The sequence below is a fragment of the Ferrigenium straubiae genome, assembly GCF_051257895.1.
Taxonomy (GTDB): Bacteria; Pseudomonadota; Gammaproteobacteria; order Burkholderiales; family Gallionellaceae; genus Gallionella; species Gallionella straubiae.
On the sequence record NZ_CP194331.1, the window covers coordinates 456,793 to 514,463 of the forward strand.

Annotated in this window: 43 protein-coding genes, 3 tRNA genes and 2 pseudogenes (2 of these 48 only partly in view); 37 read left to right on the top strand and 11 right to left on the bottom strand. The window is 61.5% G+C overall.

The annotated features are described in order from the left end of the window. Nucleotides 1-3,408 carry the end of a beta strand repeat-containing protein gene (locus ACRRNM_RS02110; RefSeq protein ID WP_435626602.1) on the top strand. Its footprint begins 6,399 nt before the window's first position, so 3,408 of the gene's 9,807 nt are visible here — the last part of the coding sequence; the start codon falls outside the window, past its left edge; its stop codon occupies nucleotides 3,406-3,408. A gap of 247 nt (nucleotides 3,409-3,655) precedes the next feature. On the opposite strand, the gene ACRRNM_RS02115 is transcribed toward ACRRNM_RS02110, so the two are convergent. Further along, nucleotides 3,656-4,672 carry a tyrosine-type recombinase/integrase gene (locus tag ACRRNM_RS02115; protein ID WP_435626603.1) on the bottom strand — a complete coding sequence of 339 codons (1,017 nt, stop codon included), beginning with the start codon at nucleotides 4,670-4,672 and terminating at the stop codon, nucleotides 3,656-3,658. A gap of 110 nt (nucleotides 4,673-4,782) precedes the next feature. After that, a tRNA-Val gene (locus ACRRNM_RS02120) sits at nucleotides 4,783-4,857 on the bottom strand. Between the two features lie 128 nt (nucleotides 4,858-4,985). Between ACRRNM_RS02120 and gltX the strand changes: the two genes are divergently transcribed. From gltX to ACRRNM_RS02135, 3 genes are all read left to right on the top strand, one after another. Beyond that, complete coding sequence (gltX, locus tag ACRRNM_RS02125) at nucleotides 4,986-6,377, top strand: glutamate--tRNA ligase (protein ID WP_435626604.1); 1,392 nt, start codon at nucleotides 4,986-4,988, stop codon at nucleotides 6,375-6,377. 317 nt (nucleotides 6,378-6,694) lie between these two features. Next, a tRNA-Ala gene (locus ACRRNM_RS02130) sits at nucleotides 6,695-6,770 on the top strand. A gap of 15 nt (nucleotides 6,771-6,785) precedes the next feature. After that, nucleotides 6,786-6,861: transfer RNA gene (locus tag ACRRNM_RS02135), tRNA-Glu, on the top strand. Nucleotides 6,862-7,001: 140 nt separating this feature from the next. Here ACRRNM_RS02135 and ACRRNM_RS02140 read toward each other — a convergent pair. Further along, a complete protein-coding gene (locus ACRRNM_RS02140; RefSeq protein ID WP_435626605.1) occupies nucleotides 7,002-8,090 on the bottom strand; it encodes a GGDEF domain-containing protein in 1,089 nt (362 codons plus the stop codon). Between the two features lie 236 nt (nucleotides 8,091-8,326). Here ACRRNM_RS02140 and greB point away from each other — a divergent pair, with 236 nt between their 5' ends. The 13 genes and pseudogenes from greB (at nucleotide 8,327) to ACRRNM_RS02205 (ending at nucleotide 21,601) form a co-directional block, all read left to right on the top strand. Next, nucleotides 8,327-8,869: a transcription elongation factor GreB gene (gene greB, locus ACRRNM_RS02145; RefSeq protein ID WP_435626606.1), complete on the top strand. Its 543-nt coding sequence runs from the start codon at nucleotides 8,327-8,329 to the stop codon at nucleotides 8,867-8,869. Between the two features lie 55 nt (nucleotides 8,870-8,924). Continuing rightward, nucleotides 8,925-9,263: a P-II family nitrogen regulator gene (locus ACRRNM_RS02150; protein ID WP_435626607.1), complete on the top strand. Its 339-nt coding sequence runs from the start codon at nucleotides 8,925-8,927 to the stop codon at nucleotides 9,261-9,263. Nucleotides 9,264-9,347: 84 nt separating this feature from the next. Next, complete coding sequence (gene guaB / locus ACRRNM_RS02155; protein ID WP_435626608.1) at nucleotides 9,348-10,808, top strand: IMP dehydrogenase; 1,461 nt, start codon at nucleotides 9,348-9,350, stop codon at nucleotides 10,806-10,808. Between the two features lie 92 nt (nucleotides 10,809-10,900). Then, complete coding sequence (gene guaA / locus ACRRNM_RS02160) at nucleotides 10,901-12,481, top strand: glutamine-hydrolyzing GMP synthase (RefSeq protein WP_435626609.1); 1,581 nt, start codon at nucleotides 10,901-10,903, stop codon at nucleotides 12,479-12,481. A 369-nt stretch (nucleotides 12,482-12,850) separates the two neighbouring features. Next, entirely contained in the window at nucleotides 12,851-13,753 is a 903-nt protein-coding gene (locus ACRRNM_RS02165) for a DsbA family protein (protein ID WP_435626610.1), read from the top strand. Nucleotides 13,754-13,854: 101 nt separating this feature from the next. After that, nucleotides 13,855-15,735, top strand: coding sequence for an NAD(P)H-dependent oxidoreductase subunit E (locus ACRRNM_RS02170; RefSeq protein ID WP_435626611.1), 1,881 nt, complete (start codon nucleotides 13,855-13,857; stop codon nucleotides 15,733-15,735). Next, on the top strand, nucleotides 15,732-16,481 hold the full coding sequence (locus tag ACRRNM_RS02175; protein WP_435626612.1) for a 2Fe-2S iron-sulfur cluster-binding protein: 750 nt from the start codon (nucleotides 15,732-15,734) through the stop codon (nucleotides 16,479-16,481). The genes ACRRNM_RS02170 and ACRRNM_RS02175 overlap by 4 nt, the downstream gene beginning before the upstream one ends. Next, entirely contained in the window at nucleotides 16,478-17,017 is a 540-nt protein-coding gene (locus ACRRNM_RS02180; protein ID WP_435626613.1) for an NADP oxidoreductase, read from the top strand. The genes ACRRNM_RS02175 and ACRRNM_RS02180 overlap by 4 nt, the downstream gene beginning before the upstream one ends. 39 nt (nucleotides 17,018-17,056) lie before the next feature. Beyond that, the gene (locus ACRRNM_RS02185) at nucleotides 17,057-18,544 is read left to right on the top strand and encodes a Ni/Fe hydrogenase subunit alpha (protein WP_435626614.1); all 1,488 of its coding nucleotides are present in this window, start codon (nucleotides 17,057-17,059) and stop codon (nucleotides 18,542-18,544) included. Continuing rightward, nucleotides 18,544-19,005 carry a hydrogenase maturation protease gene (locus ACRRNM_RS02190; RefSeq protein WP_435626615.1) on the top strand — a complete coding sequence of 154 codons (462 nt, stop codon included), beginning with the start codon at nucleotides 18,544-18,546 and terminating at the stop codon, nucleotides 19,003-19,005. Before ACRRNM_RS02185 ends, ACRRNM_RS02190 begins: the two co-directional genes overlap by 1 nt. Before the next feature lie 41 nt (nucleotides 19,006-19,046). Then, nucleotides 19,047-19,982 (top strand): hypothetical protein, encoded by a 936-nt coding sequence (locus tag ACRRNM_RS02195; RefSeq protein ID WP_435626616.1) that lies wholly within the window; start codon nucleotides 19,047-19,049, stop codon nucleotides 19,980-19,982. Nucleotides 19,983-20,117: 135 nt separating this feature from the next. Further along, a pseudogene (locus ACRRNM_RS02200) lies at nucleotides 20,118-20,454 on the top strand (transposase); the annotation flags it as partial. 37 nt (nucleotides 20,455-20,491) lie between these two features. Further along, nucleotides 20,492-21,601, top strand: coding sequence for an SDR family oxidoreductase (locus ACRRNM_RS02205; RefSeq protein WP_435626617.1), 1,110 nt, complete (start codon nucleotides 20,492-20,494; stop codon nucleotides 21,599-21,601). Between the two features lie 122 nt (nucleotides 21,602-21,723). Here the strand turns inward: ACRRNM_RS02205 and ACRRNM_RS02210 are convergent, their stop codons facing one another. After that, nucleotides 21,724-24,402 (bottom strand): bifunctional acetate--CoA ligase family protein/GNAT family N-acetyltransferase, encoded by a 2,679-nt coding sequence (locus ACRRNM_RS02210; RefSeq protein ID WP_435626618.1) that lies wholly within the window; start codon nucleotides 24,400-24,402, stop codon nucleotides 21,724-21,726. 66 nt (nucleotides 24,403-24,468) lie between these two features. Between ACRRNM_RS02210 and ACRRNM_RS02215 the strand changes: the two genes are divergently transcribed. Together ACRRNM_RS02215 and ACRRNM_RS02220 are read left to right on the top strand one after the other, a co-directional pair. After that, a complete protein-coding gene (locus ACRRNM_RS02215; protein ID WP_435626619.1) occupies nucleotides 24,469-25,392 on the top strand; it encodes a histone deacetylase family protein in 924 nt (307 codons plus the stop codon). 124 nt (nucleotides 25,393-25,516) lie between these two features. Next, the gene (locus tag ACRRNM_RS02220) at nucleotides 25,517-28,135 is read left to right on the top strand and encodes a hypothetical protein (protein WP_435626620.1); all 2,619 of its coding nucleotides are present in this window, start codon (nucleotides 25,517-25,519) and stop codon (nucleotides 28,133-28,135) included. A gap of 15 nt (nucleotides 28,136-28,150) precedes the next feature. Here ACRRNM_RS02220 and ACRRNM_RS02225 read toward each other — a convergent pair whose 3' ends face one another. Together ACRRNM_RS02225 and map are read right to left on the bottom strand one after the other, a co-directional pair. Then, the gene (locus ACRRNM_RS02225) at nucleotides 28,151-30,706 is read right to left on the bottom strand and encodes a [protein-PII] uridylyltransferase (protein WP_435626621.1); all 2,556 of its coding nucleotides are present in this window, start codon (nucleotides 30,704-30,706) and stop codon (nucleotides 28,151-28,153) included. Beyond that, nucleotides 30,678-31,472 carry a type I methionyl aminopeptidase gene (gene map / locus ACRRNM_RS02230; RefSeq protein ID WP_435626622.1) on the bottom strand — a complete coding sequence of 265 codons (795 nt, stop codon included), beginning with the start codon at nucleotides 31,470-31,472 and terminating at the stop codon, nucleotides 30,678-30,680. The genes ACRRNM_RS02225 and map overlap by 29 nt, the downstream gene beginning before the upstream one ends. 181 nt (nucleotides 31,473-31,653) lie before the next feature. Between map and ACRRNM_RS02235 the strand changes: the two genes are divergently transcribed. Next, nucleotides 31,654-32,004, top strand: a complete 351-nt coding sequence (locus tag ACRRNM_RS02235) for a YMGG-like glycine zipper-containing protein (protein WP_435626623.1) — start codon at nucleotides 31,654-31,656, stop codon at nucleotides 32,002-32,004. Nucleotides 32,005-32,064: 60 nt separating this feature from the next. On the opposite strand, the gene ACRRNM_RS02240 is transcribed toward ACRRNM_RS02235, so the two are convergent. Genes ACRRNM_RS02240 through ACRRNM_RS02255 form a run of 4 tightly spaced genes read right to left on the bottom strand, consistent with a single transcriptional unit; the run spans nucleotide 32,065 to nucleotide 36,615 of the window. After that, nucleotides 32,065-33,285, bottom strand: coding sequence for an ABC transporter permease (locus ACRRNM_RS02240; RefSeq protein ID WP_435628625.1), 1,221 nt, complete (start codon nucleotides 33,283-33,285; stop codon nucleotides 32,065-32,067). 2 nt (nucleotides 33,286-33,287) lie between these two features. Next, complete coding sequence (locus ACRRNM_RS02245) at nucleotides 33,288-33,995, bottom strand: ABC transporter ATP-binding protein (protein WP_435626624.1); 708 nt, start codon at nucleotides 33,993-33,995, stop codon at nucleotides 33,288-33,290. After that, complete coding sequence (locus ACRRNM_RS02250; protein WP_435626625.1) at nucleotides 33,995-35,194, bottom strand: efflux RND transporter periplasmic adaptor subunit; 1,200 nt, start codon at nucleotides 35,192-35,194, stop codon at nucleotides 33,995-33,997. Before ACRRNM_RS02250 ends, ACRRNM_RS02245 begins: the two co-directional genes overlap by 1 nt. An 8-nt stretch (nucleotides 35,195-35,202) precedes the next feature. Beyond that, a complete protein-coding gene (locus ACRRNM_RS02255; protein WP_435626626.1) occupies nucleotides 35,203-36,615 on the bottom strand; it encodes a TolC family protein in 1,413 nt (470 codons plus the stop codon). Nucleotides 36,616-36,833: 218 nt separating this feature from the next. Here ACRRNM_RS02255 and ACRRNM_RS02260 point away from each other — a divergent pair, with 218 nt between their 5' ends. From ACRRNM_RS02260 to ACRRNM_RS02305, 10 genes are all read left to right on the top strand, one after another. Further along, a complete protein-coding gene (locus ACRRNM_RS02260) occupies nucleotides 36,834-39,107 on the top strand; it encodes a TonB-dependent receptor (protein WP_435626627.1) in 2,274 nt (757 codons plus the stop codon). Nucleotides 39,108-39,118: 11 nt separating this feature from the next. Further along, nucleotides 39,119-40,111 (top strand): hypothetical protein, encoded by a 993-nt coding sequence (locus ACRRNM_RS02265; RefSeq protein ID WP_435626628.1) that lies wholly within the window; start codon nucleotides 39,119-39,121, stop codon nucleotides 40,109-40,111. 1 nt (nucleotide 40,112) lies between these two features. Continuing rightward, the gene (locus ACRRNM_RS02270) at nucleotides 40,113-41,165 is read left to right on the top strand and encodes a 4Fe-4S binding protein (RefSeq protein WP_435626629.1); all 1,053 of its coding nucleotides are present in this window, start codon (nucleotides 40,113-40,115) and stop codon (nucleotides 41,163-41,165) included. Next, nucleotides 41,158-41,817, top strand: coding sequence for a sulfite exporter TauE/SafE family protein (locus ACRRNM_RS02275; RefSeq protein WP_435626630.1), 660 nt, complete (start codon nucleotides 41,158-41,160; stop codon nucleotides 41,815-41,817). The genes ACRRNM_RS02270 and ACRRNM_RS02275 overlap by 8 nt, the downstream gene beginning before the upstream one ends. Before the next feature lie 203 nt (nucleotides 41,818-42,020). Continuing rightward, entirely contained in the window at nucleotides 42,021-44,183 is a 2,163-nt protein-coding gene (locus ACRRNM_RS02280; RefSeq protein WP_435626631.1) for a TonB-dependent receptor, read from the top strand. Nucleotides 44,184-44,240: 57 nt separating this feature from the next. After that, nucleotides 44,241-45,488, top strand: a complete 1,248-nt coding sequence (locus ACRRNM_RS02285) for a sialidase family protein (protein ID WP_435626632.1) — start codon at nucleotides 44,241-44,243, stop codon at nucleotides 45,486-45,488. Then, nucleotides 45,485-45,976, top strand: coding sequence for a TlpA family protein disulfide reductase (locus ACRRNM_RS02290; RefSeq protein ID WP_435626633.1), 492 nt, complete (start codon nucleotides 45,485-45,487; stop codon nucleotides 45,974-45,976). Before ACRRNM_RS02285 ends, ACRRNM_RS02290 begins: the two co-directional genes overlap by 4 nt. 4 nt (nucleotides 45,977-45,980) lie before the next feature. Next, nucleotides 45,981-46,658 carry an energy transducer TonB gene (locus ACRRNM_RS02295; RefSeq protein WP_435626634.1) on the top strand — a complete coding sequence of 226 codons (678 nt, stop codon included), beginning with the start codon at nucleotides 45,981-45,983 and terminating at the stop codon, nucleotides 46,656-46,658. Next, complete coding sequence (locus ACRRNM_RS02300; protein ID WP_435626635.1) at nucleotides 46,658-47,314, top strand: MotA/TolQ/ExbB proton channel family protein; 657 nt, start codon at nucleotides 46,658-46,660, stop codon at nucleotides 47,312-47,314. The genes ACRRNM_RS02295 and ACRRNM_RS02300 overlap by 1 nt, the downstream gene beginning before the upstream one ends. Before the next feature lies 1 nt (nucleotide 47,315). Beyond that, nucleotides 47,316-47,723 (top strand): ExbD/TolR family protein, encoded by a 408-nt coding sequence (locus ACRRNM_RS02305; protein ID WP_435626636.1) that lies wholly within the window; start codon nucleotides 47,316-47,318, stop codon nucleotides 47,721-47,723. A 78-nt stretch (nucleotides 47,724-47,801) separates the two neighbouring features. On the opposite strand, the pseudogene ACRRNM_RS02310 reads toward ACRRNM_RS02305, so the two are convergent. Next, a pseudogene (locus ACRRNM_RS02310) lies at nucleotides 47,802-49,378 on the bottom strand (DEAD/DEAH box helicase). A gap of 658 nt (nucleotides 49,379-50,036) precedes the next feature. On the opposite strand from ACRRNM_RS02310, the gene ACRRNM_RS02315 reads away from it, so the two are divergent. From ACRRNM_RS02315 to ACRRNM_RS02345, 7 genes are all read left to right on the top strand, one after another. After that, on the top strand, nucleotides 50,037-50,822 hold the full coding sequence (locus ACRRNM_RS02315; protein WP_435626637.1) for an ABC transporter permease: 786 nt from the start codon (nucleotides 50,037-50,039) through the stop codon (nucleotides 50,820-50,822). After that, nucleotides 50,819-51,484: an ABC transporter ATP-binding protein gene (locus ACRRNM_RS02320; protein WP_435626638.1), complete on the top strand. Its 666-nt coding sequence runs from the start codon at nucleotides 50,819-50,821 to the stop codon at nucleotides 51,482-51,484. Before ACRRNM_RS02315 ends, ACRRNM_RS02320 begins: the two co-directional genes overlap by 4 nt. Then, nucleotides 51,481-52,644 (top strand): chain-length determining protein, encoded by a 1,164-nt coding sequence (locus ACRRNM_RS02325; protein WP_435626639.1) that lies wholly within the window; start codon nucleotides 51,481-51,483, stop codon nucleotides 52,642-52,644. Before ACRRNM_RS02320 ends, ACRRNM_RS02325 begins: the two co-directional genes overlap by 4 nt. A 314-nt stretch (nucleotides 52,645-52,958) precedes the next feature. Continuing rightward, the gene (locus ACRRNM_RS02330) at nucleotides 52,959-54,461 is read left to right on the top strand and encodes a polysaccharide biosynthesis/export family protein (RefSeq protein ID WP_435626640.1); all 1,503 of its coding nucleotides are present in this window, start codon (nucleotides 52,959-52,961) and stop codon (nucleotides 54,459-54,461) included. A 27-nt stretch (nucleotides 54,462-54,488) separates the two neighbouring features. Next, nucleotides 54,489-55,046 carry a dTDP-4-dehydrorhamnose 3,5-epimerase gene (rfbC, locus tag ACRRNM_RS02335; RefSeq protein WP_435626641.1) on the top strand — a complete coding sequence of 186 codons (558 nt, stop codon included), beginning with the start codon at nucleotides 54,489-54,491 and terminating at the stop codon, nucleotides 55,044-55,046. 9 nt (nucleotides 55,047-55,055) lie between these two features. Then, entirely contained in the window at nucleotides 55,056-55,949 is an 894-nt protein-coding gene (gene rfbA / locus ACRRNM_RS02340; protein ID WP_435626642.1) for a glucose-1-phosphate thymidylyltransferase RfbA, read from the top strand. A gap of 35 nt (nucleotides 55,950-55,984) precedes the next feature. After that, nucleotides 55,985-57,671: the 5' end (the start) of a glycosyltransferase gene (locus ACRRNM_RS02345; RefSeq protein ID WP_435626643.1), read on the top strand. 2,885 nt of this gene lie beyond the right edge of the window; only the first 1,687 of its 4,572 coding nucleotides appear in the window; its start codon is at nucleotides 55,985-55,987; its stop codon lies off the right edge, out of view.

A 57,671-nucleotide genomic window follows, 5' to 3' on the forward strand; every position in this document is an offset into this window, starting at 1 on the left:
TCCGGCCTGGATGGCAACGATACCTTGATCGCCAACGGCGGGAATGACTGGCTGGACGGCGGGCTGGGCGCGGACACGATGTCGGGTGGGCTTGGTGACGACACCTATGTGGTGGACAACATTGGCGACCTCGTCAGCGAAGGCCTCGATTCCGGTATTGACACAGTGCTGTCCGGCATTTCCTACACGCTGACCGACAACGTCGAGAATCTGGTTCTTACCAATACCGATGCCATCGATGGTACGGGCAACGCGCTGGACAACCTGATGATCGGCAACGACGCGGCGAACGTCCTGCTTGGGTTGGACGGCAACGACACCTTGATCGCCAATGGCGGGAACGACCTGCTGGATGGTGGAGCCGGCGCGGATACCATGCAGGGCGGGGCGGGCGACGATACCTACGTCGTGGATAACGCATTCGACATCGTCATGGAAAACCTCAACGAAGGCATCGACACCATCCTCGCCTCGGTGAGCTATGGCCTGTCGGCCAACGTCGAGAACCTCACCCTGACAGGCTCTGCCGACATCGACGGAACCGGTAATGAACTGGATAACATCATCACCGGCAACGACGGCGCGAACATCCTTTCCGGCCTGGACGGCAACGACACGTTGCTGGCCAACGGCGGAAACGACCGGCTGGACGGCGGTACCGGCTCCGACGTCATGCAGGGCGGCGCGGGCGACGATACCTATGTGGTGGAAAGCGATGGCGATCTCGTTATCGAGGCAGCCGGTTCCGGCATCGACACCGTCGAATCCGGCATCACTTACACGCTCACCGACAACGTCGAAAACCTGATTCTCACAGGTACTGATGCTATCAGCGGCACCGGCAACATGCTGGACAACCTGATCGTTGGCAACGATGCGGCCAATACCCTGTACGGCCTGGATGGTAACGACACCCTGATCGCCAACGGTGGGAATGACCTGCTTGATGGCGGTTCGGGCGCGGACAGGATGTCGGGTGGAGCCGGTGACGATACCTATGTGGTAGACAATGTCGGCGACCTTGTTGTGGAAGACATGGGTGCTGGCAAGGACCAGGTCTTCTCCTCGATAAGCTATGCGTTGACGGAGAACGTGGAGAACCTGACATTGACCGGAACTGCCGCAATCGACGGCACCGGAAATGCGCTGGATAACGTGATCGTCGGCAATGCCGCGAACAACGTGCTGGACGGGGCTGCCGGCGCCGATTTGCTGATCGGCGGCGCGGGCGACGATAGCTACATCGTGGATAACGCAGCCGATGTCGTGGTGGAGAATCCCGGTGAAGGCACCGACATCGTGTTCTCTTCGGTGAGCTACGGGCTCTCGGCCAACGTCGAGAATCTGACACTGACTGGTACGGCGGACATCGACGGCTTCGGCAACGAGCTGGACAACATCCTCACCGGCAACGAGGGGAACAACCGCTTGTTCGGATATGCGGGCAGCGATACCCTGCTTGGCAACGGAGGCAACGATCTGCTGGATGGCGGCCTGGGTGCGGACACCATGCACGGCGGAGCGGGTGACGATACCTACGTAGTGGACAACATCGGCGACCTCGTCAGCGAAGACTTCAATGCCGGCATCGATCATGTGTTGTCTAGCATCACCTACACCCTGACCGACAACGTCGAAAATCTCACCCTGACCGGAACCGAGAACATCAACGGCACGGGCAACGAGCTCGACAATGTGCTGATCGGCAACAGCGGCAACAACATATTGATCGGCTTGGGCGGCAATGACTTCCTGGATGGCGGGACCGGCGCCGACGTGATGATAGGCGGGACGGGCGACGATACTTACGTGGTCGATAGCACTGGCGACCGCGTGGTGGAAGCGGGCGATGACGATCATGACGATGGCGATCATGGCGACGACGATCATGATGACGATGACGAGAAATCGGTTTCGTCCGAATATCCCGCCGGCGGAATCGACACGGTGCGCTCCAGCATCACCTACACCTTGGGCAAATATGTCGAGAATCTGGTGTTGACCGGAAGCGAGGCGATCAACGGCACGGGTAACGATCTCGACAACATCCTGATCGGCAACGCTGCCGCCAATGTGCTGAGGGGCAAGGACGGCAACGATACGCTGATCGGGAACGGTGGCGCGGATACGCTGATCGGCGGAGAGGGCGACGACACTTACTATGTGATCGACACGCAAAGCCGCTTGATCGAAGAGCGCAAGGAAGGCATCGATACGGTGGTGAGCTCCGTCAGCTACATCCTGAAGGACAACTTCGAGAACCTGACGCTGACCGGCACTCAATCGCTCTATGCGATAGGGAATGAACTGGACAACGTGCTGACCGGCAACGAAGGCAACAACATCCTGTCGGGCGGCGAAGGCAACGACACGCTGGATGGCGGCCAGGGAATTGATACCCTCATCGGCGGGGAGGGCGACGATACCTATGTGGTGGACAACAGCGGCGACATCATCATCGAAGGCCGGAAGGGCGGGATGGACACGGTGCGCTCCACCGTGAGCTACACGCTGACGGACAATGTCGAGAATCTTACACTGGCAGGTACTGACGACATCAACGGCGCCGGCAACGCGCTCGACAACACCATCGTCGGCAACGGCGGCGCAAACTGGCTTTCGGGGCTCGATGGCAACGACCTGTTGCAGGGCAATGCCGCCAACGACATCCTCCAGGGCGGGAGCGGCAACGACATCCTGCGCGACAACGGCGGCAACAACCTGCTGGATGGCGGGGAGGGAGCAGATAATCTGACCGGCAATGCGGGTAATGAACTGTTCGCTGGCGGAGCCGGCAACGATGTCATCCGCACCGGCAACGGTGCCGATATCATCGTCTTCAACCGGGGAGACGGGCGCGATACCGTTTACGGCGGGGTCGGCACCGACAACACCCTGAGCCTGGGCGGGAATATCCGCTATAAGGACATCGCGCTGTCCAAGGTAGATGGCGACCTGGTGCTTGAAATGGATGATGGCGATCAAATCACGTTCAAGAACTGGTACGAGACTGATGCCAACTACAAGAGCGTGCTCAACCTGCAGGTAGTGACCGAGGCGATGGAAGGCTTCGACGCGGCTTCATCCGATCCGCTGCTGAACCAGCCCGTGCAGCAATTCGACTTCACCGCCATCGTCAATGCCTTCGACCTGGCACGCGGCAACAAGTCCGGCGAAGGCGCGTTCAGGCATTGGAGCGCCATGAACGCGCTGCTCGACGCGCACCTGGCCGCAAGCGACTCGGCGGCGATAGGCGGCGACCTAGCCTACCAGTATGGCAGGAACGGCAGTCTGGCCGGGATCGGCCTTGCTGCGGCGCAGGAGACCATCGGTGCGGCTCAGTTTGGCGTCCAGGCGCAGGCGATCAGGCAACCGGCTCTCGGCGCGGAGGTGGTTCGTCTCGGTTGATATAGTTTGTGTAGACAGCTTTAGCCGAGTGCTTATTTCTGGCTCATGGCCAAGCTTCAGCTATTCTGCAGGACGTTTAATGCCTCTGTTCGTGGAAGTGCAGTTATCCAAAATCTGCACTTCCACGACCCTCATATGGATATTTATAATTAGGAATATCAACTTGGCGTCGTTTTTACCTGCATGGGCATGATGTGGACAGTTATCTAATCCTGTCAGATCAGCTCGCGACTGAGATTGTTTGCGCCTATCCAAGCTTTTTGGCCAAGTCCTTTGCCCTTGGATGGTAATAGCGTTTTAGCATTGAGAGCGTCTTGTGTCCGGTTACGGCAGATAGTTCTAGTACGTTGTCCAGCTTCTCGGCTATTCTGCTGGTCGCCTCATGTCTCAGATCGTGGAAGTGCAGATCACCAAGGTCTGCACGCTCCACAGCTCGTGTGAAGACTTTTTTGATGGCGTCCGCCGTTATTGGGAAAACTCGTCCTGAGATATGTCTTGGTAGACCAGCCAGAACCTCATAGGCACGTGCAGAAAGAGGCACGTCGCGTGATTCTCCGTTCTTGGTGTCGTGAAGCCGGACATATCGATCAGCGAGAAACACATCCGCCCAACGCAGCGACAGCAGTTCTCCACGGCGCATGGCCGTTTCCAATGCAAGGATTACCAAGGGACGTACCCATGGATTCCTGGAGCCGCCTTCCTTGAAAGTGCCACGCTCCGACCTGGTTGTTTCTTCCAGCTCAGCCAATAGTTTCTCTTCTTCTCCAATACCGAGTCGACGGCTACGTGCGCGGTTTTCCGCCGGCCGGCGGATCATTGAGATAGGATTGTCGATGTGGATACCCCATTCTTTCCGAGCTACGTTGATAACGTGGGAAATGAGATTCAGATCTCGATTGGTTGTAGAGCCGGAAACTTCCTTTAGCCTCTGATCTCGCCATTCGGCCATCAGTTTTCCGGATAGACCTGCGACTTTGAATTTGGCAATCGGATCGTTCTGGAGCGATATAAGTCGGTAACGTTCGGAGTCGTGGCCTTTTTTCTGGCTGGATATTTCGGTGAGATAGCGTTGGAGCAAATCACCTAGGGTATTTTTCTCTGCCTCGGTGCGATCGATAAAGACGCCGCGCTCCATCTCGGATTCGATGACCGTGGCCCAAGCTCGTGCATTGGCTTTGTTGTTAAAGCTACGAGAGAGTGTAGGCCAGCCGTCTCGCCTGACTCGCGCTTCCCAATAAATCCCTCGTTGTCGAATTGATGCCATCGAACACACTCCATTGCTCTCGTGGAGAAAATTTGGAGCAATCGGAACGATTTGGGATAGGGGAGAAATCGGAAGTTGCTTGATTTCTTCATCGCATCATATAGTTGCGATGGTGGGCGGTACTGGGATCGAACCAGTGACCCCTGCCGTGTGAAGGCAGTGCTCTACCGCTGAGCTAACCGCCCCGAAGAGGGCGCGAATTAGAGCATAACGCGGTGGCCTCAGTCAATGACCCCGGCTACAACTTTGTGTGCGCGACAGCCAAGCTGGCGTAAAATGCGCGCCTTATCGCTTGCCATTCCTGTTTATCCCTATGACTGTACGCACTCGTTTCGCTCCCAGCCCGACCGGTTATCTGCATATCGGCGGCGCGCGCACCGCCTTGTTTTCCTGGGCGTATGCCCGCAAGCACGGCGGCACCTTCATCCTGCGCATCGAGGACACCGATGTGGAACGCTCCACCCCCGAAGCGGTGCAGGCGATCCTGGACGGAATGAAATGGCTGAACCTCGACTGTGACGAGGGGCCGTATTACCAGATGCGGCGCATGGACCGCTACAAGGTGGTGATCCAACAGATGCTGGACGCAGGCACGGCCTATTACTGCTATATGACTGCCGAGGAGTTGGAGGCGCTGCGCGAGGCACAGCGGGCGCGCGGCGAGAAGCCGCGCTATGACGGGCGCTGGCGCCCGGAGCCGGGCAAGGTGCTGCTGGAGCCACCGGAGGGCATCAAACCGGTGGTGCGCTTCAAGAACCCGCTGCACGGCGTAACAACGTGGGACGACCAGGTCAAGGGCAGGATCGTGTTCGAGAACAGCGAGCTCGACGACCTGATCATTGCGCGCGGCGACGGCACGCCGACCTACAACTTCTGCGTGGTGGTGGACGACTGGGAGATGGGCATCACGCACGTGATCCGCGGCGACGACCACGTGAACAACACGCCGCGCCAGATCAATATTCTCAAGGCGCTGGGCGCGACGGTGCCGCAATACGCGCACCTGTCGATGATCCTCGGCGATGACGGCACCAAGCTCTCCAAGCGCCACGGCGCAGTCAGCGTGATGCAGTATGATGAAGACGGCTACCTGCCAGAGGCGGTGATCAATTACCTGGCGCGCCTGGGTTGGTCGCACGGCGACGAGGAGATTTTCTCGGTGGAGCAGTTCTGCCAGTGGTTCGACCTCGACCACATCACGCCGTCCGCCGCACAGTTCAACACCGAAAAACTGAACTGGGTGAACCAGCATTACCTGAAGGCGGCCGACAATGCGCGTCTCGAAGCGCTGGTGCGGCCGCGCCTCGAAGCGCGCGGCGTGACGGTGGGCGCAGCCCCTGCACTGGAAGCCGTCATCGCGCTGTACAAGGAACGTGTCGCAACGCTTAACGAACTGGCCGACGCCGCCGAGGTGTTCTACATCGATCTGCATCCCGCGCAGGAGCTGCTGGATACGCATCTCGTGCCGGAAGTGCTGCCCGCGCTGCGCGAACTCGCGGAACGTTTCGCCGATGTTGTCTGGGAGGCTCCGGCGCTGAACGCGCTGATCAAGGAATTGCTGGCTAAACATAACCTGAAAATGCCCAAACTGGCGATGCCGTTGCGCGTGATACTGGTCGGGCAGACGCACACGCCGTCGGTCGATGCGGTGATCGCATTGTTCCCGCGCGAAACCGTGTTGGCGCGCATGGGAAGGCACCTGTAAGAAGCTGTCTTGAAAATTGCTGCGAAGGGCGTCTGCGGCGTTGCGCGGTATTGGTTTCGGCATAACATGCTGCGCATGTGAGCCTTCACCGCAACTTCGTTGTCACAATCCTCATGTGCTTCTGTGTACATTCCGGTTGCTGCGTTGACCAGCGACTTGCTGGCGTTTTTTGCCAGCCTAGTCGAATGGCCATGCAACGCCCGTGCGCCTTGCATCTATCCATCCTCGCGAATTTTTAAGGCAACTTCTAATTTTTTCGGAAGTCGGCTTTACAAGCATAGGTCGCATCACTATAATGCGCGCTCTTTCGAGGTACCGGGGGTATAGCTCAGCTGGGAGAGCGCTTGCATGGCATGCAAGAGGTCAGCGGTTCGATCCCGCTTACCTCCACCAAAGAAACTGAGTCAAGTCCCCTTCGTCTAGAGGCCTAGGACATCGCCCTTTCACGGCGGTAACACGAGTTCGAATCTCGTAGGGGACGCCAATCAAACGATTGCGCGGTTTTTCATCGCGCAATATCTGTGACAATCGGACCGTGGATTTTTTGGTTCCGATCAGTCAGCCGAACCCGAATACCTCGGTATTCAAGATCCGTGTAATCATTATTCCTTGAGCAGTTCTGAATCAGTTCTCATTGGCAGGGCGAGGCGTTCTCACTTCAGGCTGTGCACCGGTCCAGAGAGACATGAACGGCTTGACGGGCGGAGCGGCATTGGCATTCGCCGATGGTTGCACATTTGCCGGTGATGGCGTGTTTACCGGTGGCTGCGCCGTCTCGCGTCCCGGCTCCGTATCATGCCACTTTACACAGTTGCCGCCACTTTGGATTGCCAGCTGCAGAGCCTCATTCGCGCGGTCAAGCAGGCTGGCCGGCGTGTCATCCGGATGAGTAGGGCTGATGCCCAGGGACACGCTGGTAGGCGGCAGGGCATCGCCGCTGGGCAGCACTATCACGGCTTCGTTGATCGCCGTTCTCAGTCTTTCCGCGCCTATGCAGCCTTCGGACAGGGCGGTGTGCGGCATGAAGACCGCGAATTGTTCGCCGAGAAAGTGCCCGGCCTGGTCATCCGGGCGCAGGCAGGACGACATGGTGTGCGCGGTATCCCGCAGCACCTGCTCGCTGCCGAGTTCGCCGTATTTGTCCTCCAGCTCCCTGAATCGGTCTATTTTCACCATCATGAGGCAGCTGGGCTGCTTGTCGTAAATATAGCGGCGCAGGTAGCGGCTGATTTTCTCCTCGATCCATTGCCGGTTATAAAGTCCGGTCATTTCATCGACGATCGGGGTGCCTGAAAATCCGCTATGGTTCTCGTGGCTTTCCATGATGACCTGGGCGGCGGGGCGAATGCGCATGCTCAGCACGCTGAGCATGTTGTGCGCGGCCTGGTGCGAGGCATCGATCAGCTCCCATAGCGCGGGGTGTTCAATCGCAAGCAGTTTGCACTCGGTCGCGGCAATGACGTATGCCGGAATATGCACGTCGCCGATGAGGGACTCTTCTCCTACGCATTCTCCTTCGCCAAGCATGGCGATGGGCTCGACGCCGCTATCCTTGGTCTGAATGCGCAGGCGTCCGGAAAGGACGACATAGACTACATTGTTGGCTTGGCCTGGAACCAGCAATGTTTCACCCGAATTCAAGGCGCGCACCCTGGAATGAACCAGCTTCTCGACGAGTAATTTGCTGGATACTCCCTGGAACAGGGGGGCCATTTGCAATACTTTGAAAATTTCGGGAGAGCGAATCACGTCGTTACCTCTTTGCGGTTAATCAACAATATGCACGTGTCAGGGCGCATCAGGAATTGAGCGGTTGAGTTCAATGAAGCCGGCTTGGCGATGATACCCCGGAAGCCTTGTTTGCGTTCATTTTAAATCGATTTCACCACGGTCGGCTATCGCCGCAAGTTTTATTCGGTGGAAGCCGGCCTTGTTGTAAAATTCGCGGCATGGGCAAAGCGCACGCACAGGAAGATGACGAAGCGGGACAGCCGGCCCGGTTGCCGGCAGGCGTCAAAAATTACATCACGCCTAACGGCTACCGCAGGCTGCAAGAGGAACTGGAGCAGCTCTGGAAGGTGGAACGTCCGGCGCTGGTGCAGACGGTCGCCTGGGCGGCTTCCAACGGGGATCGTTCCGAAAACGGTGACTATATTTACGGCAAGAAACGCCTGCGCGAGATCGACCGCCGCGTGCGTTTCCTGCACAAACGCCTGGAGCAGTCCGAGGTCGTCGATCCGGCGCGGCGCGGCGAGTGTGACCAGGTGTTTTTCGGCGCGACCGTGACGGTCTGCGACGAGGCCGGAAGCGAGAGCACCTACAGCATCGTCGGCGTGGACGAGGCGGATGCGGGAAGCGGCCTGATAAGCTGGGTCTCGCCGCTGGCGCGCGGTCTGCTTAAATTGCGCGAAGGCGAGGTGGTGACGCTGCGCACGCCGGGCGGCATCCAGGAGCTGGAAATCCTGTCGGTGGTATACAGCGAACTGCGCTGATGCAACCGGGCAGACATATACGTAACAACAAACCAACGCACTCAGGGAGCACACCATGAAAAAGATCGAAGCGATTATCAAACCGTTCAAGCTGGACGAGGTGCGCGAGGCGCTTTCCGAGCTGGGGGTGAGCGGTCTGACGGTCACCGAGGTGAAGGGTTTCGGGCGGCAGAAGGGGCATACCGAGCTGTACCGTGGCGCGGAATACGTGGTCGACTTCCTGCCCAAGATCAAGGTGGAGGTGGTGATTCCCGCCGAGTTGCTCGATACGGCGGTCGAAGGGATCATCAAGGCCGCGCGCACCGGCAAGATCGGCGACGGCAAGATCTTCATCTCGACGGTGGAGCAGGTTATCCGCATCCGCACCGGAGAAACCGACCAGACCGCGCTGTAAATTTTCCGGCCGGGCAGAGCGGGAGAATCGATTTACCGGCCTGCCCGTCATGCGTATAATGCGCGCTTTGCCGGGGGTTGTTCCATGCGCATCATCCAGAAAGCACTGACCTTTGACGACGTTCTGCTCGTTCCTGCCTATTCCAACGTATTGCCACGCGATGTCAGCCTGCGCACCCAGCTTACCCGTAACATCAGCCTGAACATTCCGGTGCTCTCCGCCGCGATGGACACCGTCACGGAAGCACGCTTGGCGATCGCGCTGGCGCAGGAGGGCGGCATCGGCATCGTGCACAAGAACATGCCGGCTTATGCGCAGGCCGCCCAGGTCGCCAAGGTCAAGCGTTTCGAGAGCGGCGTCGTCAAGGATCCCATCACCATCACGCCGGACATGACGGTGCGCGACGTGCTGGCCCTGACGCGCCAGCACAGGATTTCCGGCCTGCCGGTGGTGCAGGGCAAACTGCTCGTGGGCATCGTGACCAACCGCGATCTGCGCTTCGAGAGCAACCTCGACCAGCCGATCCAGAACATCATGACGCCGCGCGAGCGGCTCATCACCGTCAGGGAAAACGCCAGCCTCGACGAGGCGCGCAACCTGATGCACAAGCACCGCATCGAGCGCGTCCTGGTGGTCAACGACGAATTCGAACTGCGCGGCCTGATGACGGTGAAGGACATCCTTAAGTCCAGCGAACATCCGCGCGCCTGCAAGGACAGCCATGGCCGCCTGCGCGCCGGTGCGGCGGTCGGAGTGGGCGAGGGGACGGAAGAGCGCGTCACATTGCTGGCCGAGGCCGGGGTGGACGTGATCGTGGTGGATACCGCGCACGGCCATTCGCAGGGCGTGCTGGATCGCGTTCGTTGGGTCAAGGAAAACTTCCCGCAGATCGAGGTGATCGGCGGCAACATCGCCACCGGCGGCGCGGCGCAAGCGCTGCTGGATCACGGCGCGGATGGCGTGAAGGTCGGCATCGGCCCCGGTTCGATCTGCACCACGCGCATCGTCGCGGGCGTCGGCGTGCCGCAGATCGCCGCGATCCAGAGCGTGGCGAAGACTTTGCAGGGAACGGGCGTGCCGCTGATTGCCGACGGCGGCATCCGTTATTCCGGCGACATCGCCAAGGCGATCGCGGCGGGCGCGCATGCGGTGATGCTCGGCGGCCTGTTCGCCGGTACCGAGGAAGCGCCGGGCGAGATCGAACTTTATCAAGGGCGCTCCTACAAATCCTATCGCGGCATGGGCAGTCTGGGCGCGATGCAGCAGGGCTCCAGCGACCGTTACTTCCAGGAAGGCGAAGCCAATCAGGACAAGCTGGTGCCGGAAGGTGTCGAGGGCCGCGTGCCCTACAAGGGCAGCGTGCTGGCGGTGATCCACCAGCTGATGGGCGGTCTGCGCGCCAGCATGGGTTACCTCGGTTGCGCCGACATCGCCACGATGCACACCAAGGCCGAGTTCGTCGAGATCACCTCGTCCGGCATCCGCGAGTCGCATGTCCACGACGTGCAGATCACCAAGGAAGCGCCGAATTACCATATTGATTAAATCCGGTGAAACGTGAGACGTGAAACGTGAAAGGTAACTGCCATTACGTTTCACATTTCACATTTCACGTTTCATTTTTCACGGTTCCTGACATGCACAAAAAAATCCTCATCCTCGACTTCGGTTCCCAGTACACCCAGCTCATCGCGCGCCGCGTGCGCGAGACGCATGTCTATTGCGAGCTGCATCCGTGGGACATGGCGGAGGCCGACATTCGCGCCTTCAATCCCTCCGGCATCATCCTGTCCGGCGGGCCGAATTCGGTCTATGAGGAAGAGACCCCCAAGGCGCCGCAACTCGTGTTCGAGCTCGGCGTGCCCGTGCTCGGCATCTGCTACGGCATGCAGACCATGGCGGCGCAGCTCGGCGGCGCGGTCGAAAGCGGCAAGGTGCGTGAGTTCGGCTATGCCGAGATTCGCGCGCGCGGCCACTCGAAGCTGTTCGACGACATCCAGGACAAGAGCAACGCCGAGGGCCACGGCCTGCTCGACGTGTGGATGAGCCATGGCGACAAGGTGACTGCCTTGCCGCCTGGCTTCTCGGTGATCGCGAGCAACCCCGCGACGCCCATCGCGGCGATGGCGGACGAGGCACGGCGTTTCTACGCGGTGCAGTTCCATCCCGAAGTGACCCACACCCATCAGGGCAAGGCGATCCTCGGCCGCTTCGTGCACGACATCTGCGGCTGCGCGCAGGACTGGAACATGCCGGACTACATCGGCGAGGCGGTGGAGAAGATTCGCGCCCAGGTCGGCAACGACGAAGTGATCCTCGGGCTGTCCGGCGGGGTGGATTCCTCGGTGGCGGCGGCGCTGATCCATCGCGCCATTGGCGACCAGCTCACCTGCGTGTTCGTGGACAACGGCCTGCTGCGTCTCAACGAAGCAGAGCAGGTGATGGAAACCTTCGCCAACCATCTGCACATGAAGGTCATCCATGTTGATGCCAGCGGCGAATTCATGAAGCACCTGACGGGCGTGACCGACCCGGAGCAGAAGCGCAAGATCATCGGGCGCGAGTTCGTCGAAGTGTTCCAGCGCGAGGCGAAAAAACTGCCGCAGGCCAAGTGGCTCGCGCAGGGCACCATCTATCCGGACGTGATCGAATCCGCCGGCGCGAAGACCAAGAAGGCGCACACCATCAAGTCGCACCACAACGTCGGCGGCCTACCGGAAAGCCTGCACCTCAAGCTGCTCGAACCGCTGCGCGAACTGTTCAAGGACGAAGTGCGCGAACTGGGCATTGCGCTAGGTCTGCCGCACGACATGGTGTACCGCCACCCGTTCCCCGGCCCCGGCCTCGGGGTGCGCATTCTCGGCGAGGTGAAGCGCGAGTTCGCCGATCTCCTGCGCAGGGCAGACGCGATCTTCATCGAGGAGCTGCACGCCACCAAAGATGCCGACGGCAAGAGCTGGTACGAAAAAACCTCGCAGGCTTTCACCGTGTTCCTGCCGGTGAAGAGCGTCGGCGTGATGGGCGACGGCCGCACCTACGAATGGGTGGTTTCCCTGCGCGCGGTGCAGACCCAGGACTTCATGACCGCGCACTGGGCGCATCTGCCCTACGACCTGCTCGGCAAAGTCTCCAACCGCATCATCAACGAAGTCCGCGGCATCAACCGCGTCGTCTACGACATCTCCGGCAAACCTCCGGCTACGATTGAATGGGAGTAGCACTATCGGAGGGCGGAGCGGGGCCCCGCTTGCGGGGTAGCAACCCCGACACGGTGCGGCGGAGCCGTCTGGTTCGGGAGGGGTTGCCAACGGCTGTTCCCGCAAACGGCTGGCTTACGCCAGTAACGTGTCACAGCCGCACCCCGGAGATGGTGCGTCCGCGAAAAGCAAACCTGCAAGTTTCAGGTGCTCTATCTGAGCGGACTGGCCCGAGGAAAGCGCAGCCGTCCGGTGCGGGAGGGGGCGCCAGCCGCGAATAAGGCGATCGTACAGGTCACGAGCTGTCTGAGCGGCGTGGCATCGACACGGTGCGGCGGAGCAGTCCGGTGCCGAAAACAGGCGCAGCTCCAAATAACTGAAAGAATAGACATGGGAAACCAGCCGACTTTCGAAATCCTCGCTTTCACCGATCCGGTGTGCACCTGGTGCTGGGGCAGCGAACCGGTGCTGCGTAAGCTGGAGATAGGCTACGGCGAGCAGTTGCGTATACGCTATGTAATGGGCGGGCTGGTAGAGGATATTCGCGCCTTCTACGACCGAGCCAACGATATTGGCGGCGACCCGGACCGATCCAATTCCTCAATTGCCCGCCATTGGCTGGAAGCCTCGGAGCGTCATGGCATGCCAGTGCGCACCGAAGGTTTCCGGCTGTTCACCGCCGAGACCGTATCCACCTACCCGCAGAATATCGCTTTCAAGGCGGCCGAACTGACGAATCCCGATCTGGCCGCCCGCTACTTGCGGCGCATGCGCGAAGCATCCGCTGCCGAGGCGCGGGAAACCGGCCGCCGTGAAGTATTGATCGAACTGGCCAGCGAAGTGGGCCTCGACGTCGCTGCGTTCATCGGCCACCTCAACGATGGCTCTGCCGAAAAGGCCTTCCGCGATGATCTGGCGACGACGCGCAGTTACGGAGTACGCGGTTTTCCAACCTTTCTGTTGCGCTATGACGACCGTGAGCTGATGCTGCGCGGTTACCAAAGTTTCAGCGCCATGCAGGCCGTCATCGACACCTTGAGCGGTGGCACGCTTCAGTGGCATGCGCCGGAAAAGAACGCGGAAAACTTGCTCGGATTTATCCGGGCATACGGACGTGTGGCACCGGTGGAACTGGCTACCGTGTTCGACCTCGCGCCGGGGGAACTGGAAGCTACCCTTGCTGGCTTGGCAGAAAAAGGCCATATCCGCCGTGTGGCAGCTGGCAATGGATGCTTCTGGGAACCGCTCACATCGGGAACTTGCAATCCGGAAACCGGCATCTGCGCGTTCTGAGGGGACGACGGCTACCAGGCTGCAGGGAGATATACGCTTTCCCGCGCATTGCGCAGACCTGCAGGCATGACATAGAATCAGCCGGAGAATAACGCGGCAGCGTGTCATCCATACGGGAGCGCTTCATGGCGGGAGGTAGCGAGATACACACGGCTGATCTTGATTCGATACTGGATCGTCACGCGCGCAGTCCGGAAGCCCTGCTTCAGATATTGAACGAAGTGCAGGATCTGGCCGGCTGCATTTCCCCCGCTGCAATGACCTATCTCGGTGCCAACCTTGGCATCCCGCGCGCGCGGGTCGAAGGCGTCGCCGGTTTCTATTCCTTCCTGCACCTGCAGCCGAATGGTGCGTACCGCGTGCTGTTCTCCGACAACATCACCGACCGCATGCAGGGCAGCGAGGCGCTGATGGAGCAGATGTGCCGACAGTTGTGGCTGCAGCCGGGCAAGGTCTCGGAAGACGGCCTGGTCAGCATCAACACTACCTCCTGCACCGGCATGTGCGACCAGGGGCCGGCGATGCTGGTCAACGGACGAGCCATCACGTGCCTTACCCACCAGCGCGTGCAGGAGATCGGCAGCCTGATCCGCAACCGCACTTCTCTGACCGACTGGCCGGCCGACTTCTTTCGCGTCGAAGACAACATCCGCCGCCGTGGCCCGCTGCTCGATAACAACATCGCTCCAGGAGATGTGCTGCGTGCCGCGCTGGCGTTATCCGCCGTTCGTGGTGAGCATGTCGAACCACGAAGCCCTTCGACAGGCTCAGGGCGAACGGAAAATATCATCGAAGCCATCAAACAATCCGGCCTGCGCGGTCGCGGCGGTGCGGGCTTTCCCACCGGGCAGAAATGGGAGGCGTGCCGCAGCGCGCCGGGCGAGGTGCGCCATGTGGTGTGCAACGCCGACGAGGGCGAGCCAGGCACCTTCAAGGATCGCGTGTTACTTACCTCTTATGCCGACTTGGTGTTCGAGGGCATGACGCTGTGCGCGCTGGCCATCGGCGCGCAGCATGGGTACCTCTATTTGCGCGGCGAATACGCCTATCTGCTGGAATCCCTGCAGGCTGTTCTGCAGCGCCGCCGCGAGGCCGGCCTGCTCGGGAAAAACATCCTCAACCAGCCTGGCTTCGACTTCGACATCGTCATCCACCTCGGCGCGGGCGCCTACATCTGCGGTGAGGAATCGGCGCTGATCGAATCGCTCGAGGGCAAGCGCGGCATTCCGCGTAATCGCCCGCCGTTCCCGGTGACTCATGGCTACCGGCAGCAACCGACTGCCGTGGACAACGTGGAGACCTTCTGCAGCGCCGCGCTGGCGCTGCAGATGGGCGCGGAGAACTACCGCGCCATCGGCACGGCGAAATCTTCCGGCAGCAAGCTGATTTCGGTGTCCGGCGACTGCCCGCGACCCGGCATCTACGAATATCCGTTCGGCGTATCGGTGCGCGAGGTGCTGCAGGACTGCGGCGCGGCGAACACCCGCGCGGTGCAGGTCAGCGGCCCCTCCGGTGTGTGCGTCGCCGAGCATGAGTTCGACCGCAGGCTGGGCTTCGAAGATCTGCCCACCGCCGGGGCGTTCATGGTGTTCGATGACAGCCGTGACCTGTTCGAGGTGGCGCGCAACTTCGTGCATTTTTTCGCGCACGAGAGCTGCGGCTTCTGTACCCCGTGCCGCGTCGGCACTGCACTGCTGAAGAAGACCATGGACAAGATCGCCGCCGGGCACGGCACGCAGCACGACCTGGGGGAGATCGAGCATCTCGACCATGTGCTGCAGACCGGCTCACACTGCGGGCTCGGGCGCAGCGCCTGCAACCCGGTGTTGCACACGCTCAAGCATTTCCGCCCGGCCTACGAGAACCGCCTCAAGTCGCTGGTGTTCTCGCCGGCCTTCGATCTCGACGGTGCACTCGCGCGCGCACGCCAGATGACCGGGCGCGATGATGCGGGAGCGCACCTGAAAGCGGAGGAAGCATGAGCGATACTTTCCAGCTCGATGGCGCAAGCGTTCCGTTCGAGGCGGGGCAGACCGTGATGCAGGCCGCGCTCGCGGCGGGACGCTACATCCCGCACCTGTGCTACCACCCGGAATTCAAGCCGCACGGCAGTTGCAAGGTGTGCACGGTCAAGATCGGCGGGCGTACCATGGCCTCCTGCACCCTGCCAGCCGAGGCCGGGCTGGAAGTGCAAAGCAACATCGAGGAACTGAACGGCCTGCGCCGCACGCTGGTGCAGATGCTGTTCGTCGAGGGCAACCACTTCTGTCCGTCGTGCGAGGCCAGCGGCAACTGCCAACTCCAGGCCACCGCCTACGAACTGCAGATGATGACGCCGCGCTTCGACCAGTTGTTCCCGAGCCGTCCACTGGATGCCTCGCACCCGGACATCCTGCTCGACTACAACCGCTGCATCCTCTGCGAGCTGTGCGTGCGCGCATCGAGCGAGGTGGACAAGAAGAACGTGTTCGCCTTCTCCGGGCGCGGCATCGGGAAGCACCTCATCGTCAACGCCGAGTCGGGCAAGCTCGTGGATACCGATATGGCGCTGACCGACAAGGCGATGCAGGTCTGCCCGGTCGGGGTGATCCTGAGGAAGGGCAGGGGCTTCAGCGTGCCGATCGGCAAGCGCCGCTACGACCAGCGCCCGGTCAGCGCGCAGGCACTGGACGACGCGCCGCGCCACCCGGATGGCGGCGACTGCCCCGCCTGCGAGGGGAGATCATGAGCAAGAAACTGCGCATCGCCACCACCTCGCTCGCGGGCTGCTTCGGCTGCCACATGTCGCTGCTCGACATCGACGAGCGGTTGTTCCCGCTGCTCGACCTCGTCGAATTCGACCGTTCGCCGCTCACCGATATCAAGCATTGCGGGCCATGCGATATCGGCATCATCGAGGGCGGCATCTGCAACGCGGAAAACGTGCATGTGCTGCGCGAGTTCCGGAAGAACTGCAAGATACTGATCTCCATCGGCGCCTGCGCCGTCACAGGCGGCCTGCCCGCGCAGCGCAACCACCTTGACCTCGGCTCCTGCCTGACCGAGGTGTACCTCACCGAACCGGGGCTGGCGCACGGCCATATCCCGAACGACCCGGAGCTGCCGCTGCCGCTCGACAAGGTGCATCCGCTGCACGAAGTGGTGAAGATCGACTACTTCATCCCCGGCTGCCCGCCCTCGGGCGACGCGATTTGGAAGTTCCTCACCGACCTGATCGCGGGCAGGACGCCGGAACTGGGGCATGGGCTTATCAAATATGATTGAAAAATTCTTGTCCATGAAAGACACGAAATGGGTGGGTAAATGAACTCTGACCTCGAAACCGCTAAACACCCGGAGAACCTGCGCCGCGTCGCCATCGACCCGGTATCGCGCGTCGAGGGTCATGGCAAGGTCACGCTGTTGCTCGACGAGAACGACCGCGTGCACCAGGTGCGGCTGCATATCGTCGAGTTTCGCGGCTTCGAGAAATTCGTGCAGGGGCGGCCCTATTGGGAGGCGCCGGTGATGGTGCAGCGGCTTTGCGGCATCTGCCCGGTGAGCCACCATATCGCGGCATCCAAGGCGATGGACATGATCGTCGGGGCGACGCTCACGCCGACTGCGGAGAAGGTGCGGCGGCTGATGCACTACGGCCAGATCCTGCAATCGCACGCACTGCATTTCTTCCATCTCTCCGCGCCCGATCTGCTGTTCGGTTTCGATTCGGATGTCGCGCAGCGCAACATCGTCGGCATCGCGGCCGCCCATCCCGAGATCGCCAGACAGGGCGTGCTGCTGCGCAAATATGGGCAGGAGGTGATTCGCGTCACAGCGGGCAAACGCGTGCACGGCACCGGCTCTATTCCCGGCGGGGTGAACAAAAACGTGAGCACCGAGGAGCGCGACTACCTCCTGAAAGATATAGAGCAGATGATCGCATGGAGCCGCGACGCGGTGGCGATGGCGCGGCAGTTGTTCGAGCAGAACCTCGACCTGTACAACGGCTTCGGGCGCTTCGCGGCGCACACGCTCAACCTGGTGCGCAGTGACGGCGCGCTGGACCTGTATCACGGCGGGCTGCGTGCGCGCGACAGGGACGGCAACACGCTGTTCGACCACTACGACTACCGCCACTACTGGGACGTGATCTTCGAGGACGTGAAGCCGTGGTCGTACATGAAATTCCCGTTCCTGCGCAGCCTCGGGCCGGAGCAGGGCTGGTACCGTGTCGGGCCCTTGAGCCGCGTGGCGCAGTGCGACTTCATCCCGACGCTGCTGGCCGAAGCGCAGCGCAAGGAGTTCCTCGCCTTCGATGCCGGCCGTGCGGCGGGCGCGACGCTGGGCTTCCACTGGGCGCGCATGATCGAGATGCTGCATGCCGCCGAGGTCATCCAGGAGCTGCTGCACGATCCCGACCTGCAGGGCAATGATCTGGTCAACATTGGGGAGCGCCAGGAGCGCGGCGTCGGTGTGATCGAAGCGCCGCGCGGCACGCTGATCCACCACTACAAGGTGGACGAGCACGACCAGATTACGCGCTGCAACCTGATCGTCTCCACCACGCACAACAACCAGGCGATGAACGAGGCGATCCGCCAGGTGGCGCGGCAATATCTCGACGGGCGCAAACTCACCGAGGGACTACTGAACCATATAGAAGTGGCGATCCGCGCCTTCGATCCCTGCCTGTCCTGCGCGACCCATGCGCTGGGCAAGATGCCGCTGGAGGTGGAGCTGCTGGATGCCGGAGGGGGGTGGGTCGATGTGCTGACGCGCTCGTCGGATGGAACGTTCTGCGCACAGTGCTGATGGCAGCGCCCATCCTGGTCTTCGCCATCGGCAACGAATCGCGCGGTGACGATGCACTGGCTCCGCTGCTGGTGCGCAGCCTTGAAGGCTTGGAAGGTACGGTAGGGCGGGTCGAGCTGATCGAGGATTACCAGTTGCAGGTCGAGCATGTCACCGACCTGGCCGGGCGCAGCGCGGTGCTGTTCGTCGATGCGGATATGTCCTGTGTTGAGCCGTTTCACTTTTCGGAGATCGCTGCCGCGCATGACCACAGCTACACCAGTCATGCGATGACGCCGTTTGCGCTGCTGCATAGCTACCGGCAGGTGTATGGAGAGGATGCGCCGCCCGCTTTCCTGCTGCGTATCCGCGGTTACGGTTTCGAGCTGGGCGACCCGTTGAGCCACAACGCGGCGGTCAATCTGGAACAAGCGCAGGCCAGGGTTCGCACCTGGCTGGCTGACATTCCAGCGGTGGGGTAGTAAGCTTCGCCCCACTCATTCCTGCAGTGTCGAATATTTTCATGAAGCAAGAGGGCTACACGAAAACCCTGGAGTGGCTGAAGGCCAACCCCTCACTGGATGAGCTATGCGCCCGGTACCCCGCAGAATGGGCGGCGGTGCAGCGGGAGATTTCCGCCATCGTCGAGCGCGGCGCGGCGGAGGAACTCAAGGCCTACCTCGAGCGCCTCGCCGCGCCGCCCAAAAAATCACAGCAAAACCGGGAAGCCGCTCTGTCGCAATTCATCCGCAGCCGCATGGCGCACGAGTCCGTCAGGAAGCTCTGCCTCTCCACGCTGGCCGCCGATGCAGGCGCGACCAAAGGCAGGCTGCGCTTCAACTGGTTCAACGGCTTCGTCGCGCAGAAGCTGCTGTTTTCAAGGGGGCTGGCGCGCAAGCCGGTGTCGCTGTTCTGGTTCCGCCTGCTCTGGCCGATGGTCTGGCAGAAGAAACGCCTCATGCCGCTGGTGCAACCGAAGGGCATCTACTGCTTCTATTCGCGCGAACTGGTCGAGGCGCTGGCCGGAATGATCGCCTCCCGAAGCTGCCTGGAGATCGGCGCGGGCGACGGCACGCTGACGCGCTTCCTGAGGGGTAGGGGGGTAGAGATCGCCGCAACAGACAGTCACGGCTGGAGCCAATCCGTGGAATACCCCGACTGGGTCGTCAAACTCGATGCGCGCGAGGCACTAGCAACCTACTCCCCAGAGGTGGTCATCTGCTCATGGCCGCCGTCGCAGAATGATTTCGAGCGCCACGTGTTCGCCACGCCCAGCGTGCAGCTCTACATTGTCATCGGCAGCCGCCACCAATTCGCCTTCGGTAACTGGAAAGACTACCGGCAGCAATCGACCTTCGAGCTGGAGGAGGACAGGGGATTGGCGGCGCTGGTGCTACCGCCCGAACTGGAATCTGCCGTCTATGTGTTCCGGCGGCGCTTGGCTTCAGCCTTGCCCTAAATCACTAAAAACAAATTTGACTTCGGTACCTTTGACTTCGTAAGGTCAGCATCAGCAACGCTGAGGAGGGTCAGTTGCTGCCCCAGTGTGAGGTCGATATTGAGCGACTGGGCGACAAACAGTGCCGCCATGGTCGAAGAAGCCGAACAGCAGCTGGATGAATTCGAGGCAAAATGGGGAGCCGACTATCGCGCAGTCCTGGCGGCGCAACTGGGCGTGCGTCATTCTGTTCTTCGATTACCCGCCGGAGATCAGGAAGGTTTACACCACCAATGCCATCGAGTTGCTCAACATGAGCCTGAGGAAGATCACCAAGAACCGAAGCTCGTTTCCGCCCGACGAGGCGCTGTTAAAGCTGTTCTATCTCGCCCAGCAAAATATCAGCCGGAAATGGACGATGCCGATAAGGGACTGGAAGGCCGCACTCAACTGGGTTACTATCCAGCTCGGCGACAGGATGCCGCAGCATTGACGAATTCCGTTTACACAAAATTCAGGCCCCCCTCATAATGTCATATATTCTTGTTACGGGCGCAACCGGTTTTCTTGGTGGCGCCGTTGTTGCGAACCTGATTCAGCGCGGTTTGGCTTCCTCATTGCTGTTGTTGGTCCGCGCTGCGAATGCCGGGGAAGGTCTCGAACGAATCCGGCAGCAGCTTCAGTTGTTCGAGGTTCCAGCCTCGCAGTTAAATGGATTGACCGAAGGCCAGATCCTGCTCGGCGATTTCAACGATGTCATTGCATTTACGGGCGACCGGCGCCTTGATGATGTTACCCATGTGATCAATTGCGCGGCAATCGCTTCTTTTGCCAATAACCCGCTTATCCGACCCGTCAATGTGGTTGGCACTTTTGCGTTTGCGCAAAGAATGGCGAAATCGCAGAAGTTGAAGCGCTTCCTGCATGTGGGCACCGCGATGGCTTGCGGCACCAATCATCAGTCGCCGATCAGGGAATCTTGGGATATTGCGCCGGAAGAAGAGCACCTTGTGCCCTACACTGCATCGAAAGCCGAAATCGAGCACAAGATCAGGAGCGAACTGCCGGAGTTGCCATTCGTGGTCGCCCGCCCATCGATCGTGGTTGGCCATACCCGTTTGGGCTGCAAGCCCTCGGGCAGTATTTTCTGGGTGCTCCGCATGGTGCAGATGCTTGGAAAGTTCACATGCGGGCTGGACGAGAAAGTCGATATCATTCCTGTCGATTATTGTGCGGATGCATTGGTGAAGCTTGCCCTGAAAGAGCAGCTTGCTCATGACCTCTACCATGTTTCGGCTGGCGTGGGGAGCAGTTGCACGATCGAAGAAATAGACATCCCGATGGCGAGGGCACGCGGAGTGGAGCCATGCAGCACCCACTATCAAAAGGTGAGCCAGGATGAAATCATGGAACTCGCCGACGAGTTCAAGGAGCGTGTCGGGCCATGCAACAGGCGGCTTGTTTTGCAGGCGCTTCGCTTGTATGGGGGATTTGCCGAATTGAATTATGTTTTCGACAATGAAAGGCTGCTTGCCGAAGGCATAGCGCAACCGCCGCGCTTTACGAGTTATGTCGGCCTGTGTGCAAAAACATCAGAAAACATCAGTGTCCAGGAGCAGATGAAATGGGATTTCAAGTAATTTATTTGTATCCTGGTTGAATACCTGTTTCCGTGCCCAAATTTTATCTCCCGGCAAAAAACGGGCCTCGAATCGAGGCCCGTTTTTGTTTTCCGTAATGGCAAAGTCCTGCCGGGGAAGCCCTAAAGCGCCTTGCTCACCTTCACGATGCCCGGGTCCTCCTCGCTCGGCTTGATCGCGAAGCCGAGGCGGGTCATGAGCTTGAGCATCTTGTGGTTGTTGACCAGCACTTCGCCTTCGATCACCGACAGTCCCCGGTCGCGCGCGGCTTCCATGAGGGCGACCATGAGCTTCTGCCCGAGTCCCTTGCCCTGCATGCTGTCCGCGACCACCAGCGCGAATTCGCAGGTGTCACCGTCCGGGTTGATGGCGTAGCGCGTCACGCCGAGCTCGACTTCCTTGCCCTCTTCGCCGGTCACGGCGACCAGCGCGAGCTCGCGGCTGTAGTCGAGCTGGGTGAAGCGCACCGCCATGGTCTCGGTGAGTTCCTGGACGCTGCTCATGAAGCGGAAATACTTGGATTCGTCCGACAGGCCGTGTACGAAGCGTATCTCCAGGTCGGCGTCTTCCGGGCGGATCGGGCGGATGGTGATGTCGGTGCCGTCGGCGAGCTGCCACTGGCTGACGAGCTGCGTGGGGTAGGGGTAGATCGCCATGTGCGCGTAGCGGTCGGCGCTGGGCTGGCGGTATTCGACCACTACGCGCGCATCGGCGGCAAGCGCGCCATGCTCGTCGAGGATCAGCGGGTTGATGTCCATCTCCTTGAGCAGCGGCAGTTCGCAGACCATTTCCGAGACGCGCAGCAGCACGTCTTCGAGCGCCTCGATGCTGGCGGGCGCCATGTGGCGGAACGCGCCGAGCATCTTCGAGATGCGCGTCCCGCGGATCAACTCGTTCACCAGGAAGCCGTTGAGCGGCGGCAGCGCGACGGCGCGGTCGCCCATGACCTCGACCGCAGTGCCGCCCGCGCCGAAGGTGATCACCGGGCCGAACGCCGGGTCGCTGGTCACGCCGATCATCAGCTCGCGCCCGTTCGGCTTGACGACCATCGGCTCGATGGAGATGCCGTCCACCTTTGCGCCGGGGCGGTTATGCTGTACGTTGTCGATGATGTGCTGGTAGGCGGCGCGCACCTCGTGGGCGTTGTTGAGGTTGAGCACCACGCCGCCGGCATCGCTCTTGTGCGTGATGTCGGGTGAGTTGACCTTCATCGCGACCGGGAAGCCGATCTGTTGTGCGATCAGCAGCGCTTCGTTGGGTGAGTGCGCGACCATGGTGCGCGCGACAGGGATGCGGAAGGCGGAGAGCAGCGCCTTGGATTCCATCTCGGTGAGTACCTTGCGGTGCTCCTGCATCGCGCCCTCGATGATGAGGCGCGCGCTTTCCACGTCCGGCTCTGCGTGGTGCGAGAGCGGGCCGGGCATCTGCATCAGGAGCTTCTGGTTGCGGTAGTAGGCGGAAAGGTGCGAGAACACCTCGACCGCGGGTTCCGGTGTGCGGAAGTGCGGCCGGCGCGCCTTCGAGAAAACCTCGCGCGCCGGGGCGACCTGCGTCTCGCCCATCCAGCAGGTCAGCAGCGGCTTGCTGTGGGTGTCGGCGAGGGCGATCAGCGCCTGCGCCGATTCGAGCGGACGGGTCATCGCCTGCGGCGTGAGGATTGCGAGCACGCCGTCCACGTTATCGTCCTCGAGGCAGGCCTTCACGGCGTGATGGTAGCGCTCCGCGGGCGCATCGCCGATCACGTCCACCGGGTTGCCGTGCGACCAGTTCGGCGGCAGGTGCTGGTTGAGGTATTCGATGGTGGCGTCCGACAGCGTGGCCATCGCAAGCCCGAGGTCAGCGGCGCGGTCGGCGGCCATCACGCCGGGGCCGCCGCCGTTGGTGACGATGGCGAGGCGGTTGCCGACGGGGCGGAAGCCGCAGGAGAGCGCCTTGGCGGCGGTGAAGAGCTGCGTGACGGACTGCACGCGCACCACGCCGACGCGGCTCACCGCCGCATCGAATACGTCGTCCGCGCCGACCAGCGAGGCGGTGTGCGACAGTGCCGCCTTCGAGCCCGCCGCGTGGCGGCCGACCTTGATGAGGATCACCGGCTTGATGCGCGCGGCGGCGCGCATCGCGCTCATGAAGCGGCGCGCGTTGCGGATGCCCTCGATGTACATCAGGATGCTGGAGGTGCTCGCGTCGGACACCAGGTAGTCGAGGATCTCGCCGAAGTCCACGTCGGTCGAGGAGCCCATCGACACCACGCTGGAAAAGCCGACGTCGTTGACCTGCGCCCAGTCGAGGATTGCGGTGCACAGCGCGCCGGACTGCGAGACGAAGGCGATGTTGCCGGGGTTTGCGCCGCCCTTGTTGAAGGTGGCGTTCAGGCCGATGGAGGGGCGCATGATGCCGAGGCAATTCGGCCCGATGAGGCGGATGCCGTAGCGGCGCGCGGTCTCCAGAAGCTGGCGCTCCAGCGCCGCGCCCTCCGCGCCGGCCTCGGCGAAGCCCGCGGTGATGATGACCGCCGCCTTCACGCCGTGGATACCGCACTCCTCGATGAGCCCCGGCACGGTCTGCGGCGGCGTGGCGATCACCGCGAGTTCCACGGATTCATTGATGTCGGCGATGCGCGCGTAGGCGGGGCTGCCCTGCACCTCGGGATGCTTCGGGTTGATCGGGTAGAGCGCGCCCTGGAAGCCGCTCTCCAGCATGTTCTTGAACACGATCTGGCCGACCGAGTCGGGCCGGTCGCTCGCGCCGAACACCGCGACCGACTTGGGGGCGAACAGGGTGCTGAGGTAATGTTTGCCCATGACATCTTTCCTCAGGGGATGGGGATGTTGGGTATGATAGCACCGAGCCATCGCCGGGGCGCCATTATGCAGACTGCTTACATCACTCATCCCCTCTGCCTCAAGCACGACATGGGCGAATACCATCCGGAATCGCCGGCGCGCATCCATGCCATTGAGGACCGGCTGATCGCCGCCGGGCTGATGGATTACCTGCAGCGCCACGAGGCGCCGGAGGCGACGCGCGAACAGTTGCTGCGCGTGCATGACGTAGACTATGTCGATGCTATTGCGGCTGCCGCGCCACAGCACGGCATGGTGCAGCTCGACCCGGACACCGCGATGAACCCGTTCAGCTATCCGGCCGCCCTGCGTGCGGCGGGTGCGGCGGTGCTGGGCGTGGATCTCGTGATGGCGGGCAGGGTCGAGAACGCCTTCTGCAACATCCGCCCGCCCGGCCACCACGCCGAACGCGGGCGCGCGATGGGCTTCTGCATCTTCAACAACGTCGCGGTCGGCGTGGCGCATGCGTTCGCGCAGCATGGCCTCAAGCGCGTCGCGATCGCGGACTTCGACGTGCACCACGGCAACGGCACCGAGGACATCTTCCACGACGATCCGCGCGTGATGCTGTGCTCCACCTTTCAGCATCCGTACTATCCCTACAAGGGGGCGGACAGTGGCAACGACCACATCATCAACGTGCCGCTTCCCGCCGGAACCGATGGGGCCGGTTTCCGCGCCGCGGTCACGCAACACTGGCTGCCCGCGCTGGAGCGATTCCGGCCCGAGTTGCTGCTGGTCTCGGCAGGCTTCGACGCGCACCGCGACGACGACATGGCGGGGCTGCGCCTTACCGAGGCGGACTACGCCTGGGTGACGGCGGAGGTCAAGCGAATCGCCGAGGAATATGCGCAGCGCCGCATCGTTTCGGTGCTCGAAGGCGGCTACGAACTGCCCGCGCTGGGGCGCAGCGCGCTGGCTCATCTCAAGGTGCTCAGCGGCCTTTGATTTTCTCCTCGAAATAACCCGGTTTTTCCGTTCTGTTTCCCGCTTTGCCTGCCGTCCGAACTGCTATCTTGACGGTGTGGTAATGGGTGCAATCGCGCACCGGCCAGCACAAGGGAGCAGCGCCATGTCGAAACCAGCCATCATCCGACTCGTCAACAACGACAGCGAGGAATACATCGCCGAATCGCAGGCCATCCAGGAGGCACGCGCGCGCATCGAGGCCGAGGCGCAGGCGGACATTTCCGCGCAGGCGCGCGCCCGCGCCGAGGCGCACGCGCGCGCAGTGGCCCAGGCGCGCGCGCGTACCGAGGCGGAGCTGGCCGCGCTGATCGAGGCCAACAGCAAGGACGAGGTACGCCTCGGGGAGATCACTCAGGCCAAGCTCGATGCCGAGAAGAAGCTGGCCCGCGAGCTGCAGGAGAAGCTGTCCTGCGAGCTGCGCATCCAGGAAGAAAACCAGGCGCGGCTGCGCGCCGAGCAGGAGGCGCAGGACGAGATGAACCAGCGCCTCCAGCACGAGCTGTTCGCGCGTACTGCCGCCGAGAGCCGGACCAAGGCGGAGCGCGAACTTGCGGTGCTGATCGAGCAGCAGCGCAAGGCGGAGCAGGATGCCAAGCAGCGCGCCGAGGCCGAAATCCATTCCATCCGCATCAGCATTTCTGAGATATTGGCACGTACCGAGCATGCGGTTGCGGAGCGCCTTGCGGCGGAGCAGGCGCAGAAGGAGCATGCCGAAGAAAAGCTGCGGCTGGAGTCGCGCCTGCGCGAAGCAGCCTTGCAGCGCGCGGAAGCGGAAGCCGAGGAGGCGCGCCTTGCCAAGGTGCGGACCGACGCCGAACTGGCCGAGCTGGAGAAGATCGGCCAGCGCGCCGAGGCCGAGCAGCGCGCCACCCAGGCGGCGGAGAACCGCGCGAAGCTGGAGCAGGAGCTTGCAAAGCTTGCCCAGGAAAAGGAATCGACGGATCAGGCGATCGCGCGCGCCATCGAGGAAAAGATCGGCAAGGAGCAGCTGACCGTCGAACTCGCGGCCTCCAAGCTCCAGACCGAGCGGGCCGCCGCCGAGGCTGCGGATTCGCGCGCGCGCGCCGAGGCGATGGTGCTGCAGGAAATCGAGCAGCGGCTGGCCGCATTCCGCGACGCCGAGCAGGCCGCGAAGGCGCGGATGGCGGCGGAGCAGACTGCCGCGGCGCTTGCCGCCCAGCGCAAGCTCGCCGAGGAGCAGGCAAGGGTCGATGCCGAGTCGCGCGAGCGCGACGAGCGCCTCGCCCACGAGATGGCCCGTCAGCGCGCCGAAGCGGAAGCCGCCGCGCGGGTGACGGCGGAGCGCAAGCTCAAGGCCGAGCAGGAGGCGGCTGCGCTGCTGCAGGCTCAGACCGAAGCCGACAAGAAGGTATTGCAGCAGCGCGAGGAAGCCAACACCCTGCTGCGCCGCGCCGAGCAGGAGGCGCGGGATCGGCTGAATGCCGAGGCCACGGCCAAACAGGCTGCCGCGCACAAGCTCCAGGCGGAGCAGGATCTGGCCATGCTCGCCCAGCAGCATGCAGAGGCGGAGCTGCTTGCCGCACGGGAGATGGACGCCAGACTGCAGGCCGAAAAGCGCGAGATCGATGCGGCAAATGAGCGCATCACCACGGCGCGCGAGGCGCTGCGGATGGCCGAGCAGAACATCGAGGCCGAGAAGCAGGCCCTCGCCACAATCGAGGCGCGCATGGCGGCCGAGCTGCGCTCCATCGAGGCGTATAACGAGTGCATCAAGCTCGAGACGCGCGCCATTGAGGCCGCCGAGGCGACTGGCAGGCTGAATGAGCAGGCCGCGCAGGTCGCGCGGGAGAAGGAGCTGGCGGCGGTGCGCCTCATGAACATGGCCAAAGTCCGCGCGGATGAGGAAAGCCGGGCGCTCCAGGCGACGGAGGAAAGAATCCGCGCCGAGGCGCATGCCGCCGTGGCCTTCCGCAAGCAGATCGCCGATGCGGAACTGGCGCGCGACACCGCGACGCAGCATGCGGAGGAAATGGCGAGGCTGCATGTCGAAGAGGCACGCAAGGCCGCGGCAGCGGAGCGGGAACGCCTGCAAGCCGAGGAGGTTGCACGGCAGACGGCGTCGGAACAGGCGGCCATGGCGGAGCGTGCCGGACAGCTTGCGCAGCGCCAGCATGAGGAAGGGCAAAAACTGCTGGAGCAGCAGCGGGTAAAACTGGAAAACGAGCAGCGGCTGCTGGCCGAGATCGAAATGCGCGTGAAGGCCGAGACGCAGGCGAATGCGATTCTGGAAGAACGCGAAGCCGCCGAACAGCGCGCCCGCGAAGCGGCGCAGACCAAGGCAAGACAAGCGCAGAAAGCGGCGCAGGCCGCGGGGCTACGCGCCGAACTGGAAGAGAAGGAAAGCGCGCGTCTGCGCGCGCAAGCGGAGCAGTCGAGCGCCGAAGCGGCCGTGCTTCAAGCGGCGGCAGGTTCGCGCAGAAACCAGAGAATCGGCTGGCTGGCGATAGGCGCGGGGCTGGTTTCGGCCGTGGCAGCGCTAGGGCTTACGCTGTCGGTGCTGCAGCCGCAGGAAACTTCCCTCACCCAGCCAATTATTGCCGCACAGCCGGTAGCCATGCAGCCGGGCGTCACGGTGCAGGCAGAGGAAAATGCCGCTCCGGCCGAAGCGGCAATTGGTGAGGACAAGCCGGAGACCTATCTGGTACTGGGCGGCCTGAAGATGACCGATAGCCTCGCACAGAAAGAAGCAGCCGGGCAGTAACGCCTCGGCGGTTTCTCAGTCTTTCAGCAGGGCGTTGCGCAGCGCCTCCGCCTGCTCAGGTTGAGCAAGCGCCGCGCCGCTGATCCAGAACACGTCCTCCGCCCGGCTCCCTAACGTGTTGATCTTGGCGCGGTGCAGGCGGATGTTGTGCCGGTCCAGCACCAGCGCGATGCGCGCGAGCAGGCCGGGACGATCCCCGGCAATCAGCGACAGCACGTGCATGCCCTTGTTGTCCGGTTTGATCTCGACCTCGGTTTCGATCGGGAAGTGCTTGAGCTGCCGGCTCACGCGCCCCGATGCGGCGTGCACGACCGGTTTGGCCTGCGCGATCTGCTGCGCCAACTCGAATTCGATGTAGGTCATGATGTCGCGGTAGGCCGTCTCGCCGCGCGCGGCCTCCATGATCTGGAAACTGTCCAGCGCGTAGCCGTGCCGCGTGGTGTGGATCTTGGCCTCGACGATGGTGTAGTTCATGCGTGCGAAAAAATTACAGATGCGCGCGAACAGCGCGCGCTGGTCGGGGCAGTACACCATGACCTGCAGACCTTCGCCGGCGCGGCTGATGCGCGCCTTCACGATGGGCGCGGCGGGGTTGACCTTGAAGGCCAGCAGGCGGGTGTGCCAGGCGATTTCCTGCGGGTCGTGATCGAGGAAATAGCTGTCGTCGAGCTGCGCCCACAGCAGCTGGTAGGCATCGGGCGTCAGCGCATAGAGGTTGAGCGCGTCGGCCGCCGCGCGGCGGATTTCGCCGAGCCGGTCGGCGACCTTGCCGTCGCTCAGGTAGCGGCGCGTCTGCCAGAACAGCTCCTCCAGCAGCTTGGCCTTCCATGCGTTCCAGATTTCCGGGTTGGTGGCGCGCACGTCCGCGACGGTCAGCAGGTACAGCGCGACGAGGTAGCGGTCGTTCCTGATCCTCGCGGCGAAATCCGCGATCACGTCGGGATCGGAGAGGTCCTGCTTCTGTGCGGTGGCGGAAAGGATGAGGTGGTTTTCCACCAGCCACACGATGAGGCGGGTGTCGGCATTGTTGATCTGGTGCTGCACGCAGAACGCGTGCGCATCCTTCCTGCCGAGCTGCGAATGGTCGCCGCCGCGCCCCTTGGCGATGTCGTGGAACAGCCCGGCGATATACAGCACCTCCGGGCGCGCGAATTCGCCCATCAGCCTGCTGCACAGCGGAATTTCCCCGGCGTATTCCGGTGCGGTGAAGCGGCGCAGGTTGCGCACCACCATCAGGATATGTTCGTCCACCGTGTAGACGTGGAACAGGTCGTGCTGCATCTGCCCGACAATGCGCCCGAAGGCGGGGAGGTAGCGGCCGAGGATGCCGTACTGGTTCATGCGCCGCAGCGCGTGCAGCACCCCATGCGGCTGGCGCAGAATTTCCATGAAGCACGAGCGGTTCGCCGGGCTGCGGCGGAATTCCGCATCGATGCGCCGCTGCGCGCGCCACAGCGCGCGCAGCGTTCTCGCACTCGGATCGCTCAGCTCGCCATGCTGCTCCATCAGCAGGAACAGTTCGAAGACCGCCTCGGGCGTATGTTCGAAGAGTTGCTCATCGCGGATATCCAGCCGCGTGCCGACCATCCTGAACCGGTCGTTCAGGATGCGCCGCACCGGCGTTTCGCCGAACAGGTAGTCGTGCAGGTTCTGCAGCATGATGGTGTTGAACTGGCGCACCGCGAGCTTGGTGCGGTAATAGCTCTGCATCAGGTGCTCGCTCGCGCGGCGGTTGGCCGAGGCGCGGATGTCCATCTGTTCGGCGAGCGGCGTCTGGAAGTCGAACAGCAGGCGGTCCTCATGCCGCTTGGCGAGGTAATGCAGGCGGATGCGCAGGGTCGCGAGCAGCGCGCTGTGGCGCGCGACCTGGCGTGCCTCGGCGGCAGTGAGCAGCCCGATTTGTGCGAGCTCGCTCCAGTGTGTGCCCAAGCCGGCCGCGCGCGCGATCCAGGTGACGGTCTGCAAGTCGCGCAGGCCGCCCGGGCTTTCCTTGAGGTTGGGTTCGAGGTTGTAGTCCGCCTCGGTATAACGCGCGTGGCGCCGCTGCTGCTCCTGCAGCTTGGCTAGATAGAAGGCGCGCAGGTCGAGGCGCTGTCGCACGCTGTCGCCCAACTCATTGAACAATTCCTTGTTGCCGCAGAGCAGGCGCGCTTCAAGAAGATTGGTCTGCACGGTGACGTCGGCTGATTCGATCAGACACTGCGCCACGGTGCGGACGCTGTGCCCGACTTCGAGCCCGATGTCCCACAATATTCCGACCAGTTCGTGCAACTGTTGCCGCAAGGCGTCATCCGGATCGGCATCCAGCAGGATCAGCAGGTCGATGTCCGATCTGGGGTAGAGCCTGCAGCGCGCGTAGCCGCCCACCGCCGCCAGCGCGATATGTTGCGGCATGGCGAGCTGCCGCCAGACGCGGCGCAGGTAGCGGTCGATCAGCCGGGTGTGCGCGGCGAGCAGGCGCGCCGCATTGTTGTGCTCCAGGAAGCTCTGCTCGAGTGCCGCGCGGTCGCCGCGCAACGACTCGCGCAGCGCGGCGATTTCGTCACGGGGATGGCGGGGGAGGGCAGCCATCGGAAACGGTCAGCACTTCGAAGCCGGTTTCGGTGACGAGGATGGTGTGTTCGTATTGCGCCGACAGGCTGTGATCCTTGGTGACTACCGTCCAGCCGTCGCCGAGCTGCTTGATGGCCGCCTTGCCGGCGTTGACCATCGGCTCGATGGTGAAGATCATGCCGGCTTCGAGCCGCGCGCCCGTGCGGGGGCGGCCGTAATGCAATACCTGCGGCTCTTCGTGGAAGAGCCTGCCGATGCCGTGGCCGCAGAATTCGCGCACCACGCTGTAGCCGAGCGGCTCGACGTAGCTCTGGATGGCATGGCCGATGTCGCCAAGGTATGCGCCCGGCCTGACCGCGCGGATGCCGCGCCACAGCGCCTCGTAAGTGGCTTCACATAGACGCCTGGCCTGGATCGACGGCTCGCCGACATAGAACATCCGGCTGCTGTCGCCGTGGTAATCGTCCTTGATGACGGTGATGTCCAGGTTGACGATGTCGCCGTTCTTGAGCGCCTTGTCGCCCGGCACGCCGTGGCAGACCTGGTGGTTGACCGAGGCGCAGATCGATTTGGGGTAGGGCGCATGCCCATGCGGTGCGTAATCGAGCGGGGCGGGAATGCCATGCTGCACGTTGACGATATAGTCGTGGCACAGCCTGTCCAGTTCGTTGGTCGTCACGCCCGCCTTGACGAACGGCGTGATGTAGTCAAGCACCTCGCTGGTCAGGCGGCCGGCGACGCGCATTTTTTCGATTTCCTGCAGGGTTTTGATGGTTATGGGCATGTGGTTTGTGCTGTTTTTGGTACGGCTTTCGGGATGACCGAGAATATCATGCGGTCCGGATTGCCGACAATCGGGATTGCAGGCAATCGCGAACTGGAACTAAACTAGCGCCGCGTTTGACCAAGCAGTGCAGCAATTCTTATGCAAGGGTCAAACCGGACAATCTCACATTGGAGGCAACATGAAAAAATCGTTAGCAATCGTCCTGTTTCTTTCTGCCAGCGTAAACGCCTATGCCGTGGATGGCGGCGCGGTGGTCGGCGGCGCAGTCGGCGGCGCGGCCGGTGCGGCAATCGGCCATAACATGGGCGGCAGGGATGGCGCGATCATAGGCGCGGCAATCGGGGGGGCGACCGGGGCGGCGGTCGGCAGCAGCAACAGTGCGCCCGCAGTTCAAACGGCTCCGGTGCGGCCGGTATCTACACGCAGCGTGGAGGATGACGATGAACACCGGCGTCACGACAACGGGCTGCATCTGGGGCAGCAGAAGGATAAGCACAAGAAAAAACGCGAACGGCGTAGCGAAGACTGATTGATCGGCTGACCTGATTCCGGGTAAACGAGAGGCACGGCAACGTGCCTCTCGTTTTTTTTATTGGTAGCGCAAGGCTTCGATCGGGTCGAGCTGCGCGGCCTTTTTCGCCGGATAGAAGCCGAAGAAGATGCCTACCGTCGCGGCCACGCCGAAAGCCACGACGGCCGAACTGCCCGAGATGATGACCATCGTGCCGGTCAGCGCGTTGACCAGCAGCGCGCCGCCGATTCCCAGCAGCAGGCCGATGAAGCAGCCGGCCAGCGAGATGATGATGGCCTCCAGCAGGAATTGCAGCAGGATGTCCTTTTCACGCGCGCCGATCGCCATGCGGATGCCGATCTCGCGGGTGCGCTCGGTCACCGAAACCAGCATGATGTTCATGATGCCGATGCCGCCTACCAGCAGCGAGACCGAGGCGATCGCGCCGAGCAGCAGCGACATGGTGCGCGTGCTTTCTGCGGCCGAATCGGCGGCGGCGGTAAGGTTGCGCAGAAAGAAGTCGTCATCCATGCCCTCGCGGATGCGGTGCCGCTGGCGCAACAGCTCGGTCATGGATTTTTCCACCGCCGGCATGGACTCCTGGGTGGTGGTCTGCACCATCATCATGCGCACCGACCCCGGAAACTGGGTGCCGAACACCTGGCGCTGCGCGGTGGTGAGCGGGATGATGATGCTGTCGTCCTGATCGCGCCCGTCCATGCCCTGGCCCTTGACCGCCAGGGTGCCGAGGATGACGAAGGGGCTTTGGCGGATGCGGATGGTCTTGCCGACCGGGTCCTCGTCGCCGAACAGGTTCTGCGCGGCGGTCTTGCCGATCAGCGCGACGCGCGTGGCGGAGCGCACGTCGGATGAGGTGAAAGCCGCCCCCGCAGTCACTTGCCAGGCACGCGCCTCAAGATAGTTGGGCGTGGTGCCGATGATGGAGGTATTCCAGTTGTTCGGCCCGTACACGACCTGCGCGTTGCCGGGGTGGATCGGCGCCGCTGTTTGCACGCCGGGCAGTTCGGCGATGGCCTCGGCATCGCCGACCGTCAGCGTGTAGTTACCGCCGCCGCCAGTGCGCACGCCGCCTACCGAGCGGCTGCCGGAGAGCAGGACGAACAGGTTGCTGCCCATCGCGCTGATGGTCTGCTTGATGGCATATTGCGCGCCTTGCCCGATGGACATCATCAGTACCACCGCGCCGACGCCGATCACCATGCCGAGCATGGTCAGCATGGTACGCAGCCGGTTGGCGCCCATCGCGCGCCAGGCTTCGCCGAGCATGGTAAACACCATGCTCATGCTGAGTGTTCCAGTTGCGGCGTCGGCTGGTCGCTGACGATGCGGCCATCATGGAACCTCACCTGGCGCTTTGCATGATGCGCGATATCCGCTTCGTGGGTGACCAGCACGATGGTGATGCCTTCGCGGTTGAGCGCCTCGAATAAAGCCATGATTTCCTCGCTGGTGTGGCTGTCGAGATTGCCGGTCGGCTCGTCGGCAAGCAGCAGGCGCGGGCGATTGACCAGCGCGCGGGCGATTGCGACACGCTGCTGCTGGCCGCCGGAAATCTTGTTGGGCATGGAGTCTGCCTTGTCTCCCAGCCCGACCCTGGCGAGCAGGTCGCGGGCGCGCCGCTGGCGTTCTTCGCGCTCCACCCCGCAATAGATCAGCGGCAAGGCGACATTGTCCAGCAGCGACATGCGCGGCAGCAGGTTGAAGCCCTGGAACACGAAACCGATGGTGCGATTGCGCAGCAGGGCCAGCTCATCCTTGCTCAGTTCCGCAACGCTGCGGCCATCCAGCGTGTAGCGTCCGGCAGTAGGCTTGTCGAGGCAGCCGAGGATGTTCATGAAAGTGGATTTTCCCGAGCCGGACGGGCCCATGATCGCGACGAATTCGCCGGCAGAGATGTCGAGGCTGACGTCTTTCAGCGCAGGGAACAAACCGGCAGAAGTCTCGTAGGACTTGTGCAGGTTTTCGATACGGATGACGGAATCCGCCATCAGAACATTCTCATGCGCATCGGCGTGCCGCTGGCCGCCGGAGCGCTGCCCGCCGCCTGTATTTCGCCGGTCACGACCTGATCGCCGGCCTTGAGGTCGCCGCCGGTGATTTCGGTATTGCGGCCATCGGTGATGCCGAGCGAGACATTGACGGGAACGAGTTCACCTTGTTCCAGCACGTACACCTTGCCGGTAAAAGCATCTTGCCTGGACGCCGCATTACCTTTCGGTAAGCCGCCGGGGTGGCCGTTGCCGCGCTTTGGGGTGTTGCCGTTGGCCGGCTTGAAGCGCAGCGCGGCATTGGGTACCAGCAACGCATCCTTGCGTTCGGCCACCGCGATGCTGACATAGGCGGTCATGCCGGGCAGCAGGATCTGCTCGGGATTGTCTACATTGACTACCACATCGTAGGTAACCACATTCTGCTGCGTGGTCGGGTTGAGGCGTATCTGCATGACCTCGCCCTGGAAGTTGCGCCCCGCGAAGGCATCCACGGTGAAGCGCACCGCCTGGCCGACGCGGATGCTGCCGACATCCGCCTCGGCGAAGTTGGCGTGAATCTGCATCTTGGACAAATCCTGCGCGATCTTGAACAACGTCGGGGTCTGCAGGCTGGCTGCGACGGTCTGGCCGATATCCACTGCACGGTCCACCACGACGCCGGATACCGGCGAGCGGATCACCGAATAGGCGAGGTTGGCGCTGTCTTTTTCCACCGCTGCGCGCGTCAGATGCAGTTGCGCCTCGGCAGCCTTTTTGGTCTGCACCGCAGTGTCCAGTTCCTGCCGCGAAACATATTCCTGCGCGAAGAGGCTGCGCATGCGCGCCTCGTTGGCCGTAGCCAGTTCCAGCGAGGCGGTGGCGCTCTGCACGTTGGCCTGGCTCTGCTTCTGTTGTGCGGCGAGCAGGGCGTCGTCCAGTTCCAGCAATACCTGGCCTTTTTCCACCTTGCTGTTGAAGTCCACATACAGCTTTTTCACCGTGCCGGAGACTTGTGTGCCGACATTGACCAGCGTTACCGGATTGATTGTGCCGTTGGCGGAAACGGTCTGGGTGATGTCGCCTTTTTCCACGGTCTGCAGGCGGTATTGCTGTTCCGGCGCAACCAGGGCTACCTGCCGGTAGGTGGCGATACCTGCGGTGGCGACGGCAATGGCAATGAAGAACAGGGCGATGGGAGAACGCAATATTTTTTTCATGGCTGGTTTTATTTCTGTTGGGGATTCGCGCCGGCCTGCCGGCTGCCATCGGACAGTTCCTGCAGCAGGCCTGCATCCAGGCTGCCCATGGCTTGGGCGAGCGCGGCGCGGTTGATGTTCCAGTTATACGTGGACTGTATGCGCTGCTGGCGCGCGCTGGCCAGGGCGCTTTGCGCATTCAGCACATCCAGGATGTTGCCCACGCCGGCCTTGTAGCGGCCGAGCGCGACGCGTTCCGATTGCTCGGCGCTGTTCAGCAGATCGGCAGTGGTGCGCAGGGATTGCGTAGCGGTGACGAGGTTCTGGTAGGCCGTCCATACATCCATGGCCACCTGCAGACGCACGCGCTCCATGCGTGCCTTCTGGGTTTCCACTTGGGCTTCGGCGGCGCGTATCCGGTAGGTCGGCGCAAATCCTGTGAATAACGGCACGCTCGCGCTCAGGCCGACCGTCGAGCCCCGGGAAGTGATGCCCGAACTGTCTGTTTGGTTTTTTGATGCGGTCAGCGAGATCGACGGTTTGCCTGCCGAGCGTGCCGCATCGGCGCTGGCCTCGGCGGCTTTTACCTGTGCTTCGGCGGCCTGCAGATCGGGGCGGCGCAGCCTGGCCTCCTCGATCAGCATATTCACGTCGCGGTCGAAGCTTGCAGGGGTGGTCGCAATATTCGCCGTCTCCAATGCGATATTCCTGTGGGCATCCAGCCCGATGATGTTCGCCAAGCTGCCCCTCGCGTTTTTCAGGCCGCCGTCCGCGGTGATGCGGTTCAGGGTGGACTGCGAGTAGGCGGTCTGCGCCTGCAGCTTGTCGGCAGGCGTGGCGACGCCGGTGGTATAGCGCGCCTCGGCGGCGGTGAAGCTTTCTTTCGATGCGCGTTCCGATTCGAGAGCGGCATTCAGCGCGGCCTGTGTTGCCTGCACCTGGTAGAAGGATTGCACCGCCTGCAGAAAGACGGTCTGTACCGTGCTGTCCTGCGTGGCATTGGCGGCGGAGAGCAACTGGCGCGCATTTTCCAGACTGGCGGCGCGCGCACCGAAGTCATACAACAAATAGGAAAGGGTCAGGCCATAGCTACGCTGGCTCGTGCCGGGCGAAATGCGATTGCCGGAAGCGCTCAGGCTGAGGCCGGGCAGATAGCTCCCCTTGCTCACGCCGACCTGCGCCGCCTGCGCACGCGCGCTCGCCCATACCTCGCGGGTCTGCGGGTTGTTGCACAGCGCGAGATTGACCACCTCCAGCAAGCCGAGCGCGCCGGCCGGCGTGGCCTCCGCGCAGGGATCGCCGGCTGCGCCGCCCGGGCGCAACGCGGGCTTGAGCGGCAACATCGCTTCCGTGTCGAACGGATCGAGAGCTGTTTCGGCCAGCGCCAGATTGCTCCACAGACAGAGCAGGGCGCAAGCGTAAGGTATCGGATGAGGGCGCATGAACGGGAAATTGGATTTTCTTTTTTCCAGTATAGCGGCTCAGCATTGCCTCTACCGGATTTTTTGTAAGAAATTGTATTCGCCATAAGCCACGTGGATACAGGGGTGCGACATTTTGACGCGCGGCAATATGTCACATTCCCAAGTTGATTACTCAACTTTAGAATTCGCCCGCTTCAAGTTTTTCACAATAACGATCGATTCGAGGAGAGGGCAGGATGAAAGGCAAACAGGTATTTGCATTAAGCGTGATCTCGCTGGCAGTCAGCCAGGCGGTGTATGCCGAGCCAGGCGTGTTGCCGGAGGTCAGCGTGACTTCCACGACGATCGATGATCGTTTCACCAGCAAGCGCAGCGAACCAGCAAGTGTTCATGACATCAGTGCGCAGGTGGTAGATGAAAAACGCCCCGAAAATATGATAGAGCTTCTCCGCACGATTCCAGGCGTTACTGCTGATCTTTCGTCCGGTGACGAAATCAAGATCAAGCTGCGCGGCGTCGAGAATCAGCGCTACATGGGTGAAAAGCCCGGTGTGGCCATCGTGATTGACGGTGTGCCGGTATTCGAGCGCACCGGTAAGGTCAACATCGATCTCGATAATATTCAATCGATCAAGGTCATCAAGGGTGGTGCATCGTATCTGTTTGGCGACGATGGGCTCGCCGGGGCTGTCATCATCACCACCAAGCGTGGCGCGAAATACAAGGGGTTCACCGTTGCTGCCGACGCCGGTTCATGGAATTACACTCGTCAGCTGGCGCGCGCCGGCTTTGCGGGTGATTGGGGCAGTGGTCACATACAGGCATCACATCGGGCAGGTGATGATTACTACTGGCAATCGAACTACAAAACAGACGCCGTCGATGGTAATGCGCGTATTTTCCTCAGCGACGCTTCAGATTTGACTTTGGGTTTTGAAAAATCCGACCGTATTAAGGACAAACATGGCAACGTGAAGGGCGCAACGCAGGCCGCGCTGGATCCACAAGGCACCATTGGTCGTGACTATACGCGCAAGTACGATGTTAACCTGCAAAAAATATATGCAACCTACTCGAATGACCTTTCCGAGCGCAGCAACGTTCTGGCGACGGTATATGAATACCGTGATCATACGATTTTCTGGTCTGCCCCGCAGAACGTGACTGGCACCAATCCGGCGATACAGCTTTCCCCTAACACTCCTGGGTATCAAGAGCTCTACACATTAAACAACGACTACCGTCAAACCCAGCGCGGTGTGAAAGGAGAATGGCGGTCGTCTGCGGATAATGTTGGCTGGCTGGCTGGCTTGGATATGCGCCAGAACGAATATGTCAATTTTACCAGCGCAAAGGTGACTTACTGCTCAAAAACAGGACAATGCCCGAAAACTGGAGCCAACCCTACGCTTTTGGTTACAGCCGGGACTACGTTTACTGATAATAAAACCAAGGAGGCAGTGAATGCACTCTACGGCGAATTCAAGTTCCAGCCTACGTCGCAATGGACGTTGACCATGAACGGGCGTTACGACGATATCAAATTGGATTTCACCTCAGGGAGGACGAATGAAATTACAGTTCCATTCAGTCGTAGCAAGGGCTTTGGTGTTTCCTCCTGGCGTGGTGGCGCGAATTATGCCGTCAACGAGAATACAAATCTCTTTGGCAACATTTCGACCGGTTTTCGTGCGCCAACCGCGGACCAACTCTTTAACGGAACCCTCTCGCCTGCTGGCGGCAAGACGCTCAACAACGAAAACCTGAAGCCGGAAGAGTCTCTGAACCTCGAACTTGGGGCGCGGGCAAAGAGTACATTTTTCGGCGTAGCGGCAGATATTGAAACGGCTATTTTCCAGATCGAGCGCAAGAATTTCATTCTCGATGTTAATGGTCAATACAGCACCAACACAGCGGCAGCGCAGCAGATGTACGACAACATCGGTGGCGTCAGGAATCGTGGCTTCGAACTGTCGCTGAAAACAGACCGCAAGCGCATCTTCACCCTGGATACGGCCTACAGCTATATCAAGGCGGAATTCACGAGGTACGACAATTTCGGCCTGACGCTTGGCAGTCCATATGCACCGAATCCAAATATCAGGTACTACAACAACACCGGCAAGGATGTGCCGCGCGTGCCGCATCATCAGTTGAACATGAGCTTCGGCTGGCAGCCGGCCGAGCCTTTCCGCCTGGCGCTGGAAATGGATGCGAAATCCTGGTCATGGGCCGACGAGATCAACCAGGAGAAATGGGCAGGACGCACCCTTTTTAACTTGGCCGCCAACTACGATATCCGGGAAAAGGGGCTGCTGGGCGCGAAGTGGTCGCTGTTCGCGCGCGTGAACAATTTACTCGACAAGCGTTACTGGTCGGCCGCACGAGGCACAGGCGATTCTGCGAATTACCGCACTGGCGCCTACAGTGGCACCTATGACACCGAAGATTTGTCTATCATCGTCGGCAAACCGAGGAGCTATACCGCCGGCCTGACGTTGAGCTTCTAAGGGAGAATGTCATGCAGAAAAAAACTTTACTGAATGCGATGCTCCTGGCCGCATCGCTGGCACTCCCGTCATGGGCGCTTGCCGCGGCAAGCGCGCCGGCGGCAACGCAGCAGGGCATGGCGGCCGGGGAACACGCCGGACATGGGGAGCCTGCCGGAGTGGCGGCGGGCAGGGGCGGCATGGCGGGAGGGGCGGGCAGGCCCGCATCGTGGACGTCGTTCCCCACCTTGAAAGCCAGGATGGGCGGCGAAGGCCGCGACCGCAGGATGGTTACGATCATTCCGCAGAACATCGTTGCAAGCAGCATCGATGCCTACTCCAACAACACCAAGGATGAAAAGGGGCACCGCCGGCTTCCGCTGGAGATGGCGGGCGCGAGGCTGGACAAACCTGCGGCCGGCGGCTTCCACTGGCTGGCCGCACGCGAGGAGCAGGGCGGACAGGTGAAGGTGGCTTCCACCGTGCATTTCTTCACCGGCTCCGGCGCCAAGACTCCGACGGCGATGTTCATGCAGCCGAAGCATGAGCTGGAGATCATTCCGCGGCCTTTCCCGCGCGAGCATTCACGCTATCGCGCCAACGAGGACTGGAAGTTCCTGGTGCGCTTCAACGGCAAGCCGCTGGCGAGCCAGAAGGTGAATCTGGAAACCGCGAATGGCACCAGGGCCGAGTTGCTCAGCGATGCGCAGGGTATGATCACGGTTCGCGTTCCGGATGACTTCAAGGCGGAAGCCCCGCAAAAAACTGCGGGCAGTTACGGGCGGCGTGGTTCGGATTTCGTGCTGGCAACTGAGCACGCGGAGAGCGGCAAGACCTACCTGACCGCCTTCAACGCCGGTTACGGCACGGATGCGTTCTACCAGCGCGATCTTGCGATGGGGTTGGGGTTCACCTTGCTTGGCATGATTGGTGCCGTGCCGCTGCTGCGGCAGCGCAAGGATGCGAAGCAGAAGGCCGACGCCAAACCGGCAGCGACTGAAACCGCCAACAACAAGGATGCCTGACATGTTGAAATCCATTTTTCCGACGCTGACGCGTTTCCGCTTCACCATCCAGCTCCTCATGCTGTTCGTCACCGTTTACGGCGGCGTGCTGCTGGGCAGCTATGTCAGCGACCGCGTTTCGCAGGCGCTGCCCTCGCTGGCCTGCGCATTCGACAAACAGACCGGCGACCAATGCATCCTGATCGTCAACCAGCACCAGTTGCATCACCGCATCGGCGAGGCGCTGGTCAAGGCACAGGAGCTAACCTATACGGTATTCATCCCGACGCTGGTCTCGGTGGCCACCTTCTTTGCCTTCTTCTTTTTCCTCAACAAGGCGTTCTGCGGCTGGGTCTGCCCGATGGGCACGGTGCAGGAGATCGTCTACCGCATCGGCAGGAGGCTGGGCAGGCCGCTGCACCGCTTCTCGCCGGGCAATGTCGGCCGGGTGCGCCCGGTGAAGTGGCTGATGCTGCTGGTACTGGTGCTCGGCCTGCCGCTGCTGGCCGGCATGGGTACCGTACCCAATGAACTGGGCGATCCCTATTGCCAGGTATGCCCCTCGCGCATCGCCACCACGCTGCTGACCGCCGACACCGAGCAGATCGCGCTGCGCACTTCGACGGGCGTCAACTTCTTCCTCGGTGCGCTGGGCAATGCGTTGTTCGGTTTCGTCATCATCGCCGCGCTCGCGGTGCGCCAGCCGTTCTGCCGCATCTGTCCGCTGCTGTCGTGGAATGCGCTGTTCCAGAGGCTCTCGCCGATGCAACTGGTGAAGAAGCAGAATGACAAATGCGACAAATGCAGCGTCTGCGAAAAGGCCTGCCCGATGGACATCCACGAGATCGGCCGGGAGCACGGCAAAAAAGCATTCCACGAGGACTGCACCATGTGCGGCCGCTGCGTCGAATACTGCCCGGACGACGACGTGATCCAGATCAAGTTCTTCGGCGTCCCCCTGTTCAAGTCATCACGCGAGGCTTACAAGCAGCGCGTGAAGCTGGAGACCCCGGAAGGCTTGCCGAAGAACAAGGTGATCTGGCTGGCGCAGTCGAAGGAGAACCCGCATGGATGATTTCTTCAACCCGGCGCTGATCCCGCAGGAGACCACGCTGTTCGCCGTCTGGCTGCTCGGCCTGTCGCTCGGGCTGACGGCCTGCACCGTTACCTGCCTGCCGTTCATGGGCACCTGGGTGCTGGGGCGCGGCGGTTCGCAAACCCAGGCGCTGTATGACACGGCCATGTTCGTGGCGGGGCGCATCGTCGCCTACACCATGCTCGGCGCGATCGCCGGCGGGGCTGGGGTGTGGCTGTCCGAAGCGATGCGCGGCGGAACCGGCAACCTGGTGATCGGGCTCGCTTCCATCGCGGCAGGCATCTGGCTGCTGCGCGCCGAAAAGCCGCACTCCCCGTGCGGCACGGTGCGCCGTGCGGGTACCACGCCGCCGCTGCTTATGGGCTTCTCGCTGAGCCTCACCCCCTGCGCGCCGCTGGCCTCGCTGCTTGCGGTGTGCGCCGCGGCGGGGAGCGTGAGGATGGGCATGACCAACGGCATGATGTTCGGCCTGGGTGCGGCGCTGACCCCGCTCCTGATCCTGCTGCCGCTGATCAGCCTGCTCGGCAAGAACCTGCGCGACAACCGCGAATGGATCACGCGCTGGATCCGCTGGGGCGCGGCGGCGGTGCTGATCCTGCTCGGGTTGCGGAGACTGCTGCTGGTGCTCTGAGATGGCGCGATTGCGGGCTTTTCGAGGGATTGCGGCATTTTGTGGCTACGGCATAACCTGAAGGTTAGCCTCCACCGCAAAATGCCGCACCAGAGGGTGCGGCATTTTGTCGCATCCCCAAGCGGGCTTTTTGTCTGTAGTATTCCCATGGCTGTTTGAAGTCCATAAAAATTATTATCTAGGCAACTTGGGAGAGGGTAAGCATGAAAAGGCAGAAAATCGGCCGCGGAAAACTATTCGCGTTGAGTTGTATTTACGTGAGCATCGCCAATGCGGCGTTTGCTGCGGATGAACCTTCGCAACTCGGCGAGGTGACCGTCACCGGAACCCGCGAAGCGACGCCCTTGACGGAAACGTCGGCTGCGATCGGCATCATCAAGCAGAAGGACATCAAGCTTACCGGTCCGTCCCATCCTCAGCAGATCCTCGGGCAAATTCCGGGCGTGGCCATCAACGTCACGAATGGCGAAGGCCACACGACCGGTATCCGCCAGAAAATCGGGACAGACCCAGTATACCTCTATTTGGAGGACGGCATTCCCATCCGCGCCACCGGCTTTTTCAACCACAACGCCCTGTATGAGGTCAATATCCCGTCGGCTGGCGGCGTAGAGGTAGTCAAGGGCATCGGTTCGGCGCTTTACGGTTCCGATGCAATCGGCGGAACCATAAACATTCTGAGCAACCAGCCCACTCGGCAGAGCGGTGCCGGGCTTTCCGTCGAGGCGGGAAACTACGGCTGGTATCGTTTGCTGGGGAATGCCAATACAGGGCAGAAGGAAATGGGCGCACTGCGCGCCGACGTGAATGTCTCGCACACCGACGGCTGGCGCGTGAAAACCGCATATGACCGGCTGAGCGGCAACCTGCGCTGGGATTATGCGCCTGATGGAGAATCGGTGTTCAAGACCATCCTGGGGTTCAGCAAGATCGATCAGCAGACCGGGGCAAATTCGGCGTTGACTCCGTTTGAATACCAGAACACCCCGACCGTGAACGCGCGTTCCGTCGCCTACCGCAAGGTCGATGCGTTGCGGCTTTCGACCAATCTGGACAAGGATATCGGCGATAACACGCTGGTTTCCATTACTCCCTATTTCCGCTACAACTCCATGAACCTCAACGGCTCATACAACTTCAGTACCGCCGCGACCGGCGATCCGCGGGTTGAAAAGACCACGGTCACCTCGCTGGGGCTGCTGACAAAATGGCGCAAGGATCTTCCCGGTTCAATGCGCACGCGCGTCGTCGCCGGTTTCGATTACGACTACAGCCCGGGAAAGCGCACCGAGGATGCCATCAGCTTCGCCGCTCCGGGCTGCACGGTGGCCGGCACGGCAACGAGGAGCCAGCAGTTTAATTGCTACACGGTGGGGCCGCGTATTTACGATTACGAGGTGATTTACCAGAGCGCATCGCCCTATGTCCACACCGAATTTTCCCCTGTCGAGAAGCTGCGCGTGACGGCTGCGGTACGCTATGACACGATGAGCTACAAGATGACCAACAATCTGGCAGCGGGCGACCTAGCCAACGGCGCCAAGCATTATTGGCAGAACGCAAGCGGTTCGCGGTCATTCTCGAAGGCTACCCCGAAGATCGGATTGGCCTTTGCTCTGACGCCCTCGACCCATCTTCATGCTTCCTATAATCAGGGGTTCCGCGCACCGGGTGAAAGCAACCTGTTCAGGGTCGGCCACGATACGACGCTGGCCTTGGGCAGGACCAAGGCAGCAGACGCGCTGCAGCTCAAACCCATCAAGGCGGATCAGTATGAAGTCGGCGTGCGCGGCGATGCAATCGGCTGGAATTATGACCTGATCTACTACGTCCTCAAAAAACGCGACGACATCCTCAATCAGCGCGACGCCCTCAACCAGACTACTATTTCCAGCAATAACGGCAGCACCGAACATCGCGGCATCGAGCTGGGTCTGGGCAAGTCCCTGGCGGATCAATTGCGCCTCGATATTGCCTATTCGTATGCGCAGCATACCTATGTCAGCTGGATTACCAACCAGTTTACCGGCGCAAACAACAATGGTAAGGATATCGAATCGGCACCGCACCTGATTGCCAACACACGACTGACATGGAGTCCGACGGCGGCCGCTACTGCCCAGTTCGAATGGGTAAAGACGGGTGCCTACTGGCTTGACGCGGCCAACACCGGCAAATACAACGGGCATGACTTGTACAACCTGCGTGCCGATTACAAGGTGGAGAAGGACCTCTCGCTGTTCGGCAGAATCATCAATCTGTCCAACACGCGCTACGCTGATAGTGCGGCCGGCACAGGTGCCGCGCCCACCCTCTCTCCGGGGTTGCCGCGCACCATTTATGCCGGCATCGAGATTAAGTGGTAAATAAGCGTGGCGGCGGCCTCCGGGTTGCCGCCTTCGATCCTGTTATATGATGCGGGTATGAACAAGTTAACCATTGCACTTCTCTTTGCCGCTGCGCTGGCCGCCTGTCCGGCATCGGCTGCCGAGCACGCCAGCCATGCCAAGCCCGGCGTGGCGGCCCCGGCGGCTGCGCCTGTCGACATGGAAAAACGTTGGAAAGAGGCGCTCGCCAAACCGTCGCTCGCCGTTACCGGGGCTTTCGACGAGAAGGGGCGCCTGTGGCTGGCCGCGATCCGCGGGCAGCATGTGTACGTCAGTTATTCCGACGACCATGGCGCCACCCAGAGCGTCCCGGTCAAGGTCAATGCCGAGCCCGAGAGCATCCTCGGCGACGGCGAGAATCGTCCCAAGATCATCGTGCGCAAAGGGGTGATTTACATCTCCTACACGCAGGGATTGGCGAAGCCCATGACCGGCGATATCCGTTTCAGCCGCTCGACCGATGGCGGGAAAAGCTTTTCCGCGCCGATCACCGTCAACGATAACCGCGACATCATCAGCCATCGCTTCGATTCCATGGCGGTGAATGGCAAGGGACATGTTTACATCGCCTGGCTCGACAAGCGCGACCAGGGTGCTGCGGAGAAAAGAGGGGAGAAATACAACGGCTCGGCCATCTACTATGCGATGTCGGACGGCGGCGGGGCGAGCTTCCGGCGCAACGTCAAGATCGCCGATCACGTCTGCGAATGCTGCCGCACGGCCATGGTCGTGGACACCGACGATTATCCCGTGGTCGCATGGCGCCACATCTACGACACCAACATCCGCGACCATGCGCTGGTCAAGCTGGACGGTAAGATGGCTCCCGTGCGAGTCAGCCACGAAAACTGGAACATCGCTGCGTGCCCGCATCACGGGCCATCGCTCTCCATCGCTGCGGACGGCATTTATCACGCCACCTGGTTCAGCAATGCGCCGGGGTACCAAGGCCTGTTCTATGCGCACTCGGACGACCGGGGCAAGACTTTTTCTGCTCCGTTGCACTTCGGCAATCCCGAGGCGCAGCCGGCGCACCCTTACGTATTGAGCCTCGGTGGCCGCGTCTATCTCGCGTGGAAGGAATTCGACGGCGAGAACACCGCCATCCTCGGGATGCATTCAGAGGATGGAGGGAAGTCGTGGTCCGCACCGGAAAAACTGGCGGGCACCTCCGAGGTATCGGACTGGCCGATGCTGATCGGCGAGAGCGGCAGGGCTTATTTGTCCTGGAACACCAGGAACGAAGGCTACCGCCTGATCGAAATAGGCGGCGGGCACAAGTGAGGCGGCTTGGCTTTCTGGTAGCGCTGTGCTCCGCTTTATTCTCTTCCGCTCCGGCGCAGGCCGCGCAGGAAATCAAGCCGTTCGTCCGCGGCAGTTACCAGCAGATTGTTGCCGCGCAGCAGGGCAAGCCCTTCATCGTCAACTTCTGGTCGCTGACCTGCAATTACTGCATGGTCGAACTGGCCATGCTCAAGAAGCTGGTGAAAAAATATCCAAAGCTCGATCTGGTGCTGGTCTCCACCGATACGCCGGAAGAAGAAAAAGAGATTGCCGCCACACTCGCAAAGTTTTCTCTGAAGAAGGCGGAGGCCTGGGTATTTGCCGACGACTATACCGAGCGCCTGCGTTTCGAGGTGGACAGGAAGTGGCAGGGTGAATTGCCGCGCACCTATTTCTTCAGCCCTGGAAAGGAAGCAGCAGGCATCAGCGGCAAGCTCGAATACAGGGAAGTGGAGCAATGGGTCAAAGAACAATATGCTGTGAGATGACGCCATGAGCTCGCTGGCCTACCCACCCCTGATGACCATGATGAATCCGGCAGATTTGCAATTGCGCGACCGCTCGCTGATCGTGGCATTGGTGGTGCTCGCGCATGTCCTGGTGCTGTGGTTTCTGATGGCTGCCCCCAGCCTTCCCACGTCGAGGCATCAGGAAATGTCGGTCAGCTTTGCGGCCATGCCCAGCCCGCCGCAACCCGTTGCAGCGGAGCCGAAGCCGCAACCCAAACCCGAGCCCAAGCCGGCCGAGAAACCCAGGCCGGTGGAAAAGCGTGCTCAGCCCTCGCCGGAGGTTACGACGCCCATCGTGCCTGAGCAGACGCCGGTGCCGACCGAAGTCAGCAGCGCGCCCCCGCAGCCAGTGGCCACGCCGCCCGGCCTGCCGGATCGCGAACCGGACTACCAGGCGGCGTACCTGAAAAACCCGGTTCCCGCCTATCCGATGGTGGCGCGGCGCATGGGCTGGCAGGGCAAGGTGGTGTTGAATGTCGAGGTGCTGGCAAGCGGCCTGCCCGGCGAAGTCAGGCTGCACCAGAGCAGCGGGCATGACGTGCTGGACAAGGCTGCGATGCAGGCGGTGCGCGGCTGGAAATTTGCTCCGGCGCGCCAGGGCGGGCAGGTGATTACCAAGTGGTTTCTGGTTCCGATTCCGTTTATTTTGAAAGAGGATTGATGATGCAGTTATTCAGCAGTGATTCGATTGTTGTCGGCGCCACGCTTCTCGTGCTGCTGCTCTGTTCGGTGACCACCTGGTCTATCGTGGGGTACAAATTGCTGCAGCGCAGCCGCAACAACAAACAGGACAGCGCTTTTGCGCAGCAATTCTGGGACTCGCCCGACTGGAAGAGCGCCGAGCGGGTGAGCGAACAGCATGAAGGGCAGCTTGCCAGCCTTGCGCGTTCAGCTTTCACCGCCTTGAGGGAAATGGCCAGCGGCAAGACCGATCTCAAGCATGCGGGTGCCCCGCAGGAACTAATGGAAAACGCCCTGCGCCAGCAGATCCGCAACCTGCAGCGCAAGGGGGAGAGCGGTTTGGCCGAACTGGCCGGCATCGGATCCACCTCGCCCTTCATCGGGCTGTTCGGCACGGTGTGGGGCATCATGCATGCGTTGCAGGAAATCGGCAAAACCGGATCGGCTAGCCTGGACGTGGTGGCGGGGCCGATCGGCGAGGCGCTGATCGCGACGGCCTTCGGCATCGCGGCCGCGTTGCCCGCGGTGCTGGCCTACAACTATTTCCTGCGCCGCCTGCGGCTGAACCTCACGGATTTCGAGAATTTCGCGGACGACTTCGCGAGGCTGGCGCGCAAATACGACTACAAGGTGTGACATGGCCTTCCATACTCAGTCCGATCAGGAAATGATGAGCGAGATCAACGTCACGCCGCTGGTGGACGTGATGCTGGTGTTGCTGGTGGTGTTCATTGTTACCGCGCCGCTGCTGTCGCAGTCGCTGGAAGTGAAGCTGCCCAAGACGGCCGCGGTGGATACGCGCATGGACTCCAAGCAGCAGGTGGTCACCATTGATGCGGAAGGCAAGATCACGCTCGAGAGCATTGCGCTGGACGACAAGAAACTGGCCGAGCAGCTTGCCGAGGCGGCGGCGGGTAAGGACGATTTCGAATTGCATGTCCACGCCGACGAGGCTGTCAATTACGGGCGCGTGGCGCAGGTCATGGCGATCGCGCAACACGCCGGGGTGAGCAAGCTGTCGTTCATGACGATGGCGGGGCAATAGGCGGTTTTCTTAGCCTGTAGTTCAATAATGAAAAAGGCACGCCGAGGCGTGCCTTTTTTGTTTACCGGGTATTAACCCCTACCACTTGTTGCCACTGTTGTGGCCGCGCCCCAGCGAGAAGCTTGGGCGGTCGCCGTTGCGGCGCGGGGCGCTGTTGTTGCTGCCGCGGTTGGCGTTGCCGAAGCTGCGTTCCTGGCTGCGACCCTGGCCACCGAAACCTTGTCCGGCACCTTGGGCATGACCTTCCTTGCGGCCGGCATGGTTGTGGCGGCTGTCCGGTGCGCTGTGATGGAAACCCGTGCCGCGAGGCTGTCCTGGGCCTCCTGAGGTACCAAAGGAGGAAGGTTTGTCGTTGCCGGTGAAGGCCGTGCTGCGGTTGCCGCCAAAACCGCCGTTGCGGTTACCACCATAGCCTTGGCTGTTGCCGTTGCCGCGATTTCCGCCGAAGCCGCCGCCACGCGGGCCGCCGTTGCCGCGCGGGCGATCCGAGGACGGGCCGGTGCGCAGCTTGTATTTCGGCTCCAGCCCTTCGATGGTGTGCATCTGGATGCGCTGCTCGGTGTAGCGTTCGATGCGCTTCAGCAACAGCGCGTCGCGGTTCGATGCGAACGAGATGGCGATGCCGGATGCGCCGCCGCGGCCCGTGCGCCCGATGCGGTGCACATAGTCCTCGGCCTGCTTGGGCAGATCGAAGTTGATCACGTGCGAAATCCCGGCGACGTCGAGTCCGCGCGCCGCCACGTCGGTGGCGACCAGCACGCGCAGGTTGCCGTTGCGCATGTTGAGCAGGGTGCGGTTGCGTTCGCGCTGGCTCATGTCGCCGTGCAATGCCGCAACGGAGTGTCCCTGTGCGGACAGTTGGTCGGCGAGGCCGTCGGCGTCGCGCTTGGTGGCGGTGAACACCAGAGCTTGGTTGATATCTACGCCGGTCAGCAGGTGGCTGAGCAGCTTGTTCTTGTGCGCCACGTCGTCGGCGAACATCATGCGTTGCTCGATATTTTCGTGCTTATCTTTGGCGGCCGAGACGGAAATTTTCTTCGGTTCCTTGAGCAGGCGCGAAGCGAGGTTGCCGACCACGCCTTCCAGCGTCGCGGAGAACAGCAGGGTCTGGCGTGTCTTGGGCGTGGCTGCGGCGATGCGCTCCACGTCATCAACGAAACCCATGTCCAGCATGCGGTCCGCTTCGTCGAGAATCAGCATTTCCAGGCGCGAGAAATCGATGCGCCCGCGCTCCAGATGGTCGATGAGGCGTCCCGGCGTCGCGGCGTCGCGACCAGGATATCGACATGGCCGGACAGCAAACGGTTCTGCACCGGGTAAGGCATGCCGCCCAGGATGCTGATGATCTTGAAACGCATGTTCTTGCCGTACTTGGTTGCGGCATCGCACACCTGTTGCGCCAGTTCACGGGTCGGGGTCAGCACCAGCACGCGCGGGCCTTTGCCGGGCAGCGCGGAAGGCGTGGCCAGGCGGTTCAGCGCGGGCAGGATGAAGGCGGCGGTCTTGCCGCTGCCGGTCTGTGCCGAGGCCATCAGGTCGTGGCCAGCGATGACTTCGGGAATGGCCTGCGCCTGGATGGGCGTAGGCTCGGTATAGCCGGTGTCGGCAATCGCCTTGAGGATGGCGGGATGTAAATTCAATTCTTCAAATGTCATGGTGCTTCCTAGAAAAAAGGCAAGCGCAGGCGGAAAACAACACCCAGGGAAGGTGCGGCAGATAGACCGGCGCATAAAACATCGTCGCTAACCGGAAAACCCAGAATTTCTTGATGAGTTTTTTAGACAGGCGCGATTTGCATGCGCGCGAGAGATAGGTCAGGAAACGATGAACCAATGCCGTCAGGAAATTTCCTGAATGACGGCAAGGCGCGCATTATACGGATGGAAAAAATAAAAGCCAGCGATATTTTCCCGGCGCAGGCGTCCGCCTCGGCAATATGCGGCATAGAGTTTATTTTTGCACTGCTCCCGAGGGGCGAAACCTGAAAAAAATCAGCGCCAAGCCTGTAGGCCCGGCCGCTTCCTACGGTTAACCCCTACCTTTTAAGTAAAGCCTCCGCCTTAGTCAAATGCGGATTCCACCTTAGTGCGTTAAGCCGGTGTTTAGCCAAAACTTGCATCCATGAATTTGCATGGGACGGCCAGTTGGATCCGGGATAAGCAACGGCATTCGCATCAACTAAGTAAATGCCCCCCATGCGCTTTGAGGGAAAACCTTTAGTGCGAGGTTGAAAATGGTTATGCAGGTAGCATGCGCCGGATGTTCCGGAGCAATGGGTTTGTCTGAAGCATGGCGGGTGCGGTGGTGATGTCCATGGATACCACGCGCACTCCTGCCGCCATCATGCTTTCCGTCTGGAAGGCGCTCTTCCTGCGCGAGGCGCTCAGCCGCCTGTCGGCAGGCCGGGCCGCCTGGTTGTGGCTGTTGTTGGAGCCGGTGGCCCATGTCGTTTTCCTGATGTCCATTTTTACCATTATCCGCATGCATGTGGTGGGGGGCGTCGATGCCGCCGTTTGGCTGATGGTTGGGCTGATGGCCTTCTTCATGTTCAAGCGGACTGCCATCCAGGCCCAGAATGCCGTGGATGCCAATCAGGCGCTGTTTGCCTATCGTCAGGTCAAGCCGGTCGACACTGTGCTGGTGCGCGCCGCTCTCGAGGGATTCCTGATGGTGCTGGTGGCGATCGTTCTCTTCGGCGGTGCGGGTTTATTCGGGCTGGGCATCGTTCCCGCCGATCCACTGGCCGTGCTGGAGGCTTTGGCCAGCCTGTGGCTGATGGGGTTGGGCTTCGGGTTGACGGCCTCGGTGGCGATTGAGCTTGTACCGGAGTTGGGCAAATTTCTCGGGTTTGCCATGACCCCCATGTATTTTTTTTCCGGCGTCGTTTTTCCTGTTTCCAGTGTACCGCAGCCTTACCGTGACTGGCTCCTGCTCAATCCGGTGGTGCATAGCCTGGAAGCCGCCCGGCTGGGGTTTGCGCCGTATTACTATGCCGTGCCCGGATTGAGCATGACCTATGCCTACAGCTTTGCACTGGCGGGTATTTTTCTCGGGCTGGCGTTGCATGTTCGTTTTGCCGCGAGGTTGATAGCAAAATGATACTGGTCGAGGGTGTCCATAAACGCTACCAGACCGACCGCGGGCCGGGTAAATGGGTTTTGCGGGATGTCTCGTTCGTTATCCCGCCCAGGGTCAACGTGGGGCTGGTCGGGTGCAACGGCGCGGGCAAATCCACCCTGTTGAACCTGATCGGCGGGACCGATATGCCCTCGCGCGGGCGCATCGAGCGCCGCTGCCGTGTCTCGTGGCCGATGGGGATCGGCGGCGGCCTGCAAGGCTCGCTTACCGGCAGGCAAAACGCAAAATTCATCTGCCGCATTCACGGCCGCGAGGAAGACATTCCCGGACACATGGCTTTCATCCAGGACTTCGCCGAGATCGGCGACGCCTTCGATGCACCGGTCAAGACTTACTCCTCGGGGATGCAGGCGAGGCTGAAATTTGCCGCCTCGCTGGCCTTCGACTTCGACACCTACATTTCCGACGAACTCACCGCGGTGGGGGATGCCGTCTTCAAGAAAAAGGCCGGGCAGGCATTCCAGAAATTGGCCGATCGTGCCGGTTTGGTCATGGTTTCCCATCAGGAGGCGACGTTGAAGGAGTTTTGCACGGCCGGTATCTGGCTGCACGAGGGGTGCGCGCACTGGTTCGACGACATAAACGACGCACTCAAGAACTACAGGGAGAGCCTGCGTGCATGATAAATCATCTCAAATCAGGCAGGTTCGCACAGGCTGCAGTATGGCTGGCGGGGTGGATTCGCGGCCGGCTGGCTCCCGCGTTGCTGCGGAATCGCGCCTTTGGCGCCGCCTTCCTTGCCTCGCTGGCTGCGGCTTTTTACTGGGGGATCGTCGCTTCGGACCGCTACGTTTCCGAAGCGCATGTCGTCATCCAGCGCACCGATCTGGCAGGCGGGCAGGCCATGGACTTTGCCGGGCCATTCGGGAACCTTGGCTCCGGGCGGGCCGACCAGTTGCTGCTGCGCGATTACCTGCTTTCCATCGATATGCTCAAGAAGCTCGATGCCAGGCTGAACCTGCGCGGCCATTACAGCGGCTGGTATCGCGACCCGCTGTCGCGCATGTGGTTCGAAGATGCGCCGCTGGAACTGTTTCACCGCCATTTCCTTTCGATGACCAGTGTGGAATTCGACGATTACGCGGGGGTGCTGGTCATCAAGGCGCAGGGTTACGATCCCCAAATGGCCCATGCGCTTGCCGCCATGCTGGTGGAAGAGGGTGAGCATTACATGAATGCCATGGCACACGACCTTGCGCGGGATCAGGTGGCCTTTCTCGAAAAACAGGCCGGCGACATGAGCGCGCGCACCCTCCGCACACGGCGGGAGGTGCTGGATTACCAGAATCGCAAGGGGCTGGTTTCTCCGCAGGGCACGGTGGAAAACCTCGCCGCCATCATCGGGCGCCTCGAGGCGCAGCTCGCCGACCTGCAAACCCGGCGCACCGGCATGCTGGGTTATCTGATGCCCGACAGCCCCAACATCGCCGAGCTTAATTTGCAGATCGGCGCGATTGAGAAACAGATCAGGCAGGAACAGGCGCGGCTGGTTTCACCCAACGGCAAGATGCTCAACAGCGTCGTGGAAGAATTCCAGCGCCTGCAAATGAATGCCGATTTCGCACAGGACGTATACAAGACCGCCCTGGTCGCGCTGGAAAAGGGGCGCATCGAGGCGACGCGCACATTGAAGAAGGTGTCCGTACTGCAGGCGCCCACCGAGCCGCAATATCCGCTCGAACCGCGCCGGCTGTACAACACCGTTGTTTTCACCCTGATTGCCCTGTTGCTGGCAGGCGTCGTGCAATTGCTCGACGCCATCATCCGCGACCACAAGGACTGAGCCATGATCCTGCTAACCTCAGTTAGCCACGGATTCAGACGGATGAGCACGGATAAAACCCTGCCCATTGTTCATCCGGGTCAATCCGTGTTCATCAGCGGCCTATGCGCGCTGTTTCTTTTCATGTCCGCGCCAGGCGCATTTGCCGCCAGTGGCGACCCGTTCAGCGTGGATCAGGCGCTCAGCTTGCGCCTGGATCGTCCCGAATCAGCCGTGCGGCCTGCCGCACCGGCCTCCCCTTTGGCCCCCGTTGCGGAGATCCCCCCCCCCTGCCTCCGCAGCGCCTCGACTATTCCGCCAATCTGAATAGTGATGTGTTCGGGGCCAATCTCTTCACCGGCGCCTTCGCCCGCCAGGGCGCCACCCAGTTCAACCCCGACTACGCCGTGGCGGTAGGCGACAACATCCAGGTGAGGTTGTGGGGCGCCTTCGAATACGACGCCGTGCTTACCGTCGATCCCAAGGGCAACATTTTCCTTCCCCATGTAGGTCCGGTGCAGGTATTGGGCGTGCGTAATCAGGATATCCAGGGACTGGTGGAAGCCGCCATCGGCAAGGTGTTCCGCACCAACGTCTATGGCTACGCCAGCCTTGCCGCCGCCCAGCCGGTGCGCATTTTCGTGGGCGGCTTCGTTTACCGCCCCGGCCTTTACAGCGGCACCAGCATGGACAGCCTGCTGCACTACCTCGACCAGGCCGGCGGCATCGACCCGGAGCGCGGCTCCTTCCTCGATGTCCAGGTCAAGCGCGGCAGCCAGGTCCGCGCCACCGTCAGCCTGTACGACTTCCTGCTTCAAGGGCGCATGCCGCTCACCCAGTTGGCCGACGGCGATGTCATTTTTGTTGCGCCGCGCCAGAACACGCTCAAGGTAAGCGGCCTGGCAGAAAACGCCAGGCGTTTCGAGTTTGGCGGCGCCACCTATGCGATGGCCGACCTGCTCAAGATCGCCAAACCCGGCGCCCAGGCCACCCATGTGCGGGTGGTGCGCAACACCGGCACGGTGAAGAACACCGAGTATTACCCGCTGGCCGATGCCACACGGGTGGTTCTGCAAAACGGCGACGAGCTCGAATTCACCGCCGACAAGAAACCCGGCACCATCGCCGTGCGTGTGGAAGGCGAACACGAAAGCGCGCAGGAATATGTGCTGCGCGACGGGGCAAGGCTGGGCGAACTCATCAGGCAAATCCAGCTTTCCGACCGATCCGACGCTGTCAGCCTGCAGCTTTTCCGCACGAGCGTAAAAAAACGCCAAAAACAAATGTTGCAGATATCGCTGAAAAGCCTGGAGGCCGCGGCGCTGACCGCACGCTCGGGCACCGGCGAGGAAGCGCGCCTGCGCAAGGACGAGGCCGACCTGATCCTGCAATGGGTGGAGCGCGCCAAACAAATCGAGCCATCGGGTCAGGTGCTCATCGCGCAGGCTGCCAACCGCGACGAGCTGATTCTGGAAAACGGCGACATCCTGCGCATCCCCGCCAGGGACGGCCTGGTACTGGTGAGCGGCGAAGTGCTCTTCCCCAATGCAATCGCCTTCGATGCGGCCCTGGGGCTGGAAGGTTACATCCGCCGCGCCGGCGGCTACACGCAGAGCGCCGATGCCTCGCGCGTCATCGTCGCCCACCGCGACGGCAGCTTCGACGAGGCCGCGGGTGGGGGCGGATTTTTCGGCTCAGGCGGCGGGACCGCGATACGCGCGGGAGACGAAGTGCTGGTGTTACCGAAGATCGACGTGAAGACGCGGCAGTTCTGGAAGGAAATGACCCAGATCATCTACCAGATCGCGGTGAGCGCAAAGATCATTTTCAAGTTATGAAATATTCCATGGCCAGTGGAGACAAACATGCAAATTCATGAGACCGCTCTTCCGGGGGTGTTGATCATCGAGCCTAAAGTGTTCGGCGATCAGCGGGGCTTCTTCATGGAAACATGGAACCAGGCCGGCTATGCCGTAGCCGGGCTGCCTGAGACCTTCGTGCAGGACAATCTTTCCTGCTCCAGGAAGGGGGTGCTGCGCGGCCTGCATTTCCAGAAGCCGAATTCCCAAGGCAAGCTGGTCTATGTGCTGCAGGGCGAGGTATTCGATGTCGCCGTGGATATCCGCCTTGGCTCGCCCACCTTTGGTCAGTGGGCCAGCGCCGTGCTTTCGGCCGAAAACAAGCGTCAGTTCTACATTCCGCCCGGCTTCGCCCACGGCTTCTGCGTCACCTCGGACATGGCGCTGTTTGCCTACAAATGCAACGACAAATACAACCCGCAGGCGGAAGGTAGCGTGCTGTGGAGCGATCCGGACCTTGGCATTCCGTGGCCGGTAAGCAATCCGGAGCTGTCCGGCAAGGATGCACAGGGCATCAGGTTGGCCGACATCCAGACAAGCCGTTTACCCCAATATGGAAGGTGAATATTTGCCATGACGACCTCTATCTCTCGCAAGGGAATTATCCTGGCCGGTGGCTCCGGTTCGCGTTTGCATCCGTTGACGCTGGTGATGTCCAAGCAGCTCCTGCCGGTTTACGACAAGCCGATGATCTACTACCCCCTGTCCACCTTGATGCTGGCCGGGATACGCGACATATTGATCATCTCCACGCCGCAGGATACGCCGCGCTTCGAACAACTGCTGGGTGACGGCAGCGAGTGGGGGCTGAACCTGCAGTATGCCGTGCAGCCCTCGCCGGACGGGCTGGCGCAGGCCTTCATCATCGGGCGGGAATTCATCGGCAACCATCCCTCCGCGCTGATCCTGGGCGACAACATCTTTTACGGGCACAGCCTGCACACTGCGCTGGAGCACGCGATGGAAAGGATCGATGGGGCGACGGTGTTCGCCTACCATGTGCATGATCCGCAGCGCTACGGCGTGGTGGCCTTCGACGATGAGGGGCGCGTCGTCTCGCTGGAAGAAAAGCCGGCGCGGCCAAAATCGAACTATGCGGTAACCGGCCTGTATTTCTACGACAACCGGGTCGCCGACATCGCCGCCAGTCTCAAGCCGTCGGCGCGCGGCGAGCTCGAGATTACCGACATCAACCGCATCTACCTGGAGCGCCGGCAGCTCTCCGTCGAAATCATGAGCCGCGGCTACGCCTGGCTGGACACCGGCACCCACGAGAGCCTGATCGAGGCCAGCAGCTTCATCGAAACGATCGAACACCGGCAGGGTCTGAAAATCGCCTGTCCCGAGGAGATCGCCTTCCGCAAGGGATTCATTGCCGCGGAGCAGCTGGAAAAACTGGCGCAACCCCTGTCCAAGAACGGTTATGGCCGGTACCTGGCCTCGATTCTTACCGAGACCATACGTTGATCCAGGCATCCGACATGTGTTCCAGAGAACCGAAAATGCGCAGCGGAAAAAAATCCATCACTGTCGTCCTGGGGATGCACAGGGGCGGCACCAGTGCCATTACCCGGGGGCTTCAGACGCTGGGCGTCGATCTGGGTGAACGCCTCGTACCGCCGGCAGCGGACAATGACGAGATGGCGGTATTTGAGGATGCCGATGTAAAAGCCATCAATATCGAATTGCTCAACGCTCTCGGCCGGGAATGGCATACCCTTGCCCCGGTGCCGGCCGGCGAACTGCTGCACGAGAAATATGCCGGCCTCCGGTTGCGGGCAATCGAACTGCTCAGGTCGCGATTGCAGGATGCGGATCATTTCGGCCTCAAGGATCCGCGCCTGAGCCGCCTGCTACCGTTCTGGAAAAGGGTTTTCGAGCATCTGCGGCTGGACATCTCTTATGTAATAGCCGTCAGGAACCCGCTCAGCGTGGCCAAGTCCCTGGAAGCGAAATACAGGCTTCCCCACGAGAAGAGCCATTATCTCTGGCTTCAGCACATGCTGCCCTGCGTGCTTCTCACGCAAGGCGCGCGCCGGGTGCTGGTCGACTTCGATCTTCTGCTGGACAACCCGCAGCAAGAGTTTTCCAGAATGGCTGCAGCCCTGTGTCCGGATAAAACGCCGGATTCCGATCGACTGGCCGAATTCAGCAGTGAATTTCTGGATGCCCGCCTGCGGCATGCCCGTTACGAGCCCGAAGATGTCCTTGAATCCCCATCGGTTCCGGTCCCGGTCAGAACGGCGGTCATGCTGTTGGCCGAAGTTGCGGCAGACCGGCTAAGCTTGGATTCGGAGGAAGTTGCCGGAGTATTCGGGAATCTTGCCGGGCAGATGGCAGGCATGGCGCAAGCCATGAATTATCTCTTGCAGCTGGATGGCATCATTGCCGGCGCGAACCGCGAATTGGCGGACCGGAGCAATCGCGTTGGCATGTTGGGGCAGGGCGTTACTGCGCGCGACAGCCAGATCGCCGCGCTGAAGCAAACGGCAGCAGAGAGTGAGGTGCGGATGGCTGCACTCAGTCAGGGCATGGCCGAGCACGATGCGCAGATTGCGGCCTTGGCGCAAACGATTGGGGAACGGGAAGCCAGGATAGTTGAGCTCAGCCAAGGCATTGCCGGGCGCGACGGAGAGATGGCCGCCTTGGCACAAACAGCCGAGGCGCGTGAAGCCCGGATAGCTGCACTCGACCGGGATATGACTGAGCGCGAGGGCTCGATTGCTGCGCTGACACAAACAGCCAAGGAGCACAAAGCGCAAATTTCTCTGCTCAATCGGGATATAGCCGAGCGCGATGGCTGGATTATCGCGCAGGCGCAAACGGACAAGGAGCATAAGGCTCAAATAGTGTCGCTTAGCCAGGATATTGCCGAACGGGATAAACGGATCGAAGCGCTGATTGAAACAGTAAGGCAGTGCAGAACCCATATGGCCGGACTCACCCAAGGCATTGCCGAGCGCGACGACCGGATTGAAACGCTGCTGAAAACGGTTGAAGAGCGAAATGCGCTTATGGCTGCGCTGACACAGGGCATGGCGGGGCGCGAGGGGCAGATTGCGGAGCTGATGAAAACGGCATGGGAACGCGAAGCGCAGACAGATGCGCTCAGCCAGGCCATGGCTGAGCGGGATGAGCGGATTGCGGAGCTGATGCAGACAGCAGAGGAACGCGAAGCGCAGATGAATG

Bases quoted from the DNA above. Each gene is read 5' to 3' on its own strand.
- ACRRNM_RS02190 (WP_435626615.1), top strand. From the start codon at position 18,544: ATGGCAGCGCCCATCCTGGTCTTCGCCATCGGCAACGAATCGCGCGGT.
- gltX (WP_435626604.1), top strand. From the start codon at position 4,986: ATGACTGTACGCACTCGTTTCGCTCCCAGCCCGACCGGTTATCTGCAT.
- rfbC (WP_435626641.1), top strand. From the start codon at position 54,489: ATGCAAATTCATGAGACCGCTCTTCCGGGGGTGTTGATCATCGAGCCT.
- ACRRNM_RS02250 (WP_435626625.1), bottom strand. From the start codon at position 35,194: ATGAAAAAAATATTGCGTTCTCCCATCGCCCTGTTCTTCATTGCCATT.
- ACRRNM_RS02215 (WP_435626619.1), top strand. From the start codon at position 24,469: ATGCAGACTGCTTACATCACTCATCCCCTCTGCCTCAAGCACGACATG.
- ACRRNM_RS02245 (WP_435626624.1), bottom strand. From the start codon at position 33,995: ATGGCGGATTCCGTCATCCGTATCGAAAACCTGCACAAGTCCTACGAG.
- ACRRNM_RS02115 (WP_435626603.1), bottom strand. From the start codon at position 4,672: ATGGCATCAATTCGACAACGAGGGATTTATTGGGAAGCGCGAGTCAGG.
- ACRRNM_RS02210 (WP_435626618.1), bottom strand. From the start codon at position 24,402: ATGGGCAAACATTACCTCAGCACCCTGTTCGCCCCCAAGTCGGTCGCG.
- guaB (WP_435626608.1), top strand. From the start codon at position 9,348: ATGCGCATCATCCAGAAAGCACTGACCTTTGACGACGTTCTGCTCGTT.
- ACRRNM_RS02205 (WP_435626617.1), top strand. From the start codon at position 20,492: ATGTCATATATTCTTGTTACGGGCGCAACCGGTTTTCTTGGTGGCGCC.
- ACRRNM_RS02295 (WP_435626634.1), top strand. From the start codon at position 45,981: ATGAGCTCGCTGGCCTACCCACCCCTGATGACCATGATGAATCCGGCA.
- ACRRNM_RS02150 (WP_435626607.1), top strand. From the start codon at position 8,925: ATGAAAAAGATCGAAGCGATTATCAAACCGTTCAAGCTGGACGAGGTG.
- ACRRNM_RS02300 (WP_435626635.1), top strand. From the start codon at position 46,658: ATGATGCAGTTATTCAGCAGTGATTCGATTGTTGTCGGCGCCACGCTT.
- map (WP_435626622.1), bottom strand. From the start codon at position 31,472: ATGCCCATAACCATCAAAACCCTGCAGGAAATCGAAAAAATGCGCGTC.
- ACRRNM_RS02185 (WP_435626614.1), top strand. From the start codon at position 17,057: ATGAACTCTGACCTCGAAACCGCTAAACACCCGGAGAACCTGCGCCGC.
- ACRRNM_RS02275 (WP_435626630.1), top strand. From the start codon at position 41,158: ATGGATGATTTCTTCAACCCGGCGCTGATCCCGCAGGAGACCACGCTG.
- ACRRNM_RS02165 (WP_435626610.1), top strand. From the start codon at position 12,851: ATGGGAAACCAGCCGACTTTCGAAATCCTCGCTTTCACCGATCCGGTG.
- ACRRNM_RS02180 (WP_435626613.1), top strand. From the start codon at position 16,478: ATGAGCAAGAAACTGCGCATCGCCACCACCTCGCTCGCGGGCTGCTTC.
- ACRRNM_RS02305 (WP_435626636.1), top strand. From the start codon at position 47,316: ATGGCCTTCCATACTCAGTCCGATCAGGAAATGATGAGCGAGATCAAC.
- ACRRNM_RS02260 (WP_435626627.1), top strand. From the start codon at position 36,834: ATGAAAGGCAAACAGGTATTTGCATTAAGCGTGATCTCGCTGGCAGTC.
- ACRRNM_RS02225 (WP_435626621.1), bottom strand. From the start codon at position 30,706: ATGGCTGCCCTCCCCCGCCATCCCCGTGACGAAATCGCCGCGCTGCGC.
- ACRRNM_RS02195 (WP_435626616.1), top strand. From the start codon at position 19,047: ATGAAGCAAGAGGGCTACACGAAAACCCTGGAGTGGCTGAAGGCCAAC.
- ACRRNM_RS02270 (WP_435626629.1), top strand. From the start codon at position 40,113: ATGTTGAAATCCATTTTTCCGACGCTGACGCGTTTCCGCTTCACCATC.
- ACRRNM_RS02320 (WP_435626638.1), top strand. From the start codon at position 50,819: ATGATACTGGTCGAGGGTGTCCATAAACGCTACCAGACCGACCGCGGG.
- ACRRNM_RS02140 (WP_435626605.1), bottom strand. From the start codon at position 8,090: ATGGCCCCCCTGTTCCAGGGAGTATCCAGCAAATTACTCGTCGAGAAG.
- rfbA (WP_435626642.1), top strand. From the start codon at position 55,056: ATGACGACCTCTATCTCTCGCAAGGGAATTATCCTGGCCGGTGGCTCC.
- ACRRNM_RS02175 (WP_435626612.1), top strand. From the start codon at position 15,732: ATGAGCGATACTTTCCAGCTCGATGGCGCAAGCGTTCCGTTCGAGGCG.
- ACRRNM_RS02280 (WP_435626631.1), top strand. From the start codon at position 42,021: ATGAAAAGGCAGAAAATCGGCCGCGGAAAACTATTCGCGTTGAGTTGT.
- ACRRNM_RS02325 (WP_435626639.1), top strand. From the start codon at position 51,481: ATGATAAATCATCTCAAATCAGGCAGGTTCGCACAGGCTGCAGTATGG.
- guaA (WP_435626609.1), top strand. From the start codon at position 10,901: ATGCACAAAAAAATCCTCATCCTCGACTTCGGTTCCCAGTACACCCAG.
- ACRRNM_RS02315 (WP_435626637.1), top strand. From the start codon at position 50,037: ATGGATACCACGCGCACTCCTGCCGCCATCATGCTTTCCGTCTGGAAG.
- ACRRNM_RS02265 (WP_435626628.1), top strand. From the start codon at position 39,119: ATGCAGAAAAAAACTTTACTGAATGCGATGCTCCTGGCCGCATCGCTG.
- ACRRNM_RS02255 (WP_435626626.1), bottom strand. From the start codon at position 36,615: ATGCGCCCTCATCCGATACCTTACGCTTGCGCCCTGCTCTGTCTGTGG.
- ACRRNM_RS02240 (WP_435628625.1), bottom strand. From the start codon at position 33,285: ATGGTGTTTACCATGCTCGGCGAAGCCTGGCGCGCGATGGGCGCCAAC.
- greB (WP_435626606.1), top strand. From the start codon at position 8,327: ATGGGCAAAGCGCACGCACAGGAAGATGACGAAGCGGGACAGCCGGCC.
- ACRRNM_RS02220 (WP_435626620.1), top strand. From the start codon at position 25,517: ATGTCGAAACCAGCCATCATCCGACTCGTCAACAACGACAGCGAGGAA.
- ACRRNM_RS02235 (WP_435626623.1), top strand. From the start codon at position 31,654: ATGAAAAAATCGTTAGCAATCGTCCTGTTTCTTTCTGCCAGCGTAAAC.
- ACRRNM_RS02285 (WP_435626632.1), top strand. From the start codon at position 44,241: ATGAACAAGTTAACCATTGCACTTCTCTTTGCCGCTGCGCTGGCCGCC.